The 56804-nt window shown below is 71.0% G+C and carries 49 protein-coding genes and 2 pseudogenes (1 of these 51 running past the window's edge); 21 read left to right on the top strand and 30 right to left on the bottom strand.

Annotation, left to right across the window (positions count from 1 at the left end; translation table 11 throughout):
• The 3 genes and pseudogenes from EDC50_RS15655 to coaBC form a co-directional block, all read right to left on the bottom strand.
• A protein-coding gene (locus tag EDC50_RS15655; RefSeq protein WP_123771433.1) for a phosphomannomutase/phosphoglucomutase crosses the window boundary here: on the bottom strand, positions 1-1893 show its 5' portion. The gene continues 432 nt to the left of window position 1, outside the view; 1893 of the gene's 2325 nt are visible here — the first part of the coding sequence; the start codon lies at positions 1891-1893; its stop codon lies beyond the left edge, outside the window.
• A gap of 15 nt (positions 1894-1908) precedes the next feature.
• Positions 1909-2367, bottom strand: a complete 459-nt coding sequence (gene dut / locus EDC50_RS15650; RefSeq protein ID WP_123771432.1) for a dUTP diphosphatase — start codon at positions 2365-2367, stop codon at positions 1909-1911.
• A gap of 101 nt (positions 2368-2468) precedes the next feature.
• Positions 2469-3712 (bottom strand): annotated as a pseudogene (coaBC, locus tag EDC50_RS15645) (bifunctional phosphopantothenoylcysteine decarboxylase/phosphopantothenate--cysteine ligase CoaBC).
• A 184-nt stretch (positions 3713-3896) separates the two neighbouring features.
• On the opposite strand from coaBC, the gene radC reads away from it, so the two are divergent.
• The 4 genes from radC to EDC50_RS15625 all read left to right on the top strand — a co-directional run bounded on the left by radC (position 3897) and on the right by EDC50_RS15625 (position 8424).
• Complete coding sequence (gene radC, locus EDC50_RS15640) at positions 3897-4571, top strand: RadC family protein (protein WP_123771431.1); 675 nt, start codon at positions 3897-3899, stop codon at positions 4569-4571.
• 376 nt (positions 4572-4947) lie between these two features.
• Positions 4948-6636: an arginine--tRNA ligase gene (gene argS / locus EDC50_RS15635; protein WP_123771430.1), complete on the top strand. Its 1689-nt coding sequence runs from the start codon at positions 4948-4950 to the stop codon at positions 6634-6636.
• A gap of 173 nt (positions 6637-6809) precedes the next feature.
• Positions 6810-7616: an SPOR domain-containing protein gene (locus tag EDC50_RS15630; RefSeq protein WP_123771429.1), complete on the top strand. Its 807-nt coding sequence runs from the start codon at positions 6810-6812 to the stop codon at positions 7614-7616.
• Between the two features lie 295 nt (positions 7617-7911).
• Entirely contained in the window at positions 7912-8424 is a 513-nt protein-coding gene (locus EDC50_RS15625) for a hypothetical protein (RefSeq protein WP_123771428.1), read from the top strand.
• Here EDC50_RS15625 and EDC50_RS15620 read toward each other — a convergent pair.
• The 3 genes from EDC50_RS15620 to speA are packed head-to-tail and all read right to left on the bottom strand — an operon-like array spanning position 8349 to position 11413.
• Positions 8349-9290, bottom strand: a complete 942-nt coding sequence (locus EDC50_RS15620) for an NAD(P)-dependent oxidoreductase (protein ID WP_277872368.1) — start codon at positions 9288-9290, stop codon at positions 8349-8351. The genes EDC50_RS15625 and EDC50_RS15620 overlap by 76 nt on opposite strands.
• Positions 9235-9486, bottom strand: coding sequence for a YciI family protein (locus EDC50_RS15615; protein WP_123771426.1), 252 nt, complete (start codon positions 9484-9486; stop codon positions 9235-9237). The genes EDC50_RS15620 and EDC50_RS15615 overlap by 56 nt, the downstream gene beginning before the upstream one ends.
• Positions 9487-9502: 16 nt before the next feature.
• A complete protein-coding gene (gene speA / locus EDC50_RS15610; RefSeq protein ID WP_123771425.1) occupies positions 9503-11413 on the bottom strand; it encodes an arginine decarboxylase in 1911 nt (636 codons plus the stop codon).
• Positions 11414-11710: 297 nt separating this feature from the next.
• Here speA and speE point away from each other — a divergent pair, with 297 nt between their 5' ends.
• Positions 11711-12559, top strand: coding sequence for a polyamine aminopropyltransferase (gene speE / locus EDC50_RS15605; protein ID WP_123771424.1), 849 nt, complete (start codon positions 11711-11713; stop codon positions 12557-12559).
• Between the two features lie 159 nt (positions 12560-12718).
• Positions 12719-13369: a phosphotransferase gene (locus EDC50_RS15600; RefSeq protein ID WP_123771423.1), complete on the top strand. Its 651-nt coding sequence runs from the start codon at positions 12719-12721 to the stop codon at positions 13367-13369.
• A gap of 11 nt (positions 13370-13380) precedes the next feature.
• On the opposite strand, the gene EDC50_RS15595 is transcribed toward EDC50_RS15600, so the two are convergent.
• The gene (locus EDC50_RS15595; protein ID WP_123771422.1) at positions 13381-13719 is read right to left on the bottom strand and encodes a P-II family nitrogen regulator; all 339 of its coding nucleotides are present in this window, start codon (positions 13717-13719) and stop codon (positions 13381-13383) included.
• Between the two features lie 191 nt (positions 13720-13910).
• On the opposite strand from EDC50_RS15595, the gene ubiK reads away from it, so the two are divergent.
• Positions 13911-14168: a ubiquinone biosynthesis accessory factor UbiK gene (gene ubiK, locus EDC50_RS15590; RefSeq protein WP_123771421.1), complete on the top strand. Its 258-nt coding sequence runs from the start codon at positions 13911-13913 to the stop codon at positions 14166-14168.
• A 12-nt stretch (positions 14169-14180) separates the two neighbouring features.
• A complete protein-coding gene (locus EDC50_RS15585) occupies positions 14181-15692 on the top strand; it encodes a YifB family Mg chelatase-like AAA ATPase (RefSeq protein ID WP_123771420.1) in 1512 nt (503 codons plus the stop codon).
• Between the two features lie 187 nt (positions 15693-15879).
• Here EDC50_RS15585 and EDC50_RS15580 read toward each other — a convergent pair whose 3' ends face one another.
• The 3 genes from EDC50_RS15580 to aceB form a co-directional block, all read right to left on the bottom strand.
• Positions 15880-16932 (bottom strand): GGDEF domain-containing protein, encoded by a 1053-nt coding sequence (locus EDC50_RS15580; RefSeq protein WP_123771419.1) that lies wholly within the window; start codon positions 16930-16932, stop codon positions 15880-15882.
• Positions 16933-17108: 176 nt separating this feature from the next.
• Entirely contained in the window at positions 17109-18410 is a 1302-nt protein-coding gene (gene aceA / locus EDC50_RS15575) for an isocitrate lyase (RefSeq protein WP_123771418.1), read from the bottom strand.
• A gap of 53 nt (positions 18411-18463) precedes the next feature.
• Positions 18464-20083, bottom strand: a complete 1620-nt coding sequence (gene aceB / locus EDC50_RS15570) for a malate synthase A (protein ID WP_123771417.1) — start codon at positions 20081-20083, stop codon at positions 18464-18466.
• A gap of 115 nt (positions 20084-20198) precedes the next feature.
• On the opposite strand from aceB, the gene EDC50_RS15565 reads away from it, so the two are divergent.
• Complete coding sequence (locus EDC50_RS15565) at positions 20199-21161, top strand: LysR family transcriptional regulator (protein ID WP_123771416.1); 963 nt, start codon at positions 20199-20201, stop codon at positions 21159-21161.
• A 13-nt stretch (positions 21162-21174) separates the two neighbouring features.
• Here EDC50_RS15565 and EDC50_RS15560 read toward each other — a convergent pair whose 3' ends face one another.
• The 8 genes from EDC50_RS15560 to oleC form a co-directional block, all read right to left on the bottom strand.
• Positions 21175-21813, bottom strand: a complete 639-nt coding sequence (locus EDC50_RS15560) for a lysophospholipid acyltransferase family protein (RefSeq protein WP_199742110.1) — start codon at positions 21811-21813, stop codon at positions 21175-21177.
• On the bottom strand, positions 21810-22229 hold the full coding sequence (gene arfB / locus EDC50_RS15555; protein WP_123771414.1) for an alternative ribosome rescue aminoacyl-tRNA hydrolase ArfB: 420 nt from the start codon (positions 22227-22229) through the stop codon (positions 21810-21812). Before arfB ends, EDC50_RS15560 begins: the two co-directional genes overlap by 4 nt.
• 44 nt (positions 22230-22273) lie before the next feature.
• Complete coding sequence (locus EDC50_RS15550) at positions 22274-22960, bottom strand: pseudouridine synthase (protein ID WP_242003053.1); 687 nt, start codon at positions 22958-22960, stop codon at positions 22274-22276.
• A gap of 205 nt (positions 22961-23165) precedes the next feature.
• Positions 23166-24842 (bottom strand): ubiquinone biosynthesis regulatory protein kinase UbiB, encoded by a 1677-nt coding sequence (ubiB, locus tag EDC50_RS15545; protein WP_123771412.1) that lies wholly within the window; start codon positions 24840-24842, stop codon positions 23166-23168.
• Positions 24839-25510: a ubiquinone biosynthesis accessory factor UbiJ gene (locus EDC50_RS15540; protein ID WP_123771411.1), complete on the bottom strand. Its 672-nt coding sequence runs from the start codon at positions 25508-25510 to the stop codon at positions 24839-24841. The genes ubiB and EDC50_RS15540 overlap by 4 nt, the downstream gene beginning before the upstream one ends.
• 90 nt (positions 25511-25600) lie before the next feature.
• Entirely contained in the window at positions 25601-25759 is a 159-nt protein-coding gene (locus EDC50_RS15535; RefSeq protein ID WP_123771410.1) for a DUF1328 domain-containing protein, read from the bottom strand.
• Positions 25760-25821: 62 nt separating this feature from the next.
• Complete coding sequence (gene oleD / locus EDC50_RS15530) at positions 25822-26832, bottom strand: 2-alkyl-3-oxoalkanoate reductase (protein ID WP_123771409.1); 1011 nt, start codon at positions 26830-26832, stop codon at positions 25822-25824.
• 102 nt (positions 26833-26934) lie between these two features.
• Positions 26935-28671, bottom strand: coding sequence for an olefin beta-lactone synthetase (gene oleC / locus EDC50_RS15525; protein WP_123771408.1), 1737 nt, complete (start codon positions 28669-28671; stop codon positions 26935-26937).
• Between the two features lie 123 nt (positions 28672-28794).
• Here oleC and EDC50_RS15520 point away from each other — a divergent pair, with 123 nt between their 5' ends.
• The gene (locus tag EDC50_RS15520; RefSeq protein ID WP_123771407.1) at positions 28795-29160 is read left to right on the top strand and encodes a YkgJ family cysteine cluster protein; all 366 of its coding nucleotides are present in this window, start codon (positions 28795-28797) and stop codon (positions 29158-29160) included.
• A gap of 103 nt (positions 29161-29263) precedes the next feature.
• Here the strand turns inward: EDC50_RS15520 and EDC50_RS15515 are convergent, their stop codons facing one another.
• From EDC50_RS15515 to EDC50_RS16915, 3 genes and pseudogenes are all read right to left on the bottom strand, one after another.
• Positions 29264-30181: an alpha/beta fold hydrolase gene (locus EDC50_RS15515; RefSeq protein ID WP_123771406.1), complete on the bottom strand. Its 918-nt coding sequence runs from the start codon at positions 30179-30181 to the stop codon at positions 29264-29266.
• A gap of 1046 nt (positions 30182-31227) precedes the next feature.
• Positions 31228-31491, bottom strand: coding sequence for a PAAR domain-containing protein (locus EDC50_RS15510; RefSeq protein ID WP_123771405.1), 264 nt, complete (start codon positions 31489-31491; stop codon positions 31228-31230).
• 100 nt (positions 31492-31591) lie between these two features.
• A pseudogene (locus tag EDC50_RS16915) lies at positions 31592-31813 on the bottom strand (DUF6708 domain-containing protein); the annotation flags it as partial.
• Positions 31814-31865: 52 nt separating this feature from the next.
• Between EDC50_RS16915 and EDC50_RS16815 the strand changes: the two are divergent.
• The 4 genes from EDC50_RS16815 to EDC50_RS15495 all read left to right on the top strand — a co-directional run bounded on the left by EDC50_RS16815 (position 31866) and on the right by EDC50_RS15495 (position 34200).
• On the top strand, positions 31866-31994 hold the full coding sequence (locus EDC50_RS16815; protein ID WP_277872352.1) for a hypothetical protein: 129 nt from the start codon (positions 31866-31868) through the stop codon (positions 31992-31994).
• A gap of 78 nt (positions 31995-32072) precedes the next feature.
• A complete protein-coding gene (locus tag EDC50_RS15505; RefSeq protein WP_123771404.1) occupies positions 32073-33068 on the top strand; it encodes an HNH endonuclease in 996 nt (331 codons plus the stop codon).
• Positions 33069-33114: 46 nt separating this feature from the next.
• Positions 33115-33516 (top strand): hypothetical protein, encoded by a 402-nt coding sequence (locus EDC50_RS16735; RefSeq protein ID WP_242003049.1) that lies wholly within the window; start codon positions 33115-33117, stop codon positions 33514-33516.
• Between the two features lie 216 nt (positions 33517-33732).
• A complete protein-coding gene (locus tag EDC50_RS15495) occupies positions 33733-34200 on the top strand; it encodes a hypothetical protein (RefSeq protein WP_242003050.1) in 468 nt (155 codons plus the stop codon).
• A gap of 508 nt (positions 34201-34708) precedes the next feature.
• On the opposite strand, the gene EDC50_RS15490 is transcribed toward EDC50_RS15495, so the two are convergent.
• The 3 genes from EDC50_RS15490 to aceE form a co-directional block, all read right to left on the bottom strand.
• On the bottom strand, positions 34709-35680 hold the full coding sequence (locus tag EDC50_RS15490; RefSeq protein WP_199742108.1) for a restriction endonuclease subunit S: 972 nt from the start codon (positions 35678-35680) through the stop codon (positions 34709-34711).
• Positions 35677-37533 (bottom strand): HsdM family class I SAM-dependent methyltransferase, encoded by a 1857-nt coding sequence (locus EDC50_RS15485; protein WP_123771403.1) that lies wholly within the window; start codon positions 37531-37533, stop codon positions 35677-35679. Before EDC50_RS15485 ends, EDC50_RS15490 begins: the two co-directional genes overlap by 4 nt.
• Before the next feature lie 329 nt (positions 37534-37862).
• Positions 37863-40565 carry a pyruvate dehydrogenase (acetyl-transferring), homodimeric type gene (gene aceE, locus EDC50_RS15480; RefSeq protein ID WP_123771402.1) on the bottom strand — a complete coding sequence of 901 codons (2703 nt, stop codon included), beginning with the start codon at positions 40563-40565 and terminating at the stop codon, positions 37863-37865.
• A gap of 633 nt (positions 40566-41198) precedes the next feature.
• Here aceE and EDC50_RS15475 point away from each other — a divergent pair.
• Positions 41199-43313 (top strand): TonB-dependent receptor family protein, encoded by a 2115-nt coding sequence (locus tag EDC50_RS15475; protein WP_158635721.1) that lies wholly within the window; start codon positions 41199-41201, stop codon positions 43311-43313.
• A gap of 135 nt (positions 43314-43448) precedes the next feature.
• Here the strand turns inward: EDC50_RS15475 and EDC50_RS15470 are convergent, their stop codons facing one another.
• The 3 genes from EDC50_RS15470 to rsgA form a co-directional block, all read right to left on the bottom strand.
• Positions 43449-45752, bottom strand: a complete 2304-nt coding sequence (locus EDC50_RS15470; protein WP_123771400.1) for an NADP-dependent malic enzyme — start codon at positions 45750-45752, stop codon at positions 43449-43451.
• A gap of 113 nt (positions 45753-45865) precedes the next feature.
• On the bottom strand, positions 45866-47128 hold the full coding sequence (locus EDC50_RS15465; RefSeq protein WP_123771399.1) for a flavohemoglobin expression-modulating QEGLA motif protein: 1263 nt from the start codon (positions 47126-47128) through the stop codon (positions 45866-45868).
• 5 nt (positions 47129-47133) lie between these two features.
• Entirely contained in the window at positions 47134-48258 is a 1125-nt protein-coding gene (gene rsgA, locus EDC50_RS15460; RefSeq protein ID WP_199742112.1) for a ribosome small subunit-dependent GTPase A, read from the bottom strand.
• 142 nt (positions 48259-48400) lie between these two features.
• On the opposite strand from rsgA, the gene EDC50_RS15455 reads away from it, so the two are divergent.
• The 6 genes from EDC50_RS15455 (at position 48401) to EDC50_RS16465 (ending at position 53502) form a co-directional block, all read left to right on the top strand.
• The gene (locus tag EDC50_RS15455) at positions 48401-49648 is read left to right on the top strand and encodes an aminotransferase class I/II-fold pyridoxal phosphate-dependent enzyme (protein ID WP_123771397.1); all 1248 of its coding nucleotides are present in this window, start codon (positions 48401-48403) and stop codon (positions 49646-49648) included.
• Between the two features lie 113 nt (positions 49649-49761).
• Entirely contained in the window at positions 49762-50370 is a 609-nt protein-coding gene (locus EDC50_RS15450) for an SGNH/GDSL hydrolase family protein (protein WP_123771396.1), read from the top strand.
• A 107-nt stretch (positions 50371-50477) separates the two neighbouring features.
• Positions 50478-51404 (top strand): Grx4 family monothiol glutaredoxin, encoded by a 927-nt coding sequence (gene grxD, locus EDC50_RS15445; RefSeq protein WP_123771395.1) that lies wholly within the window; start codon positions 50478-50480, stop codon positions 51402-51404.
• 24 nt (positions 51405-51428) lie between these two features.
• Entirely contained in the window at positions 51429-52136 is a 708-nt protein-coding gene (locus EDC50_RS15440; protein ID WP_123771394.1) for a hypothetical protein, read from the top strand.
• 221 nt (positions 52137-52357) lie between these two features.
• Entirely contained in the window at positions 52358-52918 is a 561-nt protein-coding gene (locus tag EDC50_RS15435; RefSeq protein WP_123771393.1) for a hypothetical protein, read from the top strand.
• Between the two features lie 422 nt (positions 52919-53340).
• The gene (locus tag EDC50_RS16465; RefSeq protein WP_158635722.1) at positions 53341-53502 is read left to right on the top strand and encodes a hypothetical protein; all 162 of its coding nucleotides are present in this window, start codon (positions 53341-53343) and stop codon (positions 53500-53502) included.
• 176 nt (positions 53503-53678) lie between these two features.
• Here EDC50_RS16465 and EDC50_RS15430 read toward each other — a convergent pair whose 3' ends face one another.
• The 3 genes from EDC50_RS15430 to EDC50_RS15420 form a co-directional block, all read right to left on the bottom strand.
• The gene (locus EDC50_RS15430) at positions 53679-54608 is read right to left on the bottom strand and encodes a T6SS immunity protein Tli4 family protein (RefSeq protein WP_123771392.1); all 930 of its coding nucleotides are present in this window, start codon (positions 54606-54608) and stop codon (positions 53679-53681) included.
• Positions 54609-54691: 83 nt separating this feature from the next.
• The gene (locus EDC50_RS15425; protein WP_199742109.1) at positions 54692-56434 is read right to left on the bottom strand and encodes an alpha/beta hydrolase; all 1743 of its coding nucleotides are present in this window, start codon (positions 56432-56434) and stop codon (positions 54692-54694) included.
• Positions 56431-56804, bottom strand: a 374-nt coding sequence (locus tag EDC50_RS15420; RefSeq protein ID WP_123771391.1) for a DUF2345 domain-containing protein, incomplete at its 5' end; no start/stop codon positions are given. The genes EDC50_RS15420 and EDC50_RS15425, both read right to left, overlap by 4 nt.

The raw sequence follows: 56804 nt of genomic DNA, 5'->3' as shown, positions 1-56804 counted from the left end.
GGCGTCGGTCTCGCGCATCTTGGCCTTGATCAGCGAGTGCCCGGTCTTCCACATCAGCGGGCTGCCGCCATGGCGCAGGATGTGCCCGGGCAGGCGGCCGGTGCACTTGACGTCGAACAGGATCACCGCGCCCGGGTTGCGCTCCAGCACGTCGGCGGCGAACAGCATCAGCAGGCGATCCGGGAACACGTTCTCGCCGCTGCGGGTGACCACGCCGAGGCGGTCGCCGTCGCCGTCGAAGGCCACGCCGAGGTCGGCGTCGAGGTGCTGCACGGTCTTGATCAGGTCGACCAGGTTGTGCGGCTCGCTCGGGTCCGGATGGTGGTTGGGGAAGCTGCCGTCGATGTCGCAGTACAGCGGCACGACCTCGGCGCCGATCGCGCTCAGCACGCGCGGGCCGATGTCGCCGGCCACGCCGTTGCCGGCGTCGACCACCACCTTGAGCGGGCGGTCGATCTGCACGTCGGAGGCGATGCGCTGCACGTAGTCCTCGGAGACGTCGCGCTGCTGCAGCGTGCCCAGGTCGCCCAGGTGCAGGCGGCCCTCGGCGATGCGCCGGTGCAGGTCGACGATGGCGTCGCCGGACAGGGTCTCGCCGCCGATCACGATCTTGAAGCCGTTGTAGTCCGGCGGGTTGTGGCTGCCGGTCACCGATACGCAGGAGCCGGCGCGCAGGTGGTAGGCGGCGAAGTAGGTGACCGGCGTGGGCACCATGCCGATGTCGATCACGTTGCGCCCGGCCTTGCGCAGGCCGGCGATCAGCCCCTGCGACAGGGCCGGCCCGGAATCGCGGCCGTCGCGGCCGACGACGATGTCGGCGTGGCCCTGCTCGTGCATCAGCGAACCGATCGCCTGGCCGATCAGTTCGGCGACGCCGGCATCGAGGTTCTGGCCGACGATGCCGCGGATGTCGTAGGCGCGGAACATGCCGGCATCGACGGTCGCGGCGACGGGGGAAACGGCGGGAACGGCGGAGGTCTGGATCACGGGTTCGGGCTTCGCGGGGGAAGGAAGATGCTCAATGGTTTCAGCCAGCGTATGAACCGGCTCTTCACCTTCCCCGCCGGGCGCGGCGCGCGCGCGCAGCAGCTGCGGGGCGCGCCAGGCCAGGCCGGCCGCGAGCAGCAGCAGGCCCGCGGCCACGTAGCAGCCCAACGCGCCCAGGCCGAGCGGACCGCCGGCCACGTCGGGCACCGCCGCGGCGACGCGCAGCTCGCTGCCCGGCACCTTCGCCGCCAAGGCCTCGGCGCCGCCGGCGAGCGCGTCGTCGCCACGCTCGATCGCGCTGAAGCCGCCCTGGCGCAGGGCCAAGTAGGTGCCGTCGGCGAGCTCGGCCCGCTCCAGGCCGGCGCCGACGGTCTGCAGCGGCAGGCGCACGTAGGCGACGCCGGCCAGGCGCCCGCCGGCGCGCGCGGGCGCCGCCAGCGCCAGCGCGGTGCCGCCGCCGTGGCGGATCAGCGCGGCGGCCGGCTTGCCCGTGGCCAGCGCGGATTCGAGCACGCCGAGCCGGCCGTAGCCGCTCTTCGGCAGCGCCGCGTATTCGGCGCGCAGGTCCGGGGGCAGCACCGCCGCGTCGGCGGCGCCGTTCCAGCCGGCGCCCAGCGCCTGGCCAGCCGCGGCCAGGTCGCCCGCGGCCAGCGCCGCCTGCAGTCCGGGCGAGGCCAGGCGTTCGCCCAGCTGCTTCTGCGCCGCGGCCAGCCCCTGCTGCGCCGCGAGGACCGCGGCGTCGCGCGCCTGCGTCACCGACTCGCGCCGCGCCGCATCGCGCTGCTGCTGCCAGCCGCTCCAGCCGAACCACGCCGCCAGCAGCACGCACGCGCCCGCCGCCCACGGCAGCAGGCGCTTGAGCTGCGCGGCCTGGTCACGCAACGGCCCGCCGTCCACACTTTTCATCCGCGTCCCCTCGGCTCAACGCACGCCGGTGTGGCCGAAGCCGCCGGCACCGCGCGCGCTGGTTTCGAATTCGTCGACCACCTGCAGCCTCGCCCGCACGATCGGCAGGATCAGCAGCTGCGCGATCCGGTCCCCCGGCTGCATCGTAAAAGCCTCGCGCCCGCGGTTCCAGACGCTGATCAGCAGCGGGCCCTGGTAGTCGGCGTCGATCAGGCCGGTGCCGTTGCCGAGCACCAGGCCGTGCTTGTGGCCGAGGCCGGAGCGCGGCAGCACCAGTGCGCACAGCGCCGGATCGCCGAGATGGATCGCCAGGCCCGACGGCACCAGCGCAGCGTCGCCCGGCTGCAGCACCAGCGGCGCATCGAGCGCCGCGCGCAGGTCGAGCGCGGCGCTGGCGGCGGTGGCGTACTCCGGCAGCGGCCATTCGCCGCCGAAGCGCGGGTCGAGGATCTTGATTTCGAGCGTGCGATGCATGCGTGTCCCTGTTGCGAGCCTGCGCGTTCCGCCGAAGGCGAGGCGGGTGGAGGATGGGCCGGTCCCCGGTTCGCGGCGCCGCCCGCGGCATCGCCGCAGGTTCAGCCGGGCGATGCCGCCCAGAACCGCTCGACCACGTCGAGCAGGCCGTCGGCCACCTCGCCCTTGCCGGCCGGACCGAGGGTCTGCGCGCTGCCGTCGCGGCCGAACACCAGCAGCGTGTTCCGGTCGCTCTCGAAACCGCCGCCCTCCCGGCCGACCTGGTTCGCGGCGATCAGGTCCAGCCGCTTCCTCGCCAGCTTGCCGCGCGCGTAGCCCTCGACGTTGTCGGTCTCGGCGGCGAAGCCGACCACCATCCGCGGCCGCTGCGGGTGCCCGGCCACCTCGGCGAGGATGTCGCGGGTGCGCACCAGTTCCAGGACCAGGCCGTCGCGGTCGTCGCGCTTCTTGATCTTGCTCGCCGCCGCCTGCGCCGGGGCGAAGTCGGCGACCGCGGCGGCGCCGACGTAGATGTCGGCCGGCAGCGCCGCCATCACCGCCGCGTGCATCTGCGCGGCCGAGCGCACGTCGACGCGGCGCACGCCGGCGGGCGTCGCCAGCGCCACGGGGCCGGCCACCAGCGTCACCTGCGCGCCGCGCCGCGCCGCGGCCTCGGCCACGGCGAAACCCATCTTGCCGCTGCTGCGGTTGCCGATGAAGCGCACCGGGTCGATGTCCTCGTAGGTCGGCCCGGCGCTGACCACGACGCGCAGCCCGGCGAGCGCGGACGCGACGGCGCTCATGCGTGCAGCCGCGCCAGCGCGGCGACGATCGCGGCCGGCTCGCTCATCCGGCCGGGGCCGGACTCGCCTTCGGCCAGCGGGCCGTCGTCGGGCCCGATCACCGCCACGCCGCGCTCGCGCAGCAGGGCGACGTTGGCCTGGGTGGCCGGATGCAGCCACATCCGGTGGTTCATGGCCGGCGCGACCGCGATCGGCGCGGTGGTGGCCAGGCACAGGGTGCTGACCAGGTCGTCGGCGAAGCCGTGGGCCAGCTTGGCGAGCATGTCGGCGGTGGCCGGCGCGAGCACGATGCGGTCGGCCCAGCGCGCCAGCTCGATGTGGCCCATCGCCGCCTCCGCGGCCGGGTCCCAGAGCGTGGTGCGCACCGGCCGCCCGGACAGCGCCTGGAAGGTGGCGGCGCCGACGAAGTGCCGGGCGTGCTCGGTCATCGCCACGGTCACCTCGGCGCCGGCGTCGCGCAGGCGGCGCACCAGCTCGGCGGCCTTGTACGCGGCGATGCCGCCGCAGACGCAGAGCAGCATCTTGCGCCCGCCCAGGCTGCCCGGTTCGGCCATTCGGAAAATCCCTACCCTCGGATCGGCGTTTAGCTTACCCGATGGCGGGGCCCCGCCCTGCGGCGGCGCTCGCGGCGATCGGCTGCAATGCACCGGTAGCGGATGGCCGGCATCTCTCCTTCCGCCCGACGCGCGGCTTCCCCTCCGCGCCCGACCTCCGGCCATCCGCTACGCCTTGGGCAGGACGCCTCGCATGCACATCCGGGAATGGCCGGCCGAGGAGCGGCCGCGCGAAAAACTCCTCGCCCGCGGCGCCGCCGCGTTGTCCGACGCGGAGCTGCTGGCGATCTTCCTCGGCTCGGGCCTGCCCGGCCGCGACGCCGTGGCCACCGCGCGCGAGCTGCTGCAGGCGCACGGCCCCCTGCGCCGCCTGCTCGACCGCGGGGCGGCGGAGCTCGCCCGCCTGCCCGGCCTCGGCCCGGCCCGCGCCTGCAAGCTGATCGCGGCGCTGGAACTGGCCCAGCGCCACCTGGGCGCGGACCTGGAGCGCGGCGCGGCGATGAGCGATCCGCTGGCCGTCGGCCGCTATTTCGCGCAGCGCCTGCGCGGCCGTCCGCACGAGGTCTTCGCCGCGCTGTTCCTCGACGTGCGCCTGCGCGCGCTGGCGTTCGAGGAGCTGTTCCAGGGCACGCTCGACGGCGCCGAAGTGCACCCGCGCGAGGTGGTGCGGCGCGCGCTCGCCCACAACGCCGCGGCGGTGATCGTGGGCCACAACCATCCCAGCGGCCATGCCGAGCCCAGCGCCGCCGACCAGGCGGTGACCGCGCGGCTGAAGCAGGCGCTGGCGCTGGTCGACCTGCGTCTGCTCGACCATTTCGTGATCGGCGACGGCGCGCCGGTGTCGATGGCCGCGCGCGGGTGGGTGTGAGCGCAACGGCGCACCGCCCACGCGCGCGCCGCGCGCGGCGGCGAGTCCGCCGCTTCCTCCCCGGCGAGCGCGCGCTCCGGGGCGCTCCTGCGCTTCGGTTCCGATGAACTCGGCCGCGCGCGCCGGCAGGGCGATCGACGCCGGGAGGCAGCAGGAGTCGCGAAGCAGGCGCGCCGACCGCGGGCGCGGAACCCGGCGGGGCGGATCCCGCCGCATCCCGGCCCGATCGGTGCCGCCGCCATCTCACGCCCGCGGGCCGGATGCGGGCGAGGCGAAGCGGCAGCAGGCCTCACTGCGCCGCGACGGCGCCGGGTACGGCGGGGGGCCCCGGCGCCGTGGCGTACAATGCGCGGTTCCGCAACACCCGGCCGAACCCGTGAAAGCCACCCTCCGCGCCCTGGTCGCCCAGGCGATCGACACCCTGCGCCGCAATGGCATCCTGCCGGCCAACCTGGCCGCGCCCGAGTTCGCGATCGAGCGCCCGAAAAACCCCGCCCAGGGCGACTTCTCGACCAACGCGGCGATGCTGCTGGCCAAGCCGGCCCGGTCCAACCCGCGCGCGGTGGCGCAGGCGCTGGTCGAGGCGCTGCCCGCCAACGATGCGATCGCCACGAGCGAGATCGCCGGGCCGGGCTTCGTCAACTTCCGCATCGCCGAGGCCGCCTGGCGCCGGCAGCTCGGCGAGGTGCTGGCCCAGGGCGAGCGCTACGGCCGCAACGGCGGCGGCGGCGGCCGCACCGCCGGGGTCGAGTACGTCTCGGCCAATCCGACCGGCCCGCTGCACGTCGGCCACGGCCGCGCCGCCGCGATCGGCGATTGCATCGCCCGCGTACTCGCCGCCAACGGCTGGAACGTCAAGCGCGAGTTCTACTACAACGACGCCGGCGCGCAGATCGACAACCTCGCGCGCTCGGTGCAGGCGCGCGCGCTGGGCCGGGGCCCCGAGCATCCGGACTGGCCGGAGGACGGCTACCGCGGCGACTACATCGTCGAGGTCGCCCAGGCCTACCTGCGCGGGGACAGCGTCGAGGTCGAAGGCCAGGTCGTGGCCGGCGCGCGCGATCCCCACGATCTGGACGCGATCCGCCGCTTCGCCGTGGCCTACCTGCGCCGCGAGCAGAACCTGGACCTGGCCGCGTTCGGGGTGGGCTTCGACGTCTACTTCCTGGAGTCCTCGCTGTACGCCGACGGCAAGGTCGAGGAGACCGTGCGCGAGCTGGTCGCCCACGGCCACACCTACGAGGAAGGCGGCGCGCTGTGGCTGCGCACCACCGACTTCGGCGACGACAAGGACCGGGTGATGCGCAAGTCCGACGGCACCTACACCTACTTCGTGCCGGACGTGGCCTACCACCGCTCGAAGTGGCAGCGCGGCTACGAGCGCGCGATCACCGAGCTGGGCGCCGACCACCACGGCTCGCTGGCGCGCGTGCGCGCCGGCCTGCAGGCGCTGGACTGCGGCATCCCGCAGGGCTGGCCGGAGTACGTGCTGCACCAGATGGTGACGGTGATGCGCGGCGGCGAGGAGGTGAAGCTGTCCAAGCGCGCCGGCAGCTACGTGACCCTGCGCGACCTGATCGACGAGGTCGGCCGCGACGCCACCCGCTGGTTCCTGATCGCGCGCAAGCCGGACTCGCAGCTCACCTTCGACATCGACTTCGCCCGCAGCCAGTCGCTCGACAACCCGGTCTACTACGTGCAGGTCTCGCACGCGCGCATGTGCGGGCTGATGCGCCAGCTGAAGGAGCGCGGCCTGTCGTTCGATCCGGGCAACGGGCTGGCGCAGCCGCTGCACCTGGAGGACGAGGCCGAGCGCGAGCTGCTCGCCGCGATCCTGCGCTACCCGGACGTGGTCGAGACCGCCGGCCGCGACCTGGAGCCGCACCAGATCGCCGCCTACCTGCTCGAACTGGCGCAGGCGTTCCAGAGCTACTACAACGACCACCAGTTCCTGGTCGACGACGCCGACGTGCGCGACGCGCGCCTGGTGCTGGCGATGGCGACGCGGCAGGTGCTGGCCAACGGCCTGGACCTGCTCGGGGTGGGCGCGCCCGAGGTGATGTGAACGCGCGGCGCGACCGCGCCGCGCCCGGCCCGGCTTTTCCCGGGGAAATCGCGCGCCGGCGGGCCGCCGCCGCGCGCGCGTTGACATAAACTTGCTTCCGTTTCGCGCGCGACCGCCGCCGCGGTGCGCCGCGCGAGTCCCGTTCACCCATCGCTCCAGCAGAGGACAGTCACTTGGCAGCACGACGCGGCAAGACCCAGGCACGGCGCAACTCGGGCGATGGCGGCCTGCCCGGCTGGGCCTGGATGGTGCTCGGCATCCTGCTCGCCGTGGTGGTGATCCTGGTCGCGCCGAAGTACCTCAAGTCCGACGGCGACGGCTTCTTCCGCCCGCAGCCGAACCCGGACGCGCGCCCGGCGCCGGTGGACGACGTCGGCGTGGCCGACGAGGCCGAGCCGCGGACGCCGCGCGCCGCCGCCGGGCCGGCCGGCGGCAAGCCGGCGAAGAAGGCGCCGGATTACGACTTCTACACCTTGCTGCCGGGCCGCGAAGTGCCGATGAGCGACGCCGAGCTCGCCGCCAGCGAGCGCGCCGAAGCCGAGCGCGCCCGTGCCGCCGAGCGGCAGGCCCGGGCCGCGCCTGCGACCACGCCGTCCGATGCCGCGCTGCCCAAGCCGCTCGCCGAGGCGCCGCCCGCCGCCAACGTTCCGCCGCCGGCGACCGCGCCGGCGACGACGCCCGCGCCGGCCGCGCCACGCGCCGCCGACACCGCGCCGGCACCCGCTGCGGCGGCGGCGGCCGACGACGGCACCCGCTACCTGCTCCAGGCCGGCGCGTTCCAGGCCTCCGGCCAGGCCGAGGAGATGAAGGCGCGGATCGCGATGCTCGGCCTGAGCGCGCGGGTCGAATCGGCCCAGCTCAACGGCGCCACCGTCTACCGCGTGCGCATGGGGCCGTACGGCACGGCCAGCGACTTGGCCGAGGCCAAGCGCAAGCTGGCCAGCGGCGGCCTTTCGGCGATGGCGATCAAGGTCAAGTAGGCCGGGGCGCGAGCGTCCCCCGCCGCGGTCGGCGCAGCGCGCCGAAGCGGCGGCGGACGAGGCATCCCGGCGCCGGCGTTCGTGCCGGCGCGCCTGCCCGATCCGTGCGCGCCCCACCGCCGGGGCGCGCCAGGTCGCGCCCGATGGCCGCTTCGGTCCGCAGCCCAAAGGCGGCAGCTTGCCGGAACGCCGGCGCCGCCCGCGCCCGCGCCGCGGCTAGACTCGCCCCGGTCCAGCGGAACCCGGCATGCACAAACGCATCCTGTGAGGCTGCATCGCGGCGCTCGGCCTGCTGATGCTGTTCGCGCTGCGCGCCTTCCTGTTCGGCGCGCCGAACCGCGCGCTGCGCACGCCCGCCGGCGAGCTGCCGCCGTTCGACCTGCCCGGCATGCTCGCGGCGATGGCGCCCGGCGGCGCGCTCGCCGGGCGCGCGTTCCGCTGGATCGCGGTGGCGCTGATGGCCGCGGTGGGGGCGCCGAGCCTGGGCGCGCTGGCGCTGCACGCGGCGCTGCCGGTCGCGGCCATGCTGCAGCAGCAGGCGCTGGCCCTCGCGCTGAACCTGGCCCCTGGCCTGGCTCGGCGCGCGCCTGGGCGAACGCTGGCACGGGCACTTGGCCGCGCCCTGAGCCGTGGCGACGACGCGCGCCGCTGCGCCGCGCGCGGCAAGGCGCGGCTCGCCGGCGCAGCGGCCCGCCGCGCCCGTCGCCACGTGCGCGGCACGGGCCGCGCGATTCAACCGCCGCGCTTGAGCACGATCAGCGCCGACGTATCCGCCTCGCCGAGGCCGCGTTCGATCAGTTCGGCGTAGTCGGCCAGCGCCAGCTCGGCGACGCGCGCGCGCGCGCCGCTGGCCTGGGCGATGTTGTGCACGATGCGCAGGTCCTTGAGCATGTGCGCGCACTTGAAGCCGGGCGCGAACTCGTCGCGCAGCATGGTCGCGCCGCGCTTGTCGAGGAACCAGTTGCCGGCGGCGCCGGCCATCAGCGTCGGCAGCAGCCGCTGCGGGTCGAGGCCGAGCTTCTCGGCCAGCGCCAGGCCCTCGCACACCGCCTCGTTGATGCCGGCCACCAGCACCTGGTTCACCGCCTTGGTCGCCTGGCCGGCGCCGGTGTCGCCCATGTGGGCGATGCGCGCGGCGTAGCACTCGATCGCCGGGCGCGCCTTCTCCAGCGCCGCGGCGTCGCCGCCGGCCATCACCGACAGCTTGCCGTTGCGCGCGCCCTCCACACCGCCGGACACCGGCGCGTCGAGGAAGGCGATGTCGTGCGCGGCCAGCAGCGCCCTGCAGCGGCGCGCGGTCTCCACAGCCACGGTCGAGTGGTCGACCACCACCGCGCCCGGCCTGAGCACCTCGGCCAGCGCGGCCACGTTCTCCAGCACGTCCGCGTCCAGCGACACGCACAGCGCGACCACGTCGCAATCGGCGAAGTTCGCCGCCGAGCGCGCCGCGCGCACGCCCAGCTCCGCCGCCAGCGCATCGGCCTTGGCCTGGGTGCGGTTGCCGACCGCGGTCAGCAAACCCGCGCCGTGCAGGTGGCGCGCCATCGGCGCGCCCATCGCGCCGAGGCCTATGAACCCTACTTTCATTTCGTCTTCCGCTTGGTTGGATTGCGAACGATCAGGCGTCCCACTCGTACACGCTGACCTGCGACGCGCCGCGGCTGTGCAACGGATCGTCGTGCGCCAGCGCGCGCGCCTCCTCCAGGCTGGCGGCGCGGATCACGTAGGCGCCGCCGCTCTTGTCGGAGAACGGGCCCGCCAGCTCCAGCCGGCCCTGCGCGCGCAGCCGCTCGAGGTGGGCGTAGTGCGGCCCGATCGCCGCCGGGTCGAACTGCGGCGTGCGCAGCGTCAGCACCAGATAGCGTTTCACGCGCGCCGGTCCCCGCTCACGCCAGCGGCGCGTCGTCGAGGTAGGTGTAGCCGGTCAGGCCCGCCTCCAGCGCCGCGTTCAGGCGCGCGGCTTCGTCGGCCGGCAGGCCGGCGGCCTCGACCTTGGCGCGGTAGGCCGCGCGCAGCTCGTCGACCCGGTAGCCGACGTAATCGAGCATCACGTCGGTGGTGTCGCCGCGGCGCTGCTGGGCGAGCACGAAGCCGTCGCCGTCGAGCCGCGCCGCGACCGCATCGGTGTCGCCGAACAGGTTGTGGATGTCGCCGAGGATCTCCTGGTAGGCGCCGACCAGGAAGAAGCCGAGGCGGTAGCTCTCGCCGGGAACCGGCGCATGCAGCGGCAGCGAGCTGTCCAGGTCCTCGCTCTCGACGTAGGTGTCGACCTTGCCGTCGGAATCGCAGGTCAGGTCGGCGATCACTCCGCGCCGCGCCGGGCGCTCGTGCAGGCGCTCGATCGGCGCGATCGGGAACACCTGGTCGATCGCCCACACGTCCGGCATCGACTCGAACACGCTGAAGTTGACGAAGTACTTGTCGACCAGGCGTTCGTTGAGCTCGTCGAGCAGATCGCGGTGGCTCTTCTCGTCGTAGGTCAGCCGCGCGCGCACCGCGTGGGCGATGGCGTAGAACAGGTCGTCGATGCGCGCGCGGTGGACCAGGTCGATCTGGCCCAGCGCGTACAGCGACAGGCCTTCGCTGTGGTGGTGCTGGGCCTCGTGGAACAGCTCCACCGCCGGGCGCCGGTCCAGCTCGCCGTGGATCTCGCGCAGGTGGCGGATCACCGCCGGCTCGTCGTCGTGCGGCTCCGGGATGCGGCCTTCCGGCGCGGTCTCGACCTCGGACACGTTCGCCACCAGCACCGCGTGGTGGGCGGTCATCGCCCGCCCGCATTCGGTGACGATGCGCGGCGGCGCCAAGCCGTGTCCGGCGCAGGCCTCGGCCAGCGGCTGGACGATGTTGCTGGCGTACTGGCGCACGCCGTAGTTGATCGAGCAGTAGCTGCGCGAGCGGGTGCCTTCGTAGTCGACGCCCAGGCCGCCGCCGACGTCCATGTAGCGCACGCGCGCGCCGAGCTTGGACAGCTCGACGAAGTAGCGGGTGGCCTCGCGCATGCCGTTGGCGATGTCGCGCACGTTCGAGATCTGGCTGCCCATGTGGAAATGCAGCAGCTGCAGGCAGTCGGTCATGCCGGCCTCGCGCAGCGCCTTCCACAGGTCCAGCAGCTGGCGCGGCGAGAGGCCGAACTTGGCCTTGTCGCCGCCGCTGTTCTGCCACTTGCCCGCGCCGAGGCTGGCCAGGCGCATGCGCACGCCCAGGCCGGGCTGCACGCCCAGCGCCTTGGCCTCCTCCAGCACCAGCGGCAGTTCGGAGGGCTTCTCGACCACGATGAAGGTCTCCAGCCCGAGCTTGCGGCCGATCAGCGCCAGGCGGATGTACTCGCGGTCCTTGTAGCCGTTACAGACGATCAGCCCGCCCGGGCGCGACAGCGCCAGCACCGCCATCAGCTCCGGCTTGCTGCCGGCCTCCAGGCCGAAGCCGGGTTCGCGGCCGCGGGCCGGGCCGGCGCCGAGCGCCGCCAGCGTGCCGGCGACGCCGGCGTGCTGGTTCACCTTGATCGGATACACCGCGGTGTAGCCGCCGGCGTAGTCCCATTCGGCCTGCGCCTCGACGAACGCCGCCTGCAGCTTGCGCAGGCGGTCGCCGAGGATGTCGGGGAAGCGCACCAGCAGCGGCAGCTTGGCGCCCTGCGCGCGGGCGCGGTCGACCACCTCGGCCAGCGCCACGGCGGGGCCGCCGGCGCCGCGCGGGCGCACCACGATGCGCCCCGCCGCGTCGACGTCGTAATAGCCCTCCGACCAGTGCGGGATCGAATAGGTCTTGCGGGCCTGATCGAGCGACCAGTCGGGCATCGGCGCATACCGGCGGGGAAACGGGGGACGCGCATTCTACAGGCAGCGGTCCCGCCGGGCCGTGCATGGCGCCGCGGCGGCGATGCGCGGGCCGGGGCGCTCGCGCCGTCGCGCCCAGGCGGTGTCGGTGGTGGCCAATGCGTTGCGGCTGGGACGCCGTGGGGCGGGCGGATCGCCCGCCCTTGCGGAGCGCCGCGGCGGCGGGCGTCATCGCCGCTCCGCTACAATGCCGGCCCTTCGCGCCGCCGCCCCGCGCGCCGGCGCTCCCGCCCCACGCTACCGGACGGAGCCTTCGGCATGAGCACCCCCACCTGGCATTACGAGAACTTCGACCCGACCGGCTCCGCCATCGGCTACCGCATCGTGCGCAAGCTCGACGAGGTGCAGTCGCCGTTCCAGAGGATCGAGATCTTCGAGAGCACCGACTGGGGCAACCTGATGCTGATCGACGGCGCGATGATGCTGACCGCGCGCGACAACTTCCTCTACCACGAGATGATGTCGCACCCGGCGCTGTTCACCCACCCGGACCCGAAGCGCGTGGTGATCATCGGCGGCGGCGACTGCGGCACCCTGCGCGAGGTGCTCAAGCACGAGGGCGTGGCCAGCGCGACCCAGTGCGACATCGACGAGCAGGTCACGCGCATGGCCGAGAAGTGGTTCCCGGAGCTGTGCGAGTCCAACGGCGACCCGCGCGCCGAGCTGCTGTTCGACGACGGCGTGGCGTACATGAAGCACTGCCCGGCCGGCAGCGTCGACGTGGTCATCGTCGATTCCACCGACCCGGTCGGCCCGGCCGAGGGGCTGTTCAACCGCGCCTTCTACGAGAGCTGCTTCCGCGCGCTGAAGGACGACGGCATCCTCGTCCAGCAGTCCGAGTCGCCGCTGATGCTGCTCGACCTGATCAAGGCGATGCGCGCGGAGATGGCCAAGGCCGGCTTCGCCGAGTTCCAGACCCTGCCGTTCCCGCAGCCGTGCTATCCCACCGGCTGGTGGAGCTGCACCCTGGCGCGCAAGGCCGGCGGCTTCGCGTTCCGCGAGGCCGATGCGCGCGCCAAGGCGTTCGAGACCCGCTACTACAGCGCCGACGTCCACAAGGGCGCGCAGGTCCTGCCGCCGTTCGTCGCCGACGCGCTGGCCGGCTGAGCGCGCCTCCGCCGGCACCTCGGCGCCGGCGGAGATGTGGCACGCGTGTGACGAACGGGAAAGCAGCGTTCCATTCAACGCCGCGCTGCCGTTTCGTCAACAAACTAACCTTGGCGCCCCCACAGCCCGCCGGGCGGCATCGCGCCGCCCGCATCGCTCATGGATACGACGCTCCCGTCGGGCGAGCGTGAGCATCCCCGGCCCACCCGCCTGCTCAAGCGCGGCGAACGCCTGCTCGAACCCGACGTCTACCTGACCCACCTCCGCGGCCGTCCCGCGGTGATCAAGGATTACGGCCGCTATCGGCGCACGCCGCTGTCGCCGTTCGCGCGGCTGCTGGTGCGGCGCGAGGCGCGGGTGCTGCGCCGGCTGCGCGGCTGGCGCCACGCGCCCGCGCTGCTGGGCACCTTCGGGCTCGCCCTGGGCATCGAGTTCGTGCCCGGCGTGCCGCTGGGCGAGGCCGCGCTCGAGACCGGTTCGGCCGTGTTCCAGCAGCTGCGCGGCGCGGTCGCGGCGTTGCACGCGGCCGGCATCACCCACAACGACCTGCATCCGGCCAACGTGCTGGTGTGTGGCACCACGCCGGTGCTGATCGACTTCGCCTCGGCGCTGCGCACGCCGCGCTGGCTGCGCCGGCTGCCGCCGGTGCGCGAGCTGCGCCGCAGCGACATGGCCAACGTGCTGAAGATGCAGCAGCGCCTGACCGGCGAGCCGCCGAGCCCGCGCGAGGCGGCGCTGCTGGCGCGCCCGCGCTGGGTGCGCTCGGTGCGCTCGTTCTGGCAGCGCCACTACCGCCGGCTGAAGGCCTGAAGCGGCGCCGCCTACAGCGCGTCGGCGTCGAGCTCGCCGGTGCGGATCCGCACCACCCGCTGCAGGTCGTAGACGAAGATCTTGCCGTCGCCGATCTTGCCGGTGCCGGCGGCCTTCATGATCGCCTCGACCACCGCGTCGGCCTGCTCGTCGCTCACCGCGACCTCGAGCTTGATCTTGGGCAGGAAGTCGACCACGTACTCGGCGCCGCGGTACAGCTCGGTATGGCCCTTCTGCCGGCCGAAGCCCTTGACCTCGGTCGCGGTGATCCCGGCCACGCCGACCTCCGCCAGCGCCTCGCGCACGTCGTCGAGCTTGAACGGCTTGATCACCGCCATGACCATCTTCATCGCATCGTCTCCTGAACGCCGCGCCGGACCGGCCGCGCGAGGATAGCGAAAGAGCGCGCCGACCGGGCGCCCCTGCGCTACAGTGGCGCCCCCACGCGAATCGGAATTTTCCGACAGCGCGCCGCGGCCCCGGCCGACGGCATCCTCACCGCGGCTGCGCCACGCTGCGACCACTGTCGGAGGACGCTTCCATGATCGACCTGAACCACATCGACGAGCTCGCCCGCCGCCTCAGCGGCCTGGTGCCGCCCGGCCTGCGCGAGAGCCGCGAGGAACTGCAGCAGAACTTCAAGGCGGTGCTGCAGTCGGGCCTGGCCAAGCTCGACCTGGTCACCCGCGAGGAGTTCGAGGTGCAGCGCGCGGTGCTGCAGCGCACCCGCGAGAAGCTCGAGGAACTGCAGCGCACCGTGGCCGAGCTGGAAGCGCAGCTCGGCAACCCGCGCCACTAGCCCGCCGCGGCCATGAACCTGGCGCTCGTGCACAGCCGTGCGCGGACGGGCGTGCGCGCGCCCGCGGTGCGGGTCGAGGTGCACCTCGGCGGCGGGCTGCCGTCGATGTCGATCGTCGGCCTGCCCGAGGCCGCGGTGCGCGAGGCCAAGGACCGGGTGCGCGCGGCGATCCAATGCGCGCAGTTCGAATTCCCGGCGCGGCGGATCACCGTCAACCTCGCCCCGGCCGACCTGCCCAAGGACGGCGGCCGCTTCGACCTGCCGATCGCGCTCGGCGTGCTCGCCGCCAGCGGGCAGATCCCGCTGGAACCGCTGGGCCGCTACGAGTTCCTCGGCGAGCTGGCGCTGACCGGCGAGCTGCGCGCGGTCGACGGCGTGCTGCCGGCCGCGCTGGCCGCGGCGGAGGCCGGGCGCGGCCTGGTGGTGCCGGCCGGCAACGGCGCCGAGGCCGCGCTCGCCCGCGGCGAGGCGCTGACCGCGCGCACCCTGCTCGAGGTCTGCGCGCTGCTGGACGGGCGCAAGCGGCTGCCGCCGGCGGAGGCGCCGCCCGCGCGGCCGGGCGCCGGGCCGGACCTCGCCGACGTGCGCGGCCAGGCGCAGGCGCGCCGCGCGCTCGAGATCGCCGCGGCCGGCGGCCACCACCTGCTGCTGGTCGGCCCGCCCGGCTGCGGCAAGACCCTGCTCGCCTCGCGCCTGCCCGGGCTGCTGCCCGACGCCAGCGAAGCGGAGGCGCTGGAGACCGCGGCGATCGCCTCGGTCAGCGGCCGCGGCCTGGACCCGGCGCGCTGGCGCGAGCGCCCGTTCCGCGCCCCGCACCACACCGCCAGCGCGATCGCGCTGGTCGGCGGCGGCGCGCTGCCGCGGCCCGGCGAGATCTCGCTCGCCCACCACGGCGTGCTGTTCCTGGACGAACTGCCCGAGTGGGACCGGCGCGCGCTGGAAGTGCTGCGCGAGCCGCTCGAATCGGGCGTGGTCACGGTCTCGCGCGCGGCGCGCAGCGCCGAGTTCCCGGCGCGCTTCCAGCTGGTCGCGGCGATGAATCCCTGCCCCTGCGGCTGGGCCGGCGACGCCAGCGCCCGCTGCCATTGCAGCCCGGACACGATCCGCCGCTACCGCGCGCGCGTGTCCGGCCCGCTGCTGGACCGCATCGACCTGCACGTCGAGGTGCCGCGCCTGCCGCCGGCGCAGCTGCGCCCGGAGGCGCCGCCGGGCGAGAGCAGCGCGCAGGTGCGCGAACGCGTGGCGCGCGCGCGCGAACGCCAGCTCGCCCGCGCCGGCTGCCTCAATGCCCGGCTCGACCAGGCGCAGACGCAGTCCCACTGCCGCCTCGCGCCCGCCGACCAGGCGCTGCTCGAGCGCGCGGTCGACGCGCTGCAGCTGTCCGCGCGCTCGCTGCACCGCATCCTGCGCGTGGCCCGCACCATCGCCGACCTCGCCGACGAAGCGCAGATCCACACCGCGCACCTGACCGAGGCGATCGGCTATCGCCGCGTGGACCGCGGCGCGCAGGCGCAAGCGGCCTGATGCGCGCCCGCTCCGCGTCGCGGGTCTCGATGGCGCCCGCGCCCGCACCGAGGCTCCCGCGGTGACGCGGAGGGATGCGGATCGCATGGGGACACCGCTTGCCGGCCCCGCAACCGGTTCGCGTCGCCGACATCCCCGCACGCGGGCGCGGGGCGCCCCGGTCGCCCGCCGACGCCGCAGCCGGCGCTCAGCGCGGGTCGCCCTCCGGATCGCGCCAGCGCACGGTGCCGCCGCCGGCCCGCTTGGCCTGGTACAGGGCGACGTCGGCGCAGGCGTACCAGTCGCTCCACTCGCCGTCCGGGCCGACCACGCAGGCGCCGACGCTGAGCGGGCACATCAGCGGCGGCGCGTGCGCCATCTCGAGCAGGCTGCGCGCGGTGCCGACCACGAACTCGCCCAGGCGCAGCACCTCCTCGCGGGTGCCGGCCGCGACCAGCAGGCAGAACTCGTCGCCGCCGAGCCGGCACGGCAGGTCCTCCGGGCCGGCGACCGAGCGCAGGATGCTCGCCACGCCCTGCAGCACGCGGTCGCCGACCACGTGGCCGTGCTCGTCGTTGACGCGCTTGAAGCGGTCGCAGTCGACCAGCAGCAGGCCGAGCCGGTCGCGCAGGCCGAGGCTCCGCCGCTCCTGCAGGTGCAGCAACAGGCCGCGGCGGTTGTACAGGCCGGTGAGCTCGTCGGTGCGGATCAGCTCCTCGGTGCGGTTCAGCCGGTGGGTCGCCGCGTACAGGCTGTCGAGCGCCGACTGCAGCTCCTCGTTGCGGCGGCGCAGGCGGCGGATCAGGCTCTGCTCGTTGACCACCACGCGCAGGATCGCGCGGCGCAGGAACTGCGAGACCAGCGCCGGGTCGCGGTCGACCAGGCGTTGGAACTCCTCGTGGCGCAACTCGACCAGCAAGCCGTCGCCGACCGCGACCGCGTCGGCGCTGCGCATGTGGTCGCCGACCAGCAGGCCGAGTTCGCCGAAGTACTCGTAAGGCCCCAGGCGCTTGCCGGCGAGGTCGCCGCCGAAGTCCAGGTCGACTTGGCCGCGGGCGACCACGAACATCGTCGCGCCGAGTTCGGCGCGGCGGAACAGCACCTGCCCGGCTTCGACCCGGCGCGGCCGGCCGAATTCGGCGAACAGCGCGTATTCGGCCTCGGTGAGCAGCGCCGTCGCCACGTCCGCCGGCGCCGGGCTGAACTTGCTGACGATGAAGGGCTGGCCCGTCGCGAGCGACAGCGCAGCGTCATGGCTCATTTTCCACGACCCCCGATCCGTGGCGAGGCGAGGATAGCACCGGGCCCGGCGCGGCCATGCCGACACGGTCATCACGCGCGCTGGCCACCGGTGACATGCGCCGGGCGGTCCCGCCCCGGCGCGCCGAGGCGGAACGGCGACGGTCCGGGCCGCGGCGGGCGGCCGGACCGTGGGCGTCAGGCCGCCGCGGCCGCGCGCGTCTGGAACTGCTCTTCCTCGGTCGAGCCCTTCAGCGCGACGGTCGAGGACCGGCCGCCCTGCACGGTCTGGGTGACCGCATCGAAGTAGCCGGTGCCGACCTCGCGCTGGTGCTTGACCGCGGTGAAGCCCTTCTCGGCGGCGGCGAACTCGGCTTCCTGCAACTCGACGAAGGCGCTCATCTGCCGCCGCGCGTAGCCGTGGGCCAGGTGGAACATCGAGTAGTTCAGCGCGTGGAAGCCGGCCAGAGTGATGAACTGGAACTTGTAGCCGTAGCCGGCCAACTCCTTCTGGAAGCGCGCGATCGTCGCGTCGTCGAGGTTCTGCTTCCAGTTGAAGCTCGGCGAGCAGTTGTAGGCCAGCAGCTTGCCGGGGAACCTGGCGTGGATCGCCTCGGCGAACCTGCGCGCGAACTCGAGGTCGGGCTTGCCGGTCTCGCACCAGACCAGGTCGGCGTACGGCGCATAGGCCAGGCCGCGGCTGATCGCCTGCTCCAGGCCCTTGCGGGTCTTGTAGAAGCCCTCGACGGTGCGCTCGCCGGTGCAGAACGGCTTGTCGTTGTCGTCGACGTCGGAGGTCAGCAGGTCCGCGGCCTCGGCGTCGGTGCGCGCGACGATGATCGTCGGCACGCCCATCACGTCCGCGGCCAGGCGCGCGGCGACCAGCTTCTCGACCGCCTCGCGCGTCGGCACCAGCACCTTGCCGCCCATGTGCCCGCACTTCTTCACGCTCGCCAGCTGGTCCTCGAAGTGCACGCCGGCGGCGCCGGCCTCGATCATCGCCTTCATCAGCTCGAAGGCGTTGAGCACGCCGCCGAAGCCGGCCTCGGCGTCGGCGACGATCGGCTGCAGGAAATCGACGTCGCCCTTGCCTTCCGCGCACTGGATCTGGTCGGCGCGCAGCAGGGTGTTGTTGATCCGGCGCACCACCTGCGGCACCGAGTTGGCCGGATAGAGCGACTGGTCCGGGTACATCTCGCCGGCGAGGTTGGCGTCGGCGGCGACCTGCCAGCCCGACAGGTAGATCGCCTTGAGCCCGGCCTTGACCTGCTGCATGGCCTGGTTGCCGGTGAGCGCGCCGAGCGCGTTGACGAAGTCCTCGGTATGCAGGTAGCGCCACAGCTTCTGCGCGCCGAGCCGGGCGAGCGTGTGCTCGACCGGCACGGTGCCGCGCAGGCGCACGACGTCCTCGGCCGAGTACGGGCGATTGATGCCGGCCCAGCGGGGATTGCTCGCCCAGTCCTGGCGCAGTTGGTCGGCGTTCGGCGATGCGGTGGTCATGGCGGTTGCTCCGTTGCTGAAAACGAGGGGAAGGAACGGGCGGCGGGAACGGCTCAGTCCAGCCGCGCGTACGCCGGCAGGGTCAGGAACTCGGCGAGCTCGTCGGCGTGGGTCAGGCGGTCGAGCAGGCCGATCGCCTCGTTGATGCGGCTGGCGCCGGGCAGGCGGCTGCGGTCGCCCAGGCGCGAGGACAGATTGAGGAAGGCGCGGTCCAGCAGCACCTCGTCGATCGGCGTGCCGTCGTCCAGGTGCAGCCCGTCGCTGTGCAGCCACTGCCACAGCTGCGCCCGCGCGATCTCGGCGGTGGCCGCGTCCTCCATCAGCCAGTGGATCGGCACGCAGCCGTTGCCGTCGAGCCAGGCGGCGAGGTAGCGCACGCACACCTCGACGTTGTTCTCGAAGCCTTCGCGGGTGATCGTGCCCAGCGGCGGCTTGACCAGGTCGTCGCGGGTCACCAGCACCTCCTCGCGCAGCACGTGCTGCTGGTGCGGGCCGGGCATGCGCTCGTCGAAGATCCGCCGCGCCAGCGGCACCAGCGCCGGGTGCGCGACCCAGGTGCCGTCGTGGCCGGCGGTGACTTCGCGCAGCTTGTCGGCGCGCACCTTGGCCAGCGCCGCCTCGTTGGCCCCGGCATCGCCGGCGATCGGGATCTGCGCGGCCATGCCGCCCATCGCGTGCGCGCCGCGGCGGTGGCAGGTCTGGATCAGCAGCTCCGAGTACGCGCGCAGGAACGGCTGGGTCATCGTCACCTGGCCGCGCTCGGGCAGGACCTTGTCGCGGTGGCGGCGGAAGGTCTTGATGTAGGAGAAGACGTAGTCCCAGCGGCCGCAGTTGAGGCCGGCGGCGCGGCCGCGCAGGGCGTGCAGGATCTCGTCCATCTCGAACACCGCCGGCAGGGTCTCGATCAGCACGGTGACCTTGATCTGCCCGTTCGGCAGCCCGAGCGCGCGCTCGACGTGGTCGAGCACCTCGTTCCACAGCTGCGCCTCCTCCATCGCCTGCAGCTTGGGCAGGTAGAAGTACGGGCCGCGGTCCTTGGCGGCGAGCGCCGCGGCGTTGTGGAACGCGAACAGGCCCAGGTCGAACAGGCTGCCGGACATCGGCACGCCGTCGACGCGCAGGTGCTTCTCGTCCAGGTGCCAGCCGCGCGGGCGCACCAGCAGCACCGCCTGCTGTTCGAACGGCTTGAGCGCGTAGTGCTTGCCGGTATCCGGCGCGGTCCATTCCAGGGTCCCGGCCACCGCCTCGCGCAGCGCGCGCTGGCCGGCGATCAGGTTCGGCCAGGTCGGCGCGGTGCTGTCCTCGAAGTCGGCCATGTAGCAGCTGGCGCCGGAGTTCAGCGCATTGATCACCATCTTCGGGTCGGTCGGCCCGGTGATCTCGACCCGGCGGTCGAGCAGCGCGGCCGGCAGCGGCGCCACCTTCCAGTCGTCGGCGCGGATCGCGGCGGTGTCGGGGCGGAAGTCCGGCAGCCCGCCCGCGTCGAAGTAGGCCTGGCGTTCGCGGCGGGCGGCCAGGCGCGCCTGGCGGGCGGGCTCGAAACGCCGGTGCAGGTCCGCGAGGAACGCCAGCGCCGCCGGGGTCAGCACCTGCTCCTGCCCGGGCGCGGGGGCGGCGGCGACCGCCGCCTCCGTCTCCTGCGATCCCCGCCGTTGCGCCATCACTGCCGACATGCTCGGACTCCTCTCGATCGTGGGGAGCCTCACCATGCGCCCGGGTGTGTTATTTGACAATCAAGATTTTTCAATGCTAGGTATTTGATTACCTAATACTTGCCCAGGGAAACCGGTGGCTGCGCCCTCCCGCCCGCGCTTCGCCTACAAGGGCGACCGCCTCAAGCCGTTGCGCGCCTTCTGCCAGACCGCGCGGCTGGGGTCGATCTCGCGCGCGGCCGAGGCGCTGTTCCTCAGCCAGCCGGCGGTCACGCTGCAGCTGCAGGCGCTGGAGCGGGAGATGGGCGTGCGGCTGCTCGAGCGCAGCGGCCGGCGCCTGGCCCTGACCCGCGAGGGCGAGGCGCTGTACGAGCTGGCGCGGCCGCTGGTCGAGGGCCTGGACGGGCTGGACGCGGCGTTCCGCGAGCGCATCCGCGGCCTCGATGCCGGCGAACTGAACGTGGCCGCGGGCAGCTCGACCATCCTCTACCTGCTGCCGAAGATCGTCGAAGCGTTCCGCGCCGCGCACCCGGACGTGCGCCTGAGCCTGCACAACGTCACCGGCGCCGGCGGGCTGGACCTGCTGCGCTCGGACGCGGTCGACCTGGCGGTGGGCTCGATGCTGGACGTGCCGGCCGACCTCAGCTACGAGCCGGTGTACCGGTTCGAGCCGATGCTGATCACCCCGCGCCGGCACCCGCTGGCGGACAAGCCGGAGATCGCGCTGCAGGACCTCTCCCCGTACGGCCTGATCCTGCCGCCGCAGCGGCTCACCACCTACCGGCTGATCGACCTGGTGTTCCAGCAGAACCGGGTGCCGTACACGGTGGCGCTGGAGGTCGGCGGCTGGGAAGTGATCAAGCAGTACGTGGCGATGGGCCTGGGCATCAGCATCGTCACCGCGATCTGCCTGACCGACGCCGACCGCGAACGGCTCGCGGCGCGCTCGCTGGCGCGCTACTTCCCCTCGCGCACCTACGGCGTGGTGGTGCGCAAGGGCAAGTACCTGTCGCCGCAGGCGCGCGCGTTCGTCGAACTGATCAAGCCGGCGCTGTTCGAGCGCGGCGGCTACGACGACACCGGGCCTTCGGAGCGCTGAGCCCCCGCGCGGCTCAGGCGTCGTGGTTCTTGCCCTTGGAGACGGTGCGGTACCAGGCGCGGATGCGTTCGATGTCCGCGCCCATGTCCTCGCCCAGCTCGAACAGCGGGCCGATGCCGATCACCTTGTCGCCGTAGTGGAAATACGCCGGCAGCACCGGCACCTGCGCGGCCTTGGCGATGCGCCAGAAGCCGGGCTTCCAGCGCTCCACCGGCTTGCGCGTGCCCTCCGGGGCCAGGCCGTACCAGAAGCGCTGCGCCTGGCGGATCATCTCCGCGGCCTGCTCGACCACGCCGGCGGGCGCGCTGCGGTCGACCGGGATCACGCCCAGCCGGCGCAGCACGTGGCCGAGCAGCGGCACCTTGAACAGCGAGTCCTTGCCGAGGATCTTGATGTCCAGCCCCAGCGCCATCTTCGCCGCGAAACCCCAGACCCCGTCCCAGTTGGACGAATGCGGCGCGCCGATCAGCACCAGCTTGGGCAGGTTCGGGAACGCGCCGACCATGCGCCAGCCGCCGAGCCTGAGCACGGTGCGGCCGAGCCAGCGGCTGAAGGCATTGGGCTTCACCCGCGGCGCGTTCGGCGGCAGCGGCAGCACGGGGAGGTCGGCGGTTCCGGTCATCGGCACTCCAGTCGGGGCGGCGCGGCTCAGTCCCAGTCGCGGCGCGCGCGTTCGCGCTTGATCGTAGCGCGCTCGCGCTTCTCGCCCAGCCGGCGCTGCACCGCCGCGCGGGTCGGCCGGGTCGGCTTGCGCGGCTTGGGCGCGGCCAGGCCGGCGGCGAGGAACTCCGCCAGCCGGTGGCGCGCGTCCTCGCGGTTGCGCTCCTGGGTGCGGAAGCGCTGCGCGGCGATCACCAGCACGCCGTCGGCGGTCAGGCGCCGGTCGCGCCGGCTCAGCAGGCGCGCGCGCACGGGCTCGGGCAACGACGGCGAGCCGGCCACGTCGAAGCGCAGCTCGACCGCGGTCGCGACCTTGTTGACGTTCTGCCCGCCCGGCCCGGACGAACGCACGAAGCGCTCGACCAGTTCGTCCTCGGGAATCGCCAGTTGGGGGCCGACCTGCAGCATGGCGCGATTGTAGAGGGAGCCGTCCCCGCGCGATGCGAGCCGGGCTACGCCGGCGGCGCGCCGGCGAACAGCGCCAGCGCACGGGCGAACTCGGCATCGACCGGCGCGACCGCCTCGATCCGCCGGCCATCCGGATGGTCGAACGCCAACCGGCGCGCGTGCAGCAGCATGCGGTGGATGCCGAGCATGCGGAAGTGGCGGTTGTGGCGGCCGTCGCCGTGGCTGGTGTCGCCGATCAGGTGGTGCGAGGCGTGCTTGAGGTGGCGGCGGATCTGGCGGAAGCGGCCGGTCTGCGGCTGCGCCAGCAGCAGCGCGTAGCGCGAGGTCGCGAAACCCGCCGAGGGCAGCGCCAGTTCGGCGGTGGCCAGGCGCGCGAAGCGGGTCCGCGCCGGCTTCTTCTCCGGCTTGCCCGGGCCGCCGTCGAGCGGATGGTCGACCACGAACTCCGGCTCAGGCCAGCCGCGGCACACCGCCCAGTAATCCTTCTCCACCGCCTGCGACATCAGCCCCTTGCCCAGGGCGGATGCGGTGTCGCGGTCGAAGGCGAGCAGCAGGCAGCCGCTGGTGGCGCGGTCGAGCCGATGCACCAGGAAGATCGGCCGCCCGAACTGCGCGCGCAGGCGGTCGGCGGCGAAATCGGTCTCGCCGCGCGCCAGCGCGCTGTCGTGCACCATCAGGCCGGCCGGTTTGTTCACCACCGCGAGCCGTTCGTCGGCGTACAGCACCGGCAACGCCGCGTCGGGCGGCGCCTGCGGCCCATGCGCCTGCGAAGGCGGGCGGGAAAGGGGTGGCGTGGTCACCGACGATGCTCGCTCCTGCCGATCTTCTTTGCGCACGGATCCGGTGTCGCGCAAAGCCGCGCGCAACCAGCCGCGTCCGTCGCCGGGCGGATCGCCCGGGACGTTCGCCCGCGCCGGCGCGCGCACGCCGGCGCGATCAACGCCCGCGCGGCCAGGCGGCGAGCAGCGCCCAGACGCCGCCCAGGCCGGCGACCCAGGCCGAGGCCGGCACCGACCACAGCCGCGGCCCGCCCGCCTCCAGCCCGTACAGCACCACGGCGACGATCAGCAGCGCGGCGCCGAGCACCGCCGCCACCGTGCGCCGCTGCGCCGCGCGCAGCACGCGGTTGAGCTCGGCCAGGTCGTGCGAGTGCAGCTGCACCGGATGCCGGCCCTCGACCTGCTGCAGCAGCCAGGCGTGCAGCAGGCGCGGCATCTCCGGCGCGTGCGTGACCAGCTCCGGCAGGCGCTTGCGGAACTCGCGCGCCAGCCGCTGCGGGCTGTAGCGCTCGAGCAGGATGCGTTGCAGCACCGGCCGCGCCACCGCCCAGATGTCGAGCTTCGGGTCGAGCAGGCGGCCGACGCCTTCGATGTTGAGCAGGGTCTTCTGCAGCAGGATCAGCTGCGGCTGCAGAGTCAGCTCGTAGCGCTGCGCGGTGCGGAACAGCTTGACCAGCACCTCGGCCAGCGAGATCTCGCTCAGCGGCCGGGTGAAGTACGGCTCGCACACCGCGCGGGCGGCCGCCTCCAGCTCGTCGATGCGGATGTGCGGCGGCATCCAGCCGGCGCGCACGTGCAGCTCGGCGATGCGGCGGTAGTCGCGGTTGAAGATCGCCATGAAGTTCTCGGCGAGGTAGTACTGGTCCTCGTCCGAGAGCTGGCCCATGATGCCGAAGTCCAGCGCGATGAAGCGCGGGTTGGCGCGCCGCGCCGGGTCGCTGTCGACCCAGATGTTGCCGGCGTGGGCGTCGGCGTGGAAGAAGTTGTCGCGGAACACCTGGGTGTAGAACACCCGCACGCCCTTGGCGGCGAGCGCGCGGCGGTCGATGCCGGCGGCGTCGAGCGCGGCGATGTCGTCCGCCGGGATGCCGCGCACCCGCTCCAGGGTCAGCGCGCGCGCGCCGGTGTGCGACCAGATCACCTCCGGCACGTACAGGTCGTCGCTGCCCGCCCAGAACCGGCGCAGCACGCTGGCGTTGGCGCCCTCGCGCTGCAGGTCCAGCTCGGCGGCGAGGGTGTTCTCGATCTCCTCGACGATCGCGCGCGGGCGGATCTTGTCGGCGCTGGGGTGGGTGCGGTCGACGATGCCGGCGACCGCCTTGAGCAGGGCGATGTCGCCGGCGATCTGCCTCTCGATGCCCGGGCGCAGCACCTTGACCACCACCTCGCGCGACGCGCCGTTCGCGTCCGGCGGCAGCGTCGCCGCATGCACCTGCGCGATCGACGCCGAGGCCAGCGGCTCGGTGTCGAAGCCGGCGAAGGCCTCGGCGATCGGGCGGCCCAGCGCCGCCTCGACGATCGCGCGCGCGGTCTCGCCGGCGAACGGCGCGACCCGGTCCTGCAGCAGCGCCAGTTCCTCGGCGATGTCCGGCGGCACCAGGTCGCGGCGGGTGGACAGGATCTGCCCGAACTTGACGAAGATCGGCCCCAGCTCCTGCAAGGCCAGGCGCAGGCGCGCGCCCCGCGGCAGCGCGGCGATCTCGCCCGGCGCGCGCGGCACGAACGGCCGCGCCAGCTTGAGCCAGCGTTCGGCCGGGGTGTCGTCGAGCAGGGCGTCGAGGCGGTAGCGCAGCAGCACGCGGCCGATGCGCCAGGCGCGCAGCGCCGACCTCATGCGTCGCGCTCCGCCGCGATGCCGCCGGCGGCGGCACGCAGCCGCGCGACGCGCGCGGCCAGGCGCTCGGCGTCGTCGCGCAGGGCGTCGACGTCGTCGCAGAAGGCGTGCAGTTCGTCGCGCGCGACCACGTCGCGCGATTCCTCGGTGACGTATTCGGCGCTGGCGCGGGCCAGGGCGCCGGCGGCGTCGCGCGCATGCCGGAACGCCGCGGCGAAGGCCTCGGCGATCTGCACGCCGAGCACGTCGCCGAACGCCTGCGCGAACGGCTGCTGCCAATCGGGGTCGAAGCGCTCGGCCAGGCGCTGCAGGCGCCGCGCCAGGTCGGCGTCGCCTTCGATGCGCAGCTTGCCGGGCGCCGGCGCGGCGTCGTCGCGCAGCCCGGCCAGGGCCGGCAGTTGCGCGAGCAGGCCGCCGAGCGTGGCGCGTACCGACAGGTCGGGCGCCGCGTCGTCGAGCGGCCCGACCCGGAGCCGGGCGTCCTCCACCCGCAGCTGCAGCGCCAACGGCGGCGCGGCCAGGTGCAGCGCGAGCCGGCGGCCTTCCAGCGCGCGCAGGCCTGCGCGCGTGTCCGGGTCGAGCGCGAGCGCGCGCTCCAGCGCGGCCTCGAGTGCGCGCCCGGCCAGCGGCTTGAGTGCGGCCAGCGGCGAGAAGGTCGGTTCGGTCATGCCTCATTGTAGCCTCGCGCCCGCCGCGGCCGGCGCGCGCGAGGCCCGAGGCACGGCCGCCGGCGCCGGCGTGCGGCGCCCGCGGCGGCGTCAGACGCTGCGGCCGCGCAGCATCGAGATGATCGCCAGGACCAGGAAGACGACGAACAGGATCCAGGCGATGTTGCTCGCGGTGCCGGCGATGCCGCTGAAGCCCAGCACCGCGGCGATGATGGCGATGACGAAGAAGATGACGGCGTAGCGCAGCATCGGAACCTCCGGTGATCGCGGCCAGGTCGGCCCTCGTCGCGATCCTGGCCGAGCGGCGGTGGTCAGCCGGTGACGGCGCGCGGCGCGGTCCAGGCCGCCTTCAGGCGGGTGAGCCCCTCGTGAATCGACACCTTCGGCACGTAGCCGAAATCGCGCCGCGCCGGGGCCATGTCGTACCAGTGCGTGGTCGCCAGTTGCTCGGCGAGGAAGCGGGTGATCGGCGGCTCGCCGCGCAGCGGCAACGTCCGCCACAGCGCCTCGCAGACGGCACCGGCGGCATAGGCCACGCCGAACGGCACGCGGCGGGTCACCGGCGGCGCGCCGGCGGCGGCGAGCAGCGCGTCGATCATTTCGCGCAGCGGCTTGGGCTCGCCGTTGCTGATGAAGTAGGCGCGGCCGGCGCAGGCTGCGCCGGGCGCGAGGCGTTCGAAGGCGTCGAAGTGCGCCTGCGCGGCGTTGTCGACATAGGTGGTGTCGACGCGGTTGCGGCCGTCGCCGACCAGCATCAGCCGGCCGGCGCGGGCGCGCTCGACCAGGCGCGGCAGCAGCTGGTTGTCGCCCGGGCCCCAGATCAGGCGCGGGCGCAGCGCAACCGTCGCCAGCGCGGCGTCGTTCGCCGCCAGCACGCGCCGCTCGGCGATCTGCTTGGTCAGCGCGTACGGTGCCTTCAGGCCTTCGCCGTAGGGCACGTCGTCGGCGCTGCCGCCTTCGACCGGATGGGTCGCGCGATGGGTCACGCTGGGCGTGGAGGTGTAGACCAGGCGGCGGATGCCGAGCGCGCGGCAGGCCTCGATCACGTGCTCGGTGCCGACCACGTTGGCCAGGTGGTAGTCGCGGTACGGCCCCCAGGCGCCGGCCTTGGCGGCATTGTGGAACACGGCCTCGCAGCCCTGCGCCGCAGCGAACACCGCATCGCGCGAGGCCAGGTCGCCCCGCACCTGACGCACGCCGAGCGCCTCGAGCGCGGGATAGAAGCCGCGGTTGAAGCTGACCACTTCGTGCCCGCGCTCGCGCAGCCCGCGGCACAGCGCCTGCCCGAGGAATCCGCCGCCGCCGGTGACCAGGATCTTCATGCGTGTTCGCCTAGGGAGCAGGAACCGAAAACCAGGGACGGGGAACGCGAGCGGGAGGTACCGGCGCGCGCCGCCCACCCGGTTCTCTCCATTCGTTCGCTTTCATTCGTCATCCGCTTTCCGCGCCGCCCACACCGCCAGCTTCTCGCGCCCGATCTTGGCGTTGTGGCGGATGTCCACCGGAAAGCGCGGGTGGCGCAGGAAGCGCTGGACGCGCGCGGTGTGCGCCTGCGCGGCGCCCAGCGCGCGCAACTCGCGCTCGATCCGCGGCCACGCGCGCGCGGCCACGCCGGGCGCCAGCTCGACGCACAGCACCGGCGTCTGCGCGCCGAACGCGCCGATGCCGACCAGCGCGGTGCGGCGCACCTGCGGATGCACGTTGAACACCGGCTCGACCTGCTCGGTGTACAGCGGCCCCTGCGCGGTCTCGACCCGGTGCGACTTGCGCCCGCAAAACCACAGCCGCCCCTCGGCGTCGAGATAGCCGACGTCGCCCATGCGGTGGACGATGCGCTCGCCGCCGCCGGGCAGGCGTTCCCGGATCTTGGCCAGGCGGGTCTGCGCATCGCGATTGAAATAGGCATCGGTCGCGGTCGGGCCGGCCACGGTGATCTCGCCGACCTGGCCGGGCGCGAGCTGCAGCTCGTCGGACCAGCGCTCGATCGGCGCATCGACGATGCGGATCACCCGCACCACGTTCGGCGCCACCGCGCGGCCGACGCAGGTGCCGGCGCCGGCCTCGGTGGCCGCGCGGGTGGCCTGCAGCTCGCGCGCTTCGATCGCCGCCACCGGCAGGCATTCGGTGGCGCCGTACGGGGTCCAGAACTGCGCATCCGCCGGCAGCAGCTCGCGCAGCTTCGCGACCACCGCGGCCGGCACCGGGGCGCCGGCCGAAGTCACCCGCCTCAGCGTCGGCAGCGGCGCGCCGTGCTGCGCCAGCACCGCCATCAGCGCCGGCGAGCCGAACAGCTGGTCCACGCCGAAGCGCGCGATCGCGTCGTGCAGCTTGCGCGGATCGGCGCGCGCCGGCTTGGTCGGATCCATGTCCGGGATCACCGAGGTCAGGCCGAGGGCCGGGTCGAACAGCGCGAACGGCGGAAACGTCGGCAGGTCGACGCCGCCGGGCGCGATGCCGAACGCCTCGCGCAGCATCGCGACCTGGGCGACGAAGTGGCGGTGGCGGTAGACCACGCCCTTGGGCACGCCGGTCGAGCCGCTGGTGAACAGGATCGCGGCGACCTCGTCCGGTCCGGTCGCCGCCAATTGCGGACCCGCGCCGGCGCCGGCGCGTTCGACCCCGGCCAGGGTCGCCTCGGCCCACCACGCGCGCGCGCCGGTGGTGATGCGGATGCGCGCCGAGCGCGCCCAGCCCAGCGCCACGCGCGCCGCGTGCGCCAGCGGAATGCCGATGAAGGCCTGCGGCTGCGCCTCGTCCAGGCATTGCTTCAGCGCGCGCCTGTCGATCCCCGGATCGACCAGCACCGGTACCGCCCCGGCCTTGAACAGCGCGAACATCAGCAGGAAGAACTCCGGCGTCGGCCGCACCATCACCACGGTGCGGGTGCCGCGGACCACGCCGTGGCGGGCCAGTCCGGCGGCGATGGCGTCGCTGCGCGCGTCCAGCTCGCGGTAGCTCAGGCCCAGGTCGTAGCGCGCCAGGCCGTCGGCGCCGCGGCGGCCGGGGCAGCGCAGGGCGATGCGCTCGGGAAAGCGCGCGGCCAGCTCCGGCAGCGACGCGGCGATGTTGCAGGGCGCGCCCGCTCCGGCCGGGACGGCCGCCGAGGCCGGGGCCGTTCCGGCGGGGCCGGCGCTTTCCTCGGGACTGCGGTGTGGCGCCATCGGCTGCGTTCGCCAGGGTCGGAAGGGCCGGTATTGTCGCCCGCGCCCGCCTCTTGCGCAGCGCCCGGGGATTCCCAAAATTCCGCGCCTATCCCAACCACCTCGCCTCGTGGGGACGGCCGCATGCGCCATCCTTGCCTGACCTGCGGCGCCTGCTGCGCCCATTTCCGCGTGAGCTTCCACTGGTCGGAGACCGAGCCGGCGCTCGGCGGCACCGTCCCCGCGCACCTGACCGAGAAGCTCGATGCGCACCGGGTGGCCATGCGCGGCACCTCGTCGAAGACGCCGCGCTGCACCGCCCTCGACGCCGAGATCGGCGTGCGCTCGCGCTGCGCGATCCACCCGGTCAAGCCCAGCGTCTGCCGCGAGGTGCCCGCCTCGTGGGAGTTCGGCGCGCCCAGCCCGCAATGCGACAAGGCGCGCCTGGCGCACGGCCTGCCGGCGCTGACGCCCGCGGACTGGGACCTGGAGCCGCCGATCGCGGCGTGAGCGGGCGGGCGCCGTCCGCCGCATCGATGTGCGGCGGCCGCCGCGTGACGGTCGGCCGCGGCGACGCCTGCCGCGTCGGAAGCAGCGCCGCCCCGCTTTGCCGCTATGCCAGCGGATGCGCGTCGAGGAACGCCCGGATCGCCGGCACCAGCGCCTCGGCCTTGTCCTCGAGCACGTAGTGGCCGGCGTCCTCGAACGCCTGCACCCGCGCCTGCGGCAAGGCGCCGACGAAGCCTTGCAGGAAATGCCGGTCGAACACGAAATCGCGCAGGCCCCAGCCGATGAAGGCGGGGCGGTCGGCGTATTCGGGCAGCTTGCGGCCCATCGCCTCCACCAGCGGCCAGGCCGCATCGCCCGGGCCGAGCGGGATGTCCTGGACGAAGCGCAGGATCGCGATCCGGTTCGCCCAGGAGTCGTACGGCGCCAGATAGGCGCGGCGCACGTCGGCCGGCATCGGCCGCTCCACCCCGACCCGCGCCGCGACCGCGGCGAAGGCGTTGAAGCCGCGGATCGACAGCGCGCCCAGCGCCGAATCGCGGCCGAACCGCAGGCTCTTCGGCAACGGCTTGGCCGCGGGCAGCGGAAACGCGCCGGTGTTGAGGATCACCAGCCGCCGGATGCGCTCGGCCTGGCGCAGCCCCCAGCCGAAGCCGATGCCGCCGCCCCAGTCGTGCACCGCCAACGTCACCGGCCCGTCCACGCCCAGGTGCGCGAGCAGCGCGTCCAGATCGTCGATGCGCGACTGCAGCGTGTAGCCGTAGCGCGGCGCCGCGCCGGGCGCGTCGTCCGGCTTGTCCGACAGCCCCATGCCGACGTGGTCCGGCACGATGCAGCGGTAGCGATCGCGCAGGCCGAGCACCAGCTTGCGCCAGTAGTAGCTCCACGACGGGTTGCCGTGCAGCATCACCACCGCCTCGCCGTCGCGCCGGCCCTCGTCGAGGTAGCTCATCGCGATACCGGGGCGGACCTGGAAGCGGCGCGGAGCGAAGGGGTAGTCGGGTAGCGGGAGGCTGACGCTCATCGGGGGCTCGTCGCGGGTCCGCCGATGCGGACCGGGGCGCCATTATCGCGGCCGGCACGCCGGATGGCTGCCTTCCCTTCGCCGCATCGGCATGCGCGCCGCGCCTGCGGGCTTCCCCGCGATCGCCCGCACTCCATCGCGATGCCCCCAGCCGGCCGTGCACGGTCCGCGATCAGGTGCGGGGTCGCCCGTCCTGGGCCGCGAGGCCGCAATCGTCGTTCTCCGGATGGAGGACGCCTGGCCAGTTCCGCCCTCGTTCGCGCCGCACAGCACCAGGCGCTTGCTGTTCGTCACCCGGCCGAGCCCGCGACGATGCACGCCGGCCCGGCACGAACCGGCAGGTCGCCGTCGGTCCCGAGGCCGCTCGCCACGCCGAGCGCGCACGTATGGCGCCTGCCGTTGCAGTCGATGCAGACCGGCACCGCCAAGGCCGCCGCAGCCCCGTGCGCCCGTTCCGGGGACTCCAAGGCCCCCTCGCGCGCTGCTTCGCTGCCCCCGCCGCATACCTCGTCGGCGAAAGCCGACGCATCCACCTCGGCGCTCCGCACGCATCCGGCGCCTGCTTTCCGGCGATGCCGGCCGGGGGTGCGGCGGGCGGCGCGGGCGGAGATGCCGCCGCGGCAGCCCCGGACCGCTGCGGTGCCCGCGTGCAGGCTCCGAAGATCAAGCAGACACCAGCCAGGACCGGCCAGCCCATACGGACCTTCATGCGCGCACCATCGAAGGGCATATCTCCTCGTGCGAGTCGTCGTATTCGGAACCGATGCGTCGATGGCGCCGCGTGCGGCGCCCAGACGATGTGCTACCCACCGGAGCGGGTCCACCGGATCGACGGCTCGCCCGCGGCGGCCCGTGGCGGCCATCTTGCCGCGCTTCTCGTGCGGGCGTATACCGCCCTCGCTCGTACGCGCTGCGCGCCCGGTCGAACCCGACGATGCGGATCTCCACGTCGATCCGTTCGTAGCCGCTCATCCGCTCGGCGATGCCCAGCCAGGCGTCGCTGAAGCCAATCACTTCGCCGGCAGGCCGATGCGGATTCGGCTCGCTCAGCCCACGAACGCCTGCGACTGCCCGGCGATCAGGGTGGCGCCGCAGGCGGTCTTGTCGCCGTGCCGCGCCAGCGACCGGCCGTCGACGATGAAGCTCGCGTCGCCGCTGGCGATCGGGAAGGTGCCCTGGCACTTCGGGCACTGCACCGGGTCGCCCATCCGCGCCACCGGCTTGCCGTAGAGGTCCGTCTCCGCCGAACCGGTCAGCACCGTGCCGCCGTGGTCGGTCTTGTCGCCGACGACGATGAAAGGCTTCGACATCGCAACCTCCCGCGGCGGATGCAGCCTCCGCCGGATGCAAGGGACCGCGGCACGATTCGGCGTCGATCTCCGGCGGCCATTTCACTTCCGGTGCGAAGCGCATCGCGATGTAGTGGCCGATGCCCGCCGGAATCATCAGCCAGAACCCCGCCAGGAAAATCGGAATATTGATGCCCCAGTCCCATACGGTCATGCGCGCACGCACCTCCCGCCCTTCCTCGGTGGGGTCCAGGAAGCGGATATGCTCGAACAAGCTGCGTCGGAACGTGATCTCCTGCCGTCGCGGCGGATACGTCGGCAACCCTTCTGGTCCTTGTTCCATGTACGTCCGGCAGTACGCCCACATGTTGTACAACTCGGCCGTGGTCGGGTGATTGCCTTTGTCTCAGTGCCGGGGCGTGTTCGACTCGACCGACGATGCACAAGTGAAGCAGGTTCATCGTGTGGAGATGCCGTTGGCCTACTACCAACTGCTGCCGGTGATCGACCCCGGCCTGATGTAGTGGTTCTATCCGCGCCAGGACACAGGCGTCGCAGATCTCGGCCAAGTCAACGGCAATTGGCTCGCCCGAATCGTTCAGATGCTGCAGGGCGTTTCTAACCCTGATACTCTGGGCTTGGGGGAAGCCTGGATGGCGTTCTGGTGGGTCAACCACAAGCAGACTCGTGACCACGAGGTGCGTGGCGGCTACCTGTGGTCGCCCATGCGCAACGCCAACCGCACCTTCAATCAGACCTACGAGAACATGCGGCTGGTGAAGCCGGGCGATGTGGTGTTCTCGTATGCCTTCGGGCGCATCGCCTACATCGGGCAGGTCGTCGAAGCCGCCGCCGCCAGCCCCAAGCCCACTGAGTTCGGCAACGTCGGCGACTACTGGTCGGACGAAGGCTGGCTGGTCAGCGTGTACTTCGCGCCCGCGCCGAAGCCGCTCCAGCCCAAGGACCACATCGCGGCCATCGCACCGATGCTGCCCGCGAGGTACTCCCCGATCCAGAAGAACGGCAACGGCAATCAAGGCTGCTACCTCGCCGGCATTTCCGATGCCCTCGGTCACCTGCTGCTGGCGCTGCTCGAAGTCGAAGCGCAGCCCACGTTTACGACGCCTGCCTTCGTCCATGACATCGAGCCCGACGCCGAAGTCCTCGACGACCTGCACGACATCCAAGGCGACGCGACGATCCCTGAAACCCAGCGCCTGCAGCTAGCCAAGGCCCGCATCGGCCAAGGCCTGTTCCGCAAGCGCGTGATGCTGGTGGAACCGCGCTGCAAAGTGACCGGCGTCGAAGACACGCGCCTGCTGATCGCCAGCCACATCAAGCCATGGCGCGACTCGACCAATGCCGAGCGCGTCAATGGCTACAACGGAATCATGCTGTCGCCGCACGTGGATGCTCTGTTTGACGAGCGGCTGATCTCGTTTGAGGACGACGGGAAGATGCTCGTCCACCCGTCATTGCCGCGAGACGTGCTGGACCGCTGGTCCGTCGATCCGAGGGCCAACATTGGCAAGTTCCATCCCCAGCAGAGCACGTTCCTGCAGCATCACAGAAAGCTGTTTGCCATGAAGGCCGCCTAGCCAGTGGAGAACTTCGCAACAACGCCTTTCCTCATGGACGATACCTATGAAGACTCGCTTGTCGTTACTGTCGCTCCGACTTTCGGCCGCGCTTGCCTGCGGTAGCTGCTTGTTCGCTCCCGCCTCGAGCGCCGCAGACACCACGCCGTTTCAATGCGAACGGCTGACGATTGCGAAGACACGAAGCTGGATCGCACCGATCCTTCGGGACTTCTGTAACAACCAGGAAGCCCGCAACGCGCAGGCCGTCGCGAAGATTCTCGGCAAGCCACGCCCCTCTACGAAGGTCTATCTCCTGCCTGCCTATGGCAGCGCGGAGGCCAAACGCACGGGACTCGCCTGCGTTGGCGGAACGGCGATGCGGCGGCTCGCCAATGGGTGGGAACAACTTCGCGACCAGCAACACAACTGGGTCAGGTGCAGGGATCTTTCGGAAAATTCACTCTGACTCCTGCTTCTGATGATTGCCGCCACCGAGGTAGGGTCTAACTGTCCGGCACCTTTCTCAGGCCGTCATCGGCGACCTCTGGCTTCGCTCCACGGCCGCTGCGACACTTTTCCCGCACCACCGCCACCCGGCGGCAGGTCTACCCGCACGGATCGCGGTGGCGCATGGACCGTCCGGCCATTTCCGGACTCGCAAACGGAAGCAAGGAGCACTGCGATGCAAAACCTCGTATCGATCGACCTCACCCCGGCCGACATGGAAGCGCTCGATGGCGCGCTGGCCACGATCCAGTCGGTGCTCGGCCGCGGCGTAGCGCTGACCGCCCAGCAGCGGCGCGACCTCACCAAGATGGGCGACAAGTCGGAGGCGTTCTGCCGGCAGACGCTGACGCTGCTGTCCAACAACCCGCAGGTGGTACCGCCGAGCCTGGGCCTGTCCGAGGCCATGGCCGACCTGGCCGCGCTCGACGCCCTGCGCCCGCGCCTGGAGAAGCTGCGCCAGCTCGCCGAGCGCGCAGCTGACACCGAGCTGGCGCTGGGCAGCGACGTGATGGGCGTGGCGCTGGAGGGCTATGCCCTGCTGAAGGTGGCCGGCAAGGGCGAAGCGCTGAAGAGCGCCCGTCGCGAGCTGTCGGCGCGGTTCGCCAGGCAGGCCAGGGCGAAGGACCCGGCGCTGGCGGACTGACCGGCTGGCCGCCTGACAGAGGCGGCGAAGAGCATTCAAGCCCGGCGGATGAGCCCGAAGCCTCGGCCGCCGGGCTTTTTGCTTCATGCGTGACGCTTTTAGCCGCGGCAACGGGGCGTCTTGCCTCGCAACGGAGCTTTGGAGCCGGATCGCCGGGGCTCGCGGCCTCATGCGTGAAGCTCATAGCCTCGATGGTGAGCCAGGCAGCCCCGGCACCGGGACTTTTGGCCTCGGCTGTGAGGCTTCAAGGTTCAGGAGTGGAGCTGAGGAGCCTGACTGAAGGGGCTTCGAGCATCGAACGACATCGCGCGAACCGGACACCCGCTCTGATCCCTGTTTCCACGCCTGACGAAGAAAATGAACCTGACCCCATCTTCTGGACCCCATCTTCTGAGGCCCGCCCACTCCGCGCTGACAGGACTACCCCACGCTCGGAGAAAGTGCACTACGACCCGTGTTTTTACTCCTGTTTTGGAGCGGTCCACTCTGCCCCTTTTTGTTCGGACCACTATTCCTTCGCTTTGGCCGCGGCCTCGACAGCTGCACTAAAGGGCAAACCCCTCATAAAGTCCTCCATATAGGCGAAGTCGGGCTTACCCTGCTTGTCCACAGGCAGGCGTACGGTTGTCGCCTTCATTCGCGCCAGCGTCCACTTATAGCCATAAGTGAATCGCGTCCTTCCATGCTTGATTACCGCTGCAATAAATAGTTGAACCCAACGAGACATGGCGTGCTTAGGCATCAACACGTTGACATCGTCGCACGCAAAGTAAGGTTCATCTTGATAGAACGCGTTTCCAACGCTGTTCCCGTTATACACAACGGTTAGCGTCCCGGCCGGAAAGATGGGAGGAAGGTCAGCGAGGTCTGTAATCCCGTTGTTGCTTTCGCTAGCGCCCACGAATCTTGTAGTGCCCGCCGTTCGGTCGGCCTTCGTTACGCGCCGCCCCTTCACGATGTCGAAGAGATCCTGCAGCGCAAAATCGCGCCATCCAGGCCCGGTAGGATCGATGAAGGGGCGACGGTCGCTAGCCGGTTTTGCGAGGCCTTCGTGTGAAGGCAGTTGCACGGAATACACCCAATCGGGCACTTCCGACGGCACAAGCAGCGAGCCTAAAGTGCGATTTGCCTGCCGGCCGTAGGAGTACCGGTAGCGATTTTCCCAAATACAACGAGCCCACCAAAGCTTCTCGGCCAAAGACATCGCGGGATTTCGGGCCCTGAGTATCATCACGTCGCGCCCGCAAACGAACGGCTCAGGCTGCACGAACGACGCAAGAGGGGTTCCCCCGAGCGCGACCGAAATCTCTCCCGCCTGCGCTGGCTCCACGTCTACGGTTACGCGTGCCGATACACCATTGTTCCTTAAAGAGCGAGATACAAAATTGACGCCCTGAGGTGGCTCAACGCGCACGAGCGCATTGAGCTCAAGCGAATGTCCGTAGCGCAAGTCAAAGATACGATCAAGTCTCTGCATCATTCACCGCCCTCATCGCCATCTTGCACGCCACGCAATAGAAACAGTGCGTGGTCGAGCATAACCTTCTCTAGATCCTTCTGTGTAAGCGTTGAGTAGTCGGTCTCCATGTAAGCCTCCGCAACCCACTCGTCATCAGGGCCCACCTTTGCCAGCACTGATTCTCCTGGGTGAACTTCGCGATTGCGCCACGCCTCGATCCAACGATCCCTTATGGCTGGCCAAGCTCCGTCACGGTCAATTCGCCCGAGGTTCTTTACCTTCACGAATCCATCTTCGCGCCAGTATCCGAACCAGGACTTCTTGTCGGACGTTTTGTGCGGGATTCCGGCCCTAAAGACCATGATGCAAGTGACCACACCAACGGGGTAGAACACCTCGGGCGGCATCGACATGACTGCTTCGAGCGTATGTTTCTCCATGATGCTGCGCTTCTCTGGGGACTGCGCGGTGGCGCAAGACACAGGAACAATAGCGACACCAAGACCGCCCTTCTGCAGCGTGTCGAGCATATGTTCGACAAAGCGCAATTCTGAGAGGTCTTCTTTGGATTTCGCGTATGGCGGGTTTATGAGTCCGATGGTTGGCTTGTGCGCCTTAACAGCCTTCGTAATCGCTGCGTCAAAGCAAGAGCCCTGATATAGATTTGCCTTACCGTCGCCGCGTAGGATCATGTTTGATGCAGCTAGCGCATACATTCCTGCACGCTGTTCGACGCCGACGAGCCGCTGCTTTTTGATCGAATCGATTTCTGCTTTCGTCGTCGCAGTCTTGGCCATCTGCATCATCGCCGAGATCAGGAACCCACCTGTACCCGCGCATGTGTCGACGACCACATCATCCTTCGTCGGATTTGCAATCAGCGCGAACAGCTCAGTCACATGCTTTGGTGTCAGAACAATTCCAAGACCCTTGCCGTCCCCGCCGGTATATTTGAGAAACTCGCCGTAGAACTGCCCCACGACATCGAAATCGTGATAGATCGTCAGAAAAGGCAGTACGCGGTCAGCGAGGAGCCGCACGATCTCGTTCAGCAGGCCCTTCGGGTAACCCTTCGTGGGCTTGCGCAGCTCAGGTTGAACCTCGATATTGGTGAAGGGCTGCGTCATATTGTCGACCTTTTCGACAGGCAGCTTGGCCTTAGTAATTTCTCTTTTGATCGTCTGCATCCAGAATGCGGGCAGCTCGTCAGCGGGATACTTGTCGTAGGTCTCTCGGAAAACGTCGTTGCCAAGCGCAATGAGTGTTCCGGCGACGGCGAGCGGCTTTTCCTGCTCACTCATTTCCGCCTCGTCGCGCATGAATTCGTGCATCTCCATCGAGAATTGAATCAAGTCTCTCGTCCGCCCGGCCTGCACGGCCGGGTCGAATGACGCAGCGGCGATTAGGTCTGAAAGTGGCACCATGCGCTCAATTCGCGCGCCAGTCGGTGAACGCAGTTCACGCGGCTCGTTCTCACCTTTTGGAACGAGCATAAACGACCAACGACTTGACTTATTGCTACCACTAACCGCGATCGCAATTACGGTGTAATTCGGTGAGAGGAACCTCGCGTAATGAAGCACACCGTCGACGGCATAGTCGACGGGCCTTCCGCGATCAGCGGATTCATGAAACTTTTCCTGAGCCTTGCACTCGATCAGCACAACCATGTCAGGAGTGTCTGGCGCTGTGATGATGAATTCGGGGTAGCCCCGCCCGCCCTTTCCACCCTTTCCAGCTTTAGTCAGGGCCGTTCGAATGGCCTCAATGACCGACTGCTGTTTTTCAACAACCACAGCATATGGGTCCTCGTAATACCCGTGCTTTCGCAGCAGGTCATCCACCATGTCTTCAGTCACGCGCTCGTTAGCCATGTGATCTCGCAGAATTCGCCGCGTTGCAGCGGTTAGACTGATATGACTGTAACGGCAAGCCACGCACGCGCCGCATGTCCTCCCGCTTGAGAGACACGTCACGCATCGTTGCTTGCGATCCTCGGGCGAAAAGAAACCGCCGCCAAGATGCGCGACTTACACTGCCGTGCGCCCGCGCGGAGATGCGAAAGTGAATTTTTACCGAGGAACTTGAGAGCCGCTAGGGCTAAGGTGTGCTGCGGTGAGCACAGCACCCGAAGTGCTGTACTAGAGCCAGCTGTGCTGGTACCCACAAAAGGAGAAGCCCCACCTAGGCGGGGCTCTCCGTTTCAGACCGTCAGCGGATTGGGCTTGTCCACATCCAGCTTGTACTGCTTGATCGCCCTCGCCACATCCTTCGCCGTCATCTTGCCCTCCGCCGCCAGCGCCGCGATGGCGGCGTGGGCGATGTGGTAGCGGTCGACCTCGAAGTGGCGGCGCAGGTTGGCGCGGGTGTCGCTGCGGCCGAAGCCGTCGGTGCCGAGCACGGTGTAGCGCATCGGCACGAACTCGCGGATCTGGTTGGCGAACGCGCGCACGTAGTCGGTGGCGGCGATCGCCGGGCCCTGGCGGCCTTCCAGCAGCTGGGTGACGTACGGCTTGCGCGAGGCCTTGGCCTCGGGGTTGAGGCGGTTGAAGCGCACCGCGTCCTCGCCTTCGCGGGCCAGCTCTGTGAAGCTGGGGCAGGACCAGATGTCGGCGGTGACGCCGAAGTCCTTGTCCAGCAGCTCGGCCGCGGCAATCGCCTCGCGCAGGATGGTGCCGCTGCCCATCAGCTGCACGCGCAGCTCGCCCTTCTTCGGCTTGCCGGCGTCCTTGAGCAGGTACATGCCCTTGATGATCCCTTCCGCGGCGCCTTCCGGCATGTCCGGGTGCGCGTAGTTCTCGTTCATCAGGGTGATGTAGTAGTACTCGTCCTGCTGCTCGGCCAGCATGCGCTGCATGCCGTGCTGCAGGATCACCGCGACCTCGAAGCCGAAGGTGGGGTCGTAGCTGCGGCAGTTGGGGATGACACTGGCCAGCAGGTGGCTGTGGCCGTCCTCGTGCTGCAGGCCCTCGCCGTTGAGGGTGGTGCGGCCGGCGGTGGCGCCGAGCAGGAAGCCGCGCGCGCGCATGTCCGCGGCCTGCCAGGCGGCGTCGCCGATGCGCTGGAAGCCGAACATCGAGTAGTAGATGTAGAACGGCAGCATCTGCAGGTCGTTGGTGCTGTAGCTGGTGGCGCAGGCCATCCAGCTCGCGAACGCGCCCGCCTCGGTGATGCCTTCCTCCAGCACCTGGCCGGCGGCGTCCTCGCGGTAGTACATCAGCTGGTCGCGGTCGACCGGCTTGTACTTCTGCCCGTGCGGGGCGTAGATGCCCAGCTGGCGGAACAGGCCTTCCATGCCGAAGGTGCGCGCCTCGTCGGCGACGATCGGCACGCAGCGCGGGCCCACCTGCTTGTCGCGCAGCACGATGTTCAGCGCCTGCACGAACGCCATGGTGGTGCTGATCTCGCGCTCGCCGGTGCTCTTGAGCAGGCGGTCGAAGGCTTCGAGCTTCGGCACTTCCAGCGACTGGGTGGCCTTGCGCCGGCGCTGCGGCAGGAAGCCGCCGAGGGCCTTGCGGCGCTCCAGCATGTACTCGACCTCCGGCGACTTCTCGCCGGGGTGGTAGAACGGCACCTGGCCGTCCTTGAGCTGCTCGTCGGTGACCGGGATGTTGAAGCGGTCGCGGAACATCCGCACCGCCTCGTCGTCCATCTTCTTGGTCTGGTGGGTGGGGTTGAGCGATTCGCCCGCCGGGCCCATGCCGTAGCCCTTGACCGTCTTGGCCAGGATCACCGTCGGCATGCCCTTGGTGTTCACCGCCTCGTGGTAGGCGGCGTAGACCTTGTGCGGGTCGTGGCCGCCGCGGTTGAGGCGCCAGATGTCCTCGTCCGACAGGTTGGCGACCAGCGCCTTGGTCTCCGGGTACTTGCCGAAGAAATGCTCGCGCGTGTACGCGCCGCCGAAGGCCTTGCAGTTCTGGTACTCGCCGTCGACGGTTTCCATCATCAGCTGGCGCAGGCGGCCGGTGGTGTCGCGCGCCAGCAGCGGATCCCAGTAGCTGCCCCAGATCACCTTGATGACGTTCCAGCCGGCGCCGCGGAACACGCCCTCCAGCTCCTGGATGATCTTGCCGTTGCCGCGCACCGGGCCGTCGAGCCGCTGCAGGTTGCAGTTGACGACGAAGATCAGGTTGTCGAGGCCCTCGCGGCCGGCGACCGAGATCGCGCCCAGGCTCTCGGGCTCGTCGCACTCGCCGTCGCCGAGGAAGGCCCAGACCTTGCGGTCGCTCTTCGGCATCAGCCCGCGGCCTTCGAGGTACTTCCAGTTGCGCGCCTGGTAGATCGCGGCGATCGGGCCCAGGCCCATCGACACGGTCGGCAGCTGCCAGTAGTCGGGCATCAGCCACGGGTGCGGGTAGGAGCTGACGCCGCGGCCGTCGACCTCCATGCGGAAGTGGTCGAGCTGCGATTCGCTCAGCCGGCCTTCCAGGAACGAGCGCGCGTAGATGCCCGGCGAGCTGTGGCCCTGGATGCCGATCACGTCGCCCGGGTGCTCGCCCTCGGGGCCGCGCCAGAAGTGGTTGAAGCCGACGTCGTACAGCGTGGCCGCCGAGGCGAAGCTGGCGATGTGGCCGCCGAGGTCGCCGGGCTTGCGGTTGGCGCGCACCACCATCGCCAGCGCGTTCCAGCGGATGATCGAGCGGATGCGCCACTCCATCGCGGCGTCGCCCGGGCTCTTGGCCTCCAGGTGCGGCGGGATGGTGTTGATGTATTCGGTGGTGGGCGAGAACGGCAGGTACGCGCCGGCGCGACGGGTGACCTCGACCATGCCTTCCAATAGCTGGTGCGCGCGCTGGGCGCCGTCGCGCTCGATGACCGCCTGGATCGACTCGATCCATTCCCGGGTCTCGACCGGATCGGGATCGTTCTGCAGGAGGTCGTTGATGACGGCGTGGAGAGAAGTCATGCGTCTCGCGGCCCCGTGGCCGCGCCTCGGTATGTGGGGTGGGAGTTAGAGCCTCGATTCTAACAGGGCGATCCGGGCCGTCGCGGCGCAGCGGCGCGCCGCTGCGTTGCGGGCGCGCGGGCGCCGCGCGCGGCCGCGCCCCTACGGGGGCGCACGGCACGCGCGTTGCGCGATCTGGCCGCTGGGATGCCGCCATCGGGCGCGGGTTTACTTCAGGGTTGGCGTTTGCGCGCGCGGACGGACGCCCGCACGCGGGAGCGCTTGCCGCCGCCGCAGCGCGCGATGGCGCGGCGGCATGCCGCGCCGGTCGAAAGCGGCGCTTCGCGGCACCGGACACGCCGCACCGACGCGCGCTGCGGCGACAATGGGCCGCAGGCGCGCCGCGCCGCCTCCGTGTTCCCGCAACGGCTCCCGGTGCGCCGGGCCGCACCTTCGTTCGGCCTCGCGCTGCCGTGTCGATCGGCGCGCGGCAGGGCGAAGGCCGGGGCGCCGCTGCGTGGACGCGCCTGCATGCCGACGTCGACGTTCGTCCGCGGCGCTCGCGCACTGCGCAGGCGCACGCGCCCGGTTCACCCATCAGGACACGCCCGCACGATGCCGTTTCGATTCCCCCGCCCTGCCCGTTGCACGCCCTTGGCCCGCGCGAAGCCGCACCTGGCGCCGCTCGCCTGCGCGCTCGCGCTCGCCTGCGCCGCGCCCGCCGCGGCGCAACCCGGCGGCGGCGACGCCACCACGCTCGACCGGGTGCGGGTGCTGGGCGCGGCGCGCGCGCTGTCGGACTTCCCCGGCGCGGTCGGGGCCATCGACGGCGAGACGCTGCGCGCGGGCCAACGCCAGGTCAGCCTGGCCGAGACGCTGGCGCGGGTGCCGGGCGTGGGCGTGCTCGACCGGCAGAACTACGCGCAGGACCTGCAGATCCAGAGCCGCGGCTTCGGCGCGCGCTCCACCTTCGGCATCCGCGGGATCAAGCTGGTCGTCGACGGCATCCCGGCCTCGGCGCTGGACGGGCAGGGCCAGGCGGCGAACTTCCCGCTCGGCATGCTCGAGCGCGTCGAGGTGCTGCGCGGGCCGCTGGCGCTGCAGTACGGCAACGCCGCCGGCGGCGCGATCGTCGCCGAGACCGGGCTGGACGGCGCGCCGGGCGCCGCCGCCGAGGCCTGGGCCGGTTCGCACGGCAGCCATCGCGCCAGCGTCGGCGTGCGCGGCGCCAGCGCGGACCAGGCCTGGCGCTGGCGCGCGCTCGGCAGCCACTTCGTCACCGGCGGCGAGCGTCCGCACAGCGCGGCCGAACGCGCGCAGCTGGACGCGGTGGCGCAGTGGTCGCCGGACCCGCAGCGGCGCCTGCGCCTGGTCGCGGGCGGGCTGTCGCAGCCGTTCACCGACGACCCGCTCGGCCTGGCCCGCGCGCAGTGGCGGCGCGAGCCGCACGGCACCGACCCGGCCGCGCTCGCGTTCGACACGCGCAAGCGCATCGACAACGCCCAGGCCGGGGTGCGCTGGGAGCACGGCTATGCGCCGGGGCGTTCGTACTGGCTCGGCGGCTACGCGATCCGGCGCGGCATCGAGCAGTACCTGGCGCTGCCGGTGGCGGCGCAGCGCGCGCCGACCAGCGCCGGCGGCGTGATCGACCTGGACCGGCGCTCGGCGGGCTTCGACGCCGGCCACCGCTGGGAAGGCGCGCGCGGCGCGCTCGCGCTCGGCGTGGAGTTCGGCCGGCTCGACGAGGACCGGCAAGGCTACGAGAACTTCGTCGGCGAGCGCCTCGGCGTGCGCGGCCGCCTGCGCCGCGACGAGGACAACCGCATCGCCAGCCGCGAGGCGTTCGCGCTCGGCGACCTGCGCCTGGCCGAGCACTGGACCGCGCTGGCCGGCCTGCGCCAGGCGCGGTTGCGCTTCGAGTCGGACGACCGCTACCTCGCGCCCGGCAACGGCGACGACAGCGGCCGCATCGACTATCGCGAGACCGCCGCCTCGCTGGGCCTGGCGCGCGCGTTCGGCCGCGGCGAGGTGTTCGCCAGCGCCGGCCGCGGCTTCGAGACGCCGACGGTGACCGAGCTGTCCTATCGCCCCGACGGCGGCGCGGGCTTCAACCGCGAACTGCGCGCGGCCAGCTACGACAGCGCCGAGGTCGGCGCGCGCTGGCGCCTGGGCGAAGGCCTGCGCGCGAGCGTGACGGCGTATCGGATCGACGGCGAGGACGAGATCGTGCCGGCGGCGAACCTCGGCGGCCGCGCCAGCTACGCCAACGCCGGCCGCACCCGGCGCGAGGGCCTGGAGGCCGGGCTGGAAGGGCGCTTCGGCGCGCGGTGGTCGTATGCGCTGGCGGCGAACTGGCTGCGCGCGCGCTTCGTCTCGCCGTTCGCGTACCGCGTCTTCAACGGCGGCGCCGAGCAGGTGCGCACGGTCGAGGCCGGCAACCGCGTGCCCGGCATCCCGCGCGCCGACGGCTACGCCGAGCTGGCCTGGCACAGCGCCGGCGCGCGCCTGCAGGCGGCGCTGGAGGCGCGCGTCAGCGACCGCATCGCGGTGGACGACCGCAACAGCGAGTTCGCGCCGGGCTACGCGACCTTCGCGCTGCGCCTGCAGTGGCGAGGGCGCGGCGGCTGGCACGGCTTCGCCCGGGTCGACAATCTGTTCGACCGCGAGTACGCCGGCTCGGTGATCGTCAACGAAGGCAACGGCCGCTACTACGAGCCGGCGCTGGGGCGCGGGTTCACGGTCGGGATCGGCTGGGACGGCGCGGAGTGAGGGCGCGGCGGCTTTTCGGCGTCGCTGCCGCGCAGCCGGGGCCCCGTGGCGGTCTTGGACCTGCGCTTGAGGGCACGAGATGGTGCCGCCCGTCGGCGGCCCCAACGTCCCCGCTTGCGCGGGGCTGAGCCGGGCTCAGCCCCGTGCGGCGTCGAACGCGGCGCGGATCTGCGCGTCGACCGCGGCGATCGCGGTCATGTTGACCACCCGGCGCGGGGTCGAGGCCGGGGTGAGGATGTGCGCCGGCTTGTCCAGGCCCATCAGGATCGGGCCGATCGCCACGCCGTCGGTCATCACCCGGGTGATGTTGTAGGCGATGTTGGCCGCGTCGAGGTTCGGCATCACGAACAGGTTCGGCCGGCCCTTGAGCGCGGTGTTGGGGAACATGCGCCGGCGCAGGTCCTCGTCCCAGGCGGTGTCGGCCTGCATCTCGCCGTCGATCTCCAGCCGCGGCGCGCGCTGCCGGATGATCTGGTAGACGCGGCGCATCTTCGCCGCCGAGGCGTTGTCGTGGCTGCCGAAGTTGCTGTGCGACAGCAGCGCGACCTTCGGCTCCACGCCGAACAGCTTGAGGCGGTAGGTCGCCTGCAGGGTGGCCTCGGCGATCTGCTCGGCGCTGGGGTCGGGCTGGACGTGGGTGTCGAGGAAGAACCACACGCCCTTGTCGTTGATCACGCCGGTCATCGCCGCGGTGCCGGTGACGCCGCGGTCGAAGTCGAACACGCTGCGCAGGTAGCCGAGCTTCTTGTGGAAGCGGCCGACCAGGCCGCAGATCAGCGCGTCGGCCTCGCCGCGCTCGACCATGATCGCGGCGATCAGGGTGGGCCGCGAGCGCATCAGGCTCTTGGCCGCGGCCGGCGTCACCCCGCGGCGCTCGGTCAGCGCGTGGTACTGCTGCCAGTAGTCGTTGAAGCGCGGGTCGTCGTGGATGTTGGTCAGCTCGAAGTCGACCCCGGCGCGCATGCGCAGGCCGAGGCGCTTGATCCGGGTCTCGATCACGTCCGGGCGGCCGATCAGGATCGGGAAGGCGAGCTTCTCGTCGATCACCGTCTGCACCGCGCGCAGCACCGTCTCCTCCTCGCCCTCGGCGTAGACCACGCGCTTGAGGTCGCTGCGGGCGCGGTCGTACACCGGCTTCATCAGCAGGCCGGTGCGGTAGATGAACTGGCCGAGCTTCTCCTCGTAGGCGCGCATGTCCTCGATCGGGCGCGTGGCCACGCCCGACTCCATCGCCGCCTTGGCCACCGCGGGCGCCAGCATCACCAGCAGGCGCGGATCGAACGGGCGCGGGATCAGGTAGTCCGGGCCGAAGGTCGGCACCTCGCCGCCGTAGGCGCTCGCCAGGTCGGAGGACTCCATCCGCGCCAGCTGCGCGATCGCGCGCACGCAGGCCAGCTTCATCGCCTCGTTGATCACCGTGGCGCCGACGTCGAGCGCGCCGCGGAAGATGTAGGGGAAGCACAGCGCGTTGTTGACCTGGTTCGGGTAGTCGGACCGGCCGGTGGCGACGATGCAGTCCGGGCGCACCGCCTTGGCCTCTTCCGGCAGGATCTCCGGGTAGGGGTTGGCGAGCGCGAGGATGATCGGCTTGTCGGCCATGCTCGCGACCATCTCCGGCTTGAGCACGCCGCCGGCGGACAGGCCGAGGAACACGTCCGCGCCCTCGACGATCTCGGCGAGCGAGCGCTTGTCGGTCTCGCGCGCGTAGCGGCGCTTGTCCGGGTCCAGGTCGGCGCGGCCGGGGTGCAGCACGCCGTCGCGGTCGACCGCCAGGATGTTCTCCGGCTTCAGGCCCAGCGCGACCAGCATGTCCAGGCAGGCGATGCCGGCGGCGCCGGCGCCGGCGGTGGCCAGCTTCACGTCCTCGATCCGCTTGCCGACGATCTCCAGCGCGTTGAGCACCGCGGCGCCGACGATGATCGCGGTGCCGTGCTGGTCGTCGTGGAACACCGGGATCCTCATCCGCTCGCGCAGCTTGCGCTCGACGATGAAGCACTCCGGCGCCTTGATGTCCTCGAGGTTGATGCCGCCGAAGGTCGGCTCCAGCGAGGCGATGATCTCGACCAGCTTGTCCGGGTCGCGCTCGTCGACCTCGATGTCGAACACGTCGATGCCGGCGAACTTCTGGAACAGCACGCCCTTGCCTTCCATCACCGGCTTGCCGGCCAGCGGGCCGATGTCGCCCAGGCCGAGCACCGCGGTGCCGTTGCTGATCACCGCGACCAGGTTGCCGCGCGCGGTGAGCTCGCTGGCGGCGGTGGGGTCGGCGACAATCGCCTCGCAGGCGTAGGCCACGCCGGGCGAGTAGGCCAGCGCCAGGTCGCGCTGGGTCACCATCGGCTTGGTCGCGGTCACCTTGATCTTGCCGCGCGGGTGCAGGCGGTGGTAGTCGAGCGCGGCTTGCTTGAGGTCGTTGGCGGACGGCGGTTGTTCGGACATCAGGAAGGCGGCCACGGACGGGCCGCCGATTCTAGCGGCTTTCTTCCGGCGGGTTCTTTAACCGTGGCCCCGCGTCGCCTCGGCGGGCGCGATGTTGCGATGCGGCAGGCGCGCTACAGGTCCGGCACGTGCTCTTCGGCGACGATGCGGTCCAGGCGGATGCGGTTGACGAACAGCGAGAACGCGAGCATCCCGGCCAGGCCGCTGGCGCGGGCGATCCAGCGCGGCAGCCAGCGCGCCGGGGCCAGCACGCCGGACTCGAACAGCGGTTCGAAGCGCTGCACGTCGCCCAGCGTCATCTTGCCGGCGAACAGCCAGCGGCACAGCTGCAGCTTCTGCTGGCGCAGCGCCCAGCGGAAGAAGGTGTGCACGCCGACCAGGCCGCGCAGGTACACCGTGTCCTTGGTGAAGGCCGCGCCGCCGCCGGTCGGCACGCCGCGGAACACGCGCTGCGCCGAGGCGAAGCTGTCCTCCGGCGACTGGCCCGCGCCGAGGAAGTAGCGGAACACCTCGATGAAGTCGGCGCCGTCCAGCGCCATCGCCACCGCCTCGATGCGCAGGCTCAGCCGCTTCATCCGGCCGATGTCGATGCTGCCGGTGATCTGCTCGGCGAAGGTGGCCAGGCCTTCCTGGGTCGCGGTGGTGCGCGGCGAGGCCAGGCCCAGGCTGGCGAGCACCGGCTGGGCGCGGCCGTTGAGCGCGGTCAGCGAGTGCACGAAGGCTTCGTGCTGCAGCAGCTGGTGGCGGTCGTAGTCGCTGAAGGCGGCGCCGTGGCGCAGGCGGATGCGGGTGGCGCCGGCGGCGGCCTTGGCGATCAGGTCCGGGTCGAGCTCGACCTCGATCACGCGGCCGTCGAAGTAGTCGTCGAGGTCGCGCTGCAGTTGCAGCTGCAGCGCGGTCGCCGAGATCGCGATCTGCTCGGCCGGCGACAGCAGCTCGTGGTCGAGCTCGTCGGCGATCGAGATGAAGTGGCGCGCGGCCTCGCGGGTGCTGGGGCCGTTGCCGGGCAGCGGCTCGTCCGGCTGGCCGAACAGGCGCACCGAGTGCGCGGTGACCGCGCGCGTGCCGAGCGCCTCGCACAGCTGCGCGGCCTCGATCCAGCTGCGCGCCGATTCGGCGATGTAGGCGCCGAGCGGGTGCTGCGCGTCGGCGGCCGCGGCGATCGCCGCCAGCTCGGCGCGCGCGTCGGCGAAGTCCAGCTTCGGGTATTCGACCTGCGGCGGCCTGGCGGCGCCGCGCGCGTAGGCCTCCAGGAACTCGACCTCGATCCCCGCTGGCCAGCTGGCCAGCGCCAGCAGGCGGATGTCGCGCGCGGCCTTGACCATGCGCGCGTCGAGCGCGGCGTGGTGGGCGATGTCCGCGGCGAGCCCGGCCATGCGGTTCAGTGGCGCCCGTACTTGTCGTCCAGGCGCTTGTTCAGCGCCTTGCCGAGCACCTTCTCTTCGGCCTTCTGGGCGCGGCGGTGGGCGAGCTTGTCGGCGGCGCCGGCGACCTCGTCGCGCAGCTTGAGGTAGTGGGCGTAGCGCTGCGGGTCCAGCCGCCCGGACTCGATCGCGGCGCGCACCGCGCAACCGGGCTCGCGCAGGTGGGCGCAGTCGCGGAAGCGGCACTGCTCGGCCAGGGCCTCGATGTCGGCGAAGCTCTCGGCCACGTCCTCCTCGCCGGTGGGCTTGAGCTCGCGCATGCCCGGGGTGTCGATCAGGCAGGCGCCCGAGGGCAGCGGCAGCAGCGCGCGGTAGGTGGTGGTGTGGCGGCCGCGCGAGTCGCGCTCGCGCACCTCGCCGGTCTTCATCCGTTCGACGCCGAGCAGGGTGTTGGTCAGGGTCGACTTGCCGGCGCCGGAACTGCCCACCAGCACCGCGGTGCGGCCGGGCTGCAGCCACGGGTCGAGCGCGGCGACGCTGGCACGGTCCTTGGCGTTGACTGCGCGCACCGGTACGCCCTGGGCGGCCGGCTCGGCGAGCTCGAGCAGCGCGGCCAGCGCGTTCGCTTCGGCGTCCGCTTCGGCGGCGAGGTCGGCCTTGGTCAGCACCACCACCGGCTCCACGCCGCCGCCGCGCACCAGCAGCAGGTAGCGCTCGATCCGGCGCGGGTTGAAGTCCGCGTCGAGGCCGCAGACCACGAACACGGTGTCGACGTTGGCGGCGATCAGCTGCTGCTTGTAGTGCTCGCCGGCGGCGCCGCGCTTGATCGCGCTGTAGCGCGGCAGCAGGGCGACGATGCGGCGGCCCTCGACCAGCACCCAGTCGCCGACCCCGGCGCGCCGCTCGGCGGGGAAGCGCGGGCGCTGCCATTCCGGGAGCGACTCGGCGGCGAAGCCGTGTTCCGGGCCGTCGGCGACGACGTAGCCGTTGCGGTGCTGCTCGACCACGCGCGCCGGCTGCGCCTGCGGGTGCGCGGCCAGGGCCTCGGCCCAGCCGGGCAGGGCCGGCGCGCCGCCGTCGGCCGGCCCGGGCCAGCCGATGCGGCGCAGGGCGTCGGAATTCACGCGGGCGGTATCGGCCAGGACCATGCGGGCGATTCTAGGGGCTGCGACGCGGTTTTTTCCGGCCGCGGCGCGCGGTTCGCGCGCGCCGCGGCTGAACCGGTGCGCCGATTAGGCTAGTCTGGCGGGCATTCCCGCCCGTTGCCGCCGCCGTTCCGCCCCGATGCCCTCGCCTCCCGTGAAGACCCGCGCACGCCTGTCCGAAGTCCGTTACGAGATCCGCGGCGAGCTGGCGCGCCGGGCCCGCGAGCTGGAGGCGCAGGGCCGCCGCCTGATCAAGCTCAACATCGGCAACCCGGGCGCGTTCGGCTTCCGCGCGCCGGAACACCTGCAGCGCGCGATCGCCGACCGCATCGCCGACACCGACCCGTACACCCACCAGCAGGGCCTGCCGGCCGCGCGCGAGGCGATCGCCGCGTTCCACAAGCGCCGCGGCACGCCGAACGCGAGCCCGGAGCGGGTGTTCGTCGGCAACGGCGTCAGCGAACTGATCGACCTGAGCCTGCGCGCGCTGCTCGATCCCGGCGACGAGGTGCTGCTGCCCTCGCCCGACTACCCGCTGTGGTCGGCGGCGACCATCCTCAACGACGGCCGCCCGGTGTACTACCGCTGCCGACCGGAAAACGGCTTCCTGCCCGACCCGGACGAGATCGAGTCGCTGGTGTCCGGCCGCACCCGCGCGATCGTGCTGATCAACCCCAACAACCCCACCGGCGCCGCCTACCCGCGCGCGCTGCTGGAGCGGATCGTCGCCATCGCCGCGCGCCACAAGCTGCTGCTGATGTGCGACGAGATCTACGACTCGATCCTCTACGACGGCGCGGGGTTCGAGCCGGTCGCGCCGCTGGCCGGCGACCTGCCGTGCCTGAGCTTCGGCGGCCTGTCCAAGGTGCACCGCGCCTGCGGCTGGCGCGTGGGCTGGGCGGTGCTGTCGGGCGACCCGGTCGCCAGCGGCGATTTCCACCACGCGATGGACCTGCTCGGCGCGCTGCGCCTGTGCGCGAACGTGCCGGGGCAATTCGCGATCGAGGCGGCGCTGCAGGGCGAGGACACGATCGGCGCGCTGTGCGCCCCCGGCGGCCGCCTGTACGAGGCGCGCCGCGCGGTGATCGAGAGCGTCGCCGCCAGCCGCCACCTCGCGCTGGTCGCGCCGGCCGGCGCGCTGTACGCGTTCCCGGCGGTGACCGGCGCGGCCGCGGCCGGCTTCGACGACCACCGCTTCGCGCTGGAGCTGCTGGAGACCGAGGACGTGCTGGTGGTCCCGGGCTCGAGCTTCAACGTGCCCTACCGCAACCACTTCCGCGTCACCCTGCTGCCGCAGCCGGACGACCTGCGCGAGGTGTTCCGCCGCATCGAGCGCCTGCTCGACCGCTACGCCGGCGCGGCGGACGCGCGGGCCGCGGTGGCCTGACGGCGGGACCGGCCGAAGAGGAACGGGAAACGAGCGAGGTTTCGGTTCCCGGGCTTGTCGAACGGACCACGCGTTCTCCCGTTCCCCGTCCCTGACCTCGAGTTCCTGGCCCCATGCTCACCTACCTGGCCCTCGGCGACAGCTACACCATCGGCGAAGGCGTGGCCGAGGCCGGGCGCTGGCCGGTGCAGCTGGCCGCGGCGTTGCGGGCCGAAGGGATCGGGCTGGCGCCGCCGCGCATCGTCGCCACCACCGGCTGGACCACCGACGAGCTGACCGCCGCGCTGGACGCGGCCGAGCCACTCGGGTCCTGGGACTTCGTCAGCCTGCTGATCGGCGTCAACAACCAGTACCGCGGGCGCAGCGTGGCCGACTACCGCGGCCAGTTCGAGGCGCTGCTGCGGCGCGCGATCGGCTACGCGGGCGGCCGCGCCGACCGGGTGCTGGTGCTGTCGATCCCGGACTGGGGCGTGACCCCGTTCGTGCGCACCACGCCGGCGCGGCCGGAGACCGTCGCCACCGGGATCGACGCCTACAATGCCGCCGCCGAAGCGGCGTGCGCGGCGCACGGCGTGGCCTACGTCGACATCACCCCGGTCTCGCGCGAGCGCGGCGCCGAGCCGGCGATGCTGGCCGAGGACGGCCTGCATCCGTCGGCGGCGATGTACGCGCTGTGGACCGCGCGCGCGCTGCCGCAGGCCCGGCGCCTGCTGCGCGGCTGACCGCCACGCGACATCCGCCCGGCGCGCGCGGGCGAAAATGCCGCGCACGCCTTGCGCCCCTTCCCCGCCGCCCCCAACTCGGCCCCATTCCCACCCGGTGCTCCGCCATGTCCCTCGACCCCGCGCTGCGTTCGCGCATCGACACCCTGCTCCAGTCCAACCGCGTCGTGCTGTTCATGAAGGGCGCGCCGAACGCGCCCCAGTGCGGTTTCTCGGCCAAGGCCGCGGCGGTGCTGAACGCGCTGCTGCCGCAGGGCTACGCGCACGTGGACGTGCTGTCCGACCCGGAGATCCGCGAGGGCATCAAGGCCTACGGCAACTGGCCGACGATCCCGCAGCTGTACATCGGCGGCGAGCTGGTCGGCGGCAGCGACATCGTCGAGCAACTGGCCGGCAGCGGCGAACTGCACGGCCTGCTCGGCCTGCCGCAGCCGGACCGCAGCCCGCCGCGGATCACCGTCGGCCCGGCCGCGCTGCAGATGCTGCGCGGCGCGCTGGCCGACGCCGGCGCCGGCTACGCGGTGCAGCTCGAGTTCGATGCCCGCAACAACGCGCGCCTGCAGCTGGCGCCGGTGGACGCCCACGCGGCGGCGGTCGAGCTGGACGGGGTGCGCATCCAGACCAGCGTGCTGCAGGCGCGCCGCGCGGACGGCGTGAGCATCGACTGGGTGGACGACGAACGCGGCCGCGGCCTGGTCGTGCACGACCCGCACGCGCCGCCGCCGGTGCGGCAGCTCTCGCCGGCGGAGGCGGAGGCGCGGGTGCGCGCCGGCGCGCTGCGCCTGGTCGACGTGCGCCCGGCCGAGGAGCGCGCGCTGGCCGCGGCGCCGGTGGCGTTCGACACCCTGGACCAGGGCCTCGACGCGCTCGAGAGCCTGCCCCCGGATGCGCCGATCGCCTTCCTCTGCCACCGCGGCGGGCGCAGCCAGCAGGCCGCCGAACATTTCCGCGGGCTCGGCTTCCGCGAGGTCTACAACGTCGCCGGCGGAATCGATGCCTGGGCCGACCACGACCCGGCGCTGCCCCGCTACTGACCGCCGACGCGCGGGACCGCGACGATGCCGCTGGCCGCGTTGTGGCTGGCCGCCGCCCTGGCCGGCGGCGCGGACGAGGGGTTCTGGCCGCTGGCGCTGCCGGCGGCCGCCGGGCCGCTGGCCGAATTCGCCGAGATCGCCGACCCGGCTGCCCCGCCCGACCCGTATTCGGCCGCGCAGCCGGCGATGCGCTACCTGCTGCTCGCCGGGCACGGCGCGCGGGCCCGGCTGGTCGCCCGCGAACTGCGCGGCCACGCCGATTCCTACGGCCTGGTCCGCCTGCACGATCCGCGCGGCGAATTCGAGCCGGGCGCCTGGGCGCTGCGCGGCAGCGCGCTGCGGCCGGGCCCGGCGATCGCGCTCGACCCCGGCGGCGCGCTCGCGCCGGGCCGGACGCGCGCGTTCGCACTCGCCAACGGGCGCTGGCGACTCGTCGACGGCTGCGCCGGGGCCGCGGGCCAGGATTGCGAATTGCGGCTGGAACACGCCGGCCGGCGGCAGGTCCTGGCGCATTGGCGGCCGGACCCCGAATGGCCGGGCGGGCGCGGGTACGCGCTGAACTTCCAGGTGGAGTTCGCCGGCGACCTCGACCGCGACGGCCGCCTCGACCTGGTGCTGGGCGCCTCCGCCTACCGCGAGGCCGGCTGCGCCTATCGCTACCTGTTGCTGTCCGGCGTGGCGCGGGCCGGCGATCTGGTCGGCCTGGCCGGGCACGGCGCGGCCTGCGACTGAGCGGCGCGACCGAAGCCGGCCCGCGCGGGCCCGGAGTCGCTCGTCGGCGAGAGCGGGGAGCGCACCCGGCGCGACATCGCGTTCGCGGCCAGGCATCGAGCACAACAGGGCAACAACGCAGTAGCCTTCATCCCTGACTTTGTCAGGAATGACTGGTACGGCTGCTGGAGGCAGGTCACCACGTTATGCCGACCATCTCGATCAAGAGCAGCAAAATCATCATGAGCGCCCTCCTGCTGGCTTGCGCGCAGGCGCATGCAGCAGACTTGGCCTTTTGCCTGCCAGATGGTGCTCAGATTAAAATCGAGCCCCGAGGGAAATCACCGGCAGGCGCCCTCGAATATCGACATCGAAAGCAGGACCTCCAGATAGAGCCCGGCCTTCGGAAAGAATTGTCAAAGGCCGATGAGGCATTCGTGTTGAGTCGATGGCCCTTCACTTTCGAGGCAGCCCCTGCTTTTGCGGTTGTCACCCGCACGGCATCTAGATCGCAAAATACAGAAGGATATTGTGGTGCCGGTCACGAGGACCATATTTTACTCGTCAGCATTGACAAAGACGTAGTCCGTCTGCGCGACAAAGTCCTTGTCCAAAGCTGCCTTGAATCGATCTCGCTTGTATCTGACCGGGGAGACAGCCCCAGGGAAGCACTCTCGAGCTCAATCTATCCTGAGGTGGCCCGATTTCAAATCTCAACCCCCCCAGATTTCGAGATCAGCGATAAGCGAGTAATAATAAAAAACAATAAGCTGGTGATTGAAGACGTCGAGCAAGCCCCCTGATTTCGACTCGTTCACGGTTACAGTTGTCCGGCCGAGCTGCGTTTCCATCTCGCCGACGCCAGCGAATAGGCCGCAGGTAGAGATAATGGGCCACCGCCGTGCCCAAACCGGCCGGCCCGCACCTGCCCCCCGCGCGAGGTCTACGCGATGCAACGCGTCGGCCACTACGGCGAGGCAGCGCGCGCCGAGCTGTACTTGGACGCGTTGCGCGTGCCACAGCCCCTGCACGCCAGCGCCGGCGCTGGCTGCCGCCCGCTGCCGCCCCGCTGCCGCCGAGACTCCGGCGGGGCTGCCGACTGAGATGCGCGTGTTCAAGCCACAAAAGAAATGAAGGCGATTAATTGCTCTTCCCGCACCGCGCTCTCATCGTTGACATAATGGCGATAGCGCTTAGGACTTCATGTTCAAGGGAAGCTCCATTTATGCTCGACAATTTCCTTTCAATCAACTGCCAAACCCTGGAGCTCCCCGCGTTTGAAGCGCAGGCAATGGCCGAGGCAGCCAGTCCGATCGAGTTCCTTCGAGACAAAGGTACCGATGACGATCTTGGCACCTCGATCGGGCATCGCGTCCACCTGGAGTGACCCGCTTCGTATTCGGACAGCACAGGGCCGTGCGCAAGCAAGAAAGGAGGCAGTGCGGCCGTATTCAGTTCATGCACGGCTGGTGGCGGATCGTCATGGATCCGGCCTGACAGCTCAAAGGCCATGGGCTGCCGTAAACCTTAGCGAAAAAACCGCCGCTCTTCGTCAGCGACCAGTCACCGCCGGCGTAGCGTCGTTATAATGCCATCCCATAATCGCATTGCCTGTTCGTCATCCAGCGGCGAAGCGGCATAGCCGCCGTCCGCAAGTTGCCCGCCAGTAAACAATTCAAGATGAATCTTGGGCTCACTCTTGCTCTGCGACTTGCCTGTGGTTTCGGCGTAGAAACCGTGCTGCCTGGCACCGCCTTCGTCGAACCGGCCCAGCCATTGCTCGGCTGGCAGGCCGGCGAGGGACAAGGCACCTTTCTTCAGGGCTTTTGGATTAACGCCAAGACCGGCCAAATTGGCCTCGCCCCGTTCGATTAGAGACGGTTCGCCGTTGGCCTGGCCAAACGTGCTGAACTCTATCGCCAACATCAAAGGCTGCCCTTCGGCTCCTGCCCCGAACCGGAGATCGGCCTCCTCGTAATCGCTATCGACAGAAACAGCTACCGGACCTAGACAAAAGCCGTTGGCGCGGGCGGGATCCGAAACACGCGACACGTGCGGCACCAGCGCCCTTAAACGGCTTTCCGCAGGAGCGACTGGAGCGTCGAACGACTTGGTCCTGGCGACCACATGCGCGCCATCCACCAATAGGTGCAACTCGTGCACGAAGGAGTCGGCGATGTCCGGAGTCGCGTAGTAACGCAACAGGATCTGGCCGGGCGCCCAAACCTGCTCGGCGACCAACATAGAGGCATTCTTTTCATAGTTAGTCTGCACCGACAGCGTCTCGGCGCGTTGTTTTACTCTGGAATCGAAGGCTGCCGTATCAAGCCCCTCGCCAACCACCGAAACGTCAATGGTCTTGAAATCGGCATCGTGACCGAAATAGAAGGTCGCGTCTGCTGCACTATCCACCGCTGAATGGCGCTGCCGGAATTCCAATGGGAGTTCTATTAGAAAACGGCCGACGCAGTGCGTTCGCATATTCTGGAGCATGGATAGGGGCTCTCTTTCGCTGGATTGACATCCTGTCGTGAGCGTCAGGACCGCGAATGCCAGGGTTGGAAGGAATCGAGTCGTCACGTGGGAATTTTAGCCGCTGCAACGATCTTGCTCAGGCCGAAGAGCGTCGCCTGTTGAGCACGTTGATCTTTGTAAGAAGGCTCGTGTCCGAATCCGGTAAGTCGAAACTGCTGGCGTATCCGGTTCTTGTGCTTGCCTAGGAACAATGGTGCACGGCCAGAGCTCGTGGGCACCGTACCATCGCCACCGCCATCTTGTTTCTCGGCATGGAGCTCCCAATAGCTGCTTTGGTAGGTGCTTGCGGGAGCCATATAGCCATAAGCAGGCACGACCTCGAGCTTTCCTCCTACATAAAACGGATTGCTACCATCCTCCCTAACCTGATCGAAACGCATGTCGCGGACCTGGGCGGGAGTTGGGGCGGGACGCGAATCGGGCTTGATGCCCGCCTTCATCCGCCAGCACACAGTTTCGAAACTGGCCTGGTCCGAGTCGGCACCATAGTAGACATAAGTTACCGGGTGGTATTCGCCCTGGATCTGCTCATGGAAACTCTTGGCTATCCGCACGTTTGCTGCGTACTCGTCCCATGCGAGCGGTCTGCCACCTTCGGGACGCAGCCACTCTTCTCGGACCAAGCCCCACCAGCGATCCCGCTTCAGATAAATGTCTACGTAAGGGTCTGTAGACGGTTGCGTCTCGATGTCGCGGCCGTTGGCGTCCTTGATTTTCAGCCAGTTCGACCTGTACTCGCGCGAAGGTAGCAACTGCAGCGCGCCTGGCGCTTGCGAGAAGACGGCGGTCACCTCGCGCCCATTGCTGCCGATGACCAGACCGGCTACGAAGTCCTCATCGCGCATCCCGACTTTGCATCGGCGATAGGCGACCGCCGCGCCGACTGCCGGCATCACACCGTGTACGATCCCAGCGATCTTGTCCTGCATCCCGGCCATCAGCGCACAGCGGCGCGCGACTAGCCCCCCCATGGAATGGGTTATCAGGATCACCTGCTCGCATTTGTAGCCATTGCGGTTATTGGCGGCGATGACTTGATCGATGCGACCCTTGAGACGTTCAGCGGCCCGAGTATTCGAATCCAGCCAGTTGTAACCGCAGGCGTATACCGGCATCCGGAACTTGGCGCGTTTGAGCAAGTCATCCGAGGTCACCACCTCCGCTCGCGGCGAAACCCCGGCTTCACCGTCCAGATACCCAAGCGGGTTGAAGCCGCGCATCTGCATCGGGATGCCAGGGTGGAGCTTCGGCTCTGATGGACGTTCACCCGGCTTGGGGGCCGCACTCACCGCCGTGTAGAAAAAGTCCTGCCACCGAGCCGGATTGTAGCCTTGGCCATTCAGCCGATCCTCGAGCCAAAGCAGGAATTCATGGTAGCTGCTTTCGGCGATCTCGCCCCAGAAGCGTTCCTCTCGGTATTGACTCTTGTTGCTGACCGAACCCTTTGCCTTTCCCGGCACGTTGCCACGCGGATCGACCTGGGTTCGGGCCGGGTGCATCAAGCGTTGGCGCGCCGCAGGCCCGCTGAATGCCATTTTTCGAGCCAAGCCAAGGGGTTGCCCGAAGGTGGTGTCCAGACGCCACACCTTATTACCGTCCGTGTCCATAAGGTTCGACCCCATGATCCCTGGAACAAAGATCACGGGCAGTACATACGGAGGAGGGAGTACCAACCGCACCGGATCGAGCAACGCGGAGGAGGTCAGGCTCCATTCGTACCGCGATTGCCCTTGCGAGCCAAGCGCGCCGATCGCCTCCCTGGCTTTGTCGGGGGGCACGCTCACGACATCCCTCCTTCGGCTTCATCCAGGATATCGATCGAGAGCGTTTCTGGTCCCAAGCCCTTCTGCAAGTCGATGTTGCCCATCGCGTCCGTAACTCCATGGATCTTGGCGCCGTCGGCACGGGTGATGACGTAGCGCCTGTTCCTCGCTGGTTCGCCATCCGGGAACACCGCCTGAAAACGCTCGTTGAACTTGCTTTGCGGCCAGCCATTCATCTCCCGCGACAGCTGCGTCGGCCCGACGAACGACTTCTTGCCCGCGTGCACCTTGATCTCGCCCGGGCAGCTGACGACGAGGTGGCCGCCTTCGATCGTGATGCTCGCGCCGCCGGCGGTGGCCAGGCGCACCGCCTGGCCGGCCGCCAGTTCGA

Source organism: Vulcaniibacterium tengchongense (assembly GCF_003814555.1).
Lineage (GTDB): Bacteria > Pseudomonadota > Gammaproteobacteria > Xanthomonadales > Xanthomonadaceae > Vulcaniibacterium > Vulcaniibacterium tengchongense.
This window is presented reverse-complemented; position numbering and strand designations above follow the sequence as displayed.

Excerpts from the sequence above, each read along its gene's own strand:
- EDC50_RS15510 (WP_123771405.1), bottom strand. The coding sequence starts at position 31,491 with ATGTCGAAGCCTTTCATCGTCGTCGGCGACAAGACCGACCACGGCGGC.
- EDC50_RS15430 (WP_123771392.1), bottom strand. The coding sequence starts at position 54,608 with ATGCTCCAGAATATGCGAACGCACTGCGTCGGCCGTTTTCTAATAGAA.
- EDC50_RS15440 (WP_123771394.1), top strand. The coding sequence starts at position 51,429 with ATGCCGCTGGCCGCGTTGTGGCTGGCCGCCGCCCTGGCCGGCGGCGCG.
- EDC50_RS15505 (WP_123771404.1), top strand. The coding sequence starts at position 32,073 with ATGCTGCAGGGCGTTTCTAACCCTGATACTCTGGGCTTGGGGGAAGCC.
- arfB (WP_123771414.1), bottom strand. The coding sequence starts at position 22,229 with ATGCTGCAGGTCGGCCCCCAACTGGCGATTCCCGAGGACGAACTGGTC.
- EDC50_RS15485 (WP_123771403.1), bottom strand. The coding sequence starts at position 37,533 with ATGGCTAACGAGCGCGTGACTGAAGACATGGTGGATGACCTGCTGCGA.
- grxD (WP_123771395.1), top strand. The coding sequence starts at position 50,478 with ATGTCCCTCGACCCCGCGCTGCGTTCGCGCATCGACACCCTGCTCCAG.
- EDC50_RS15585 (WP_123771420.1), top strand. The coding sequence starts at position 14,181 with ATGAACCTGGCGCTCGTGCACAGCCGTGCGCGGACGGGCGTGCGCGCG.
- EDC50_RS15465 (WP_123771399.1), bottom strand. The coding sequence starts at position 47,128 with ATGGCCGGGCTCGCCGCGGACATCGCCCACCACGCCGCGCTCGACGCG.
- dut (WP_123771432.1), bottom strand. The coding sequence starts at position 2,367 with ATGCATCGCACGCTCGAAATCAAGATCCTCGACCCGCGCTTCGGCGGC.
- ubiB (WP_123771412.1), bottom strand. The coding sequence starts at position 24,842 with ATGAGGTCGGCGCTGCGCGCCTGGCGCATCGGCCGCGTGCTGCTGCGC.
- EDC50_RS15535 (WP_123771410.1), bottom strand. The coding sequence starts at position 25,759 with ATGCTGCGCTACGCCGTCATCTTCTTCGTCATCGCCATCATCGCCGCG.
- EDC50_RS15455 (WP_123771397.1), top strand. The coding sequence starts at position 48,401 with ATGCCCTCGCCTCCCGTGAAGACCCGCGCACGCCTGTCCGAAGTCCGT.
- speA (WP_123771425.1), bottom strand. The coding sequence starts at position 11,413 with ATGCCCGACTGGTCGCTCGATCAGGCCCGCAAGACCTATTCGATCCCG.
- EDC50_RS16735 (WP_242003049.1), top strand. The coding sequence starts at position 33,115 with ATGAAGACTCGCTTGTCGTTACTGTCGCTCCGACTTTCGGCCGCGCTT.
- EDC50_RS16465 (WP_158635722.1), top strand. The coding sequence starts at position 53,341 with ATGCTCGACAATTTCCTTTCAATCAACTGCCAAACCCTGGAGCTCCCC.
- EDC50_RS15600 (WP_123771423.1), top strand. The coding sequence starts at position 12,719 with ATGGATACGACGCTCCCGTCGGGCGAGCGTGAGCATCCCCGGCCCACC.
- EDC50_RS15435 (WP_123771393.1), top strand. The coding sequence starts at position 52,358 with ATGAGCGCCCTCCTGCTGGCTTGCGCGCAGGCGCATGCAGCAGACTTG.
- EDC50_RS15520 (WP_123771407.1), top strand. The coding sequence starts at position 28,795 with ATGCGCCATCCTTGCCTGACCTGCGGCGCCTGCTGCGCCCATTTCCGC.
- EDC50_RS15515 (WP_123771406.1), bottom strand. The coding sequence starts at position 30,181 with ATGAGCGTCAGCCTCCCGCTACCCGACTACCCCTTCGCTCCGCGCCGC.
- oleC (WP_123771408.1), bottom strand. The coding sequence starts at position 28,671 with ATGGCGCCACACCGCAGTCCCGAGGAAAGCGCCGGCCCCGCCGGAACG.
- EDC50_RS15580 (WP_123771419.1), bottom strand. The coding sequence starts at position 16,932 with ATGAGCCATGACGCTGCGCTGTCGCTCGCGACGGGCCAGCCCTTCATC.
- oleD (WP_123771409.1), bottom strand. The coding sequence starts at position 26,832 with ATGAAGATCCTGGTCACCGGCGGCGGCGGATTCCTCGGGCAGGCGCTG.
- EDC50_RS15450 (WP_123771396.1), top strand. The coding sequence starts at position 49,762 with ATGCTCACCTACCTGGCCCTCGGCGACAGCTACACCATCGGCGAAGGC.
- speE (WP_123771424.1), top strand. The coding sequence starts at position 11,711 with ATGAGCACCCCCACCTGGCATTACGAGAACTTCGACCCGACCGGCTCC.
- EDC50_RS15540 (WP_123771411.1), bottom strand. The coding sequence starts at position 25,510 with ATGACCGAACCGACCTTCTCGCCGCTGGCCGCACTCAAGCCGCTGGCC.
- EDC50_RS15625 (WP_123771428.1), top strand. The coding sequence starts at position 7,912 with ATGCTGTTCGCGCTGCGCGCCTTCCTGTTCGGCGCGCCGAACCGCGCG.
- aceB (WP_123771417.1), bottom strand. The coding sequence starts at position 20,083 with ATGTCGGCAGTGATGGCGCAACGGCGGGGATCGCAGGAGACGGAGGCG.
- EDC50_RS15470 (WP_123771400.1), bottom strand. The coding sequence starts at position 45,752 with ATGTCCGAACAACCGCCGTCCGCCAACGACCTCAAGCAAGCCGCGCTC.
- radC (WP_123771431.1), top strand. The coding sequence starts at position 3,897 with ATGCACATCCGGGAATGGCCGGCCGAGGAGCGGCCGCGCGAAAAACTC.
- aceA (WP_123771418.1), bottom strand. The coding sequence starts at position 18,410 with ATGACCACCGCATCGCCGAACGCCGACCAACTGCGCCAGGACTGGGCG.
- EDC50_RS15495 (WP_242003050.1), top strand. The coding sequence starts at position 33,733 with ATGCAAAACCTCGTATCGATCGACCTCACCCCGGCCGACATGGAAGCG.
- EDC50_RS15490 (WP_199742108.1), bottom strand. The coding sequence starts at position 35,680 with ATGATGCAGAGACTTGATCGTATCTTTGACTTGCGCTACGGACATTCG.
- ubiK (WP_123771421.1), top strand. The coding sequence starts at position 13,911 with ATGATCGACCTGAACCACATCGACGAGCTCGCCCGCCGCCTCAGCGGC.
- EDC50_RS15595 (WP_123771422.1), bottom strand. The coding sequence starts at position 13,719 with ATGAAGATGGTCATGGCGGTGATCAAGCCGTTCAAGCTCGACGACGTG.
- aceE (WP_123771402.1), bottom strand. The coding sequence starts at position 40,565 with ATGACTTCTCTCCACGCCGTCATCAACGACCTCCTGCAGAACGATCCC.